Source organism: Streptomyces tatrensis (genome assembly GCF_049310065.1).
Lineage (GTDB): Bacteria > Actinomycetota > Actinomycetes > Streptomycetales > Streptomycetaceae > Streptomyces.
Map to the genome: position 1 here is coordinate 1 of NZ_JBMDLB010000005.1, position 57,671 is coordinate 57,671.

The 57,671-nt window shown below is 70.0% G+C and carries 43 protein-coding genes and 3 pseudogenes (1 of these 46 running past the window's edge); 28 read left to right on the forward strand and 18 right to left on the reverse strand.

Annotation, left to right across the window (positions count from 1 at the left end):
• Positions 1-666: 666 nt before the first annotated feature.
• Positions 667-1,251, reverse strand: coding sequence for a hypothetical protein (locus ACODT5_RS01610; protein ID WP_422517349.1), 585 nt, complete (start codon positions 1,249-1,251; stop codon positions 667-669).
• 537 nt (positions 1,252-1,788) lie between these two features.
• Here ACODT5_RS01610 and ACODT5_RS01615 point away from each other — a divergent pair.
• Both ACODT5_RS01615 and ACODT5_RS01620 read left to right on the forward strand, forming a co-directional pair.
• On the forward strand, positions 1,789-2,214 hold the full coding sequence (locus ACODT5_RS01615; protein WP_422517350.1) for a DUF5958 family protein: 426 nt from the start codon (positions 1,789-1,791) through the stop codon (positions 2,212-2,214).
• A gap of 104 nt (positions 2,215-2,318) precedes the next feature.
• Positions 2,319-2,768, forward strand: a complete 450-nt coding sequence (locus ACODT5_RS01620) for a hypothetical protein (protein WP_422517351.1) — start codon at positions 2,319-2,321, stop codon at positions 2,766-2,768.
• 40 nt (positions 2,769-2,808) lie between these two features.
• Here ACODT5_RS01620 and ACODT5_RS01625 read toward each other — a convergent pair whose 3' ends face one another.
• Genes ACODT5_RS01625 through ACODT5_RS01635 form a run of 3 tightly spaced genes read right to left on the reverse strand, consistent with a single transcriptional unit; the run spans position 2,809 to position 6,484 of the window.
• Positions 2,809-4,035 carry a hypothetical protein gene (locus ACODT5_RS01625; protein ID WP_422517352.1) on the reverse strand — a complete coding sequence of 409 codons (1,227 nt, stop codon included), beginning with the start codon at positions 4,033-4,035 and terminating at the stop codon, positions 2,809-2,811.
• A gap of 1 nt (position 4,036) precedes the next feature.
• Entirely contained in the window at positions 4,037-4,819 is a 783-nt protein-coding gene (locus tag ACODT5_RS01630; RefSeq protein WP_422517353.1) for an AAA family ATPase, read from the reverse strand.
• 3 nt (positions 4,820-4,822) lie between these two features.
• Positions 4,823-6,484, reverse strand: a complete 1,662-nt coding sequence (locus ACODT5_RS01635; RefSeq protein WP_422517354.1) for a Mu transposase C-terminal domain-containing protein — start codon at positions 6,482-6,484, stop codon at positions 4,823-4,825.
• Between the two features lie 222 nt (positions 6,485-6,706).
• On the opposite strand from ACODT5_RS01635, the gene ACODT5_RS01640 reads away from it, so the two are divergent.
• The 5 genes from ACODT5_RS01640 (at position 6,707) to ACODT5_RS01660 (ending at position 11,868) form a co-directional block, all read left to right on the forward strand.
• Entirely contained in the window at positions 6,707-7,045 is a 339-nt protein-coding gene (locus tag ACODT5_RS01640; RefSeq protein WP_422517355.1) for a PadR family transcriptional regulator, read from the forward strand.
• On the forward strand, positions 7,042-7,620 hold the full coding sequence (locus ACODT5_RS01645) for a hypothetical protein (RefSeq protein WP_422517356.1): 579 nt from the start codon (positions 7,042-7,044) through the stop codon (positions 7,618-7,620). The genes ACODT5_RS01640 and ACODT5_RS01645 overlap by 4 nt, the downstream gene beginning before the upstream one ends.
• Positions 7,556-7,885: a KTSC domain-containing protein gene (locus ACODT5_RS01650; RefSeq protein ID WP_422517357.1), complete on the forward strand. Its 330-nt coding sequence runs from the start codon at positions 7,556-7,558 to the stop codon at positions 7,883-7,885. Before ACODT5_RS01645 ends, ACODT5_RS01650 begins: the two co-directional genes overlap by 65 nt.
• A gap of 306 nt (positions 7,886-8,191) precedes the next feature.
• Positions 8,192-9,793 carry an ATP-dependent nuclease gene (locus tag ACODT5_RS01655; RefSeq protein WP_422517358.1) on the forward strand — a complete coding sequence of 534 codons (1,602 nt, stop codon included), beginning with the start codon at positions 8,192-8,194 and terminating at the stop codon, positions 9,791-9,793.
• 1,011 nt (positions 9,794-10,804) lie between these two features.
• Positions 10,805-11,868 (forward strand): IS630 family transposase gene (locus tag ACODT5_RS01660; protein ID WP_422517359.1). Its coding sequence is split into 2 segments (ribosomal slippage): positions 10,805-11,266 and positions 11,269-11,868, totalling 1,062 coding nucleotides; the frame shifts between segments, so codons are not numbered across the junction.
• A 16-nt stretch (positions 11,869-11,884) separates the two neighbouring features.
• On the opposite strand, the gene ACODT5_RS01665 is transcribed toward ACODT5_RS01660, so the two are convergent.
• From ACODT5_RS01665 to ACODT5_RS01675, 3 genes are all read right to left on the reverse strand, one after another.
• Positions 11,885-12,634, reverse strand: coding sequence for a hypothetical protein (locus tag ACODT5_RS01665; RefSeq protein ID WP_422517360.1), 750 nt, complete (start codon positions 12,632-12,634; stop codon positions 11,885-11,887).
• Complete coding sequence (locus tag ACODT5_RS01670; protein ID WP_422517361.1) at positions 12,635-13,039, reverse strand: hypothetical protein; 405 nt, start codon at positions 13,037-13,039, stop codon at positions 12,635-12,637.
• A gap of 6 nt (positions 13,040-13,045) precedes the next feature.
• Positions 13,046-14,250 (reverse strand): IS3 family transposase gene (locus tag ACODT5_RS01675; protein ID WP_422517362.1). Its coding sequence is split into 2 segments (ribosomal slippage): positions 13,046-14,010 and positions 14,010-14,250, totalling 1,206 coding nucleotides; the frame shifts between segments, so codons are not numbered across the junction.
• A gap of 295 nt (positions 14,251-14,545) precedes the next feature.
• On the opposite strand from ACODT5_RS01675, the gene ACODT5_RS01680 reads away from it, so the two are divergent.
• Positions 14,546-14,938 carry a VOC family protein gene (locus tag ACODT5_RS01680; protein ID WP_422517363.1) on the forward strand — a complete coding sequence of 131 codons (393 nt, stop codon included), beginning with the start codon at positions 14,546-14,548 and terminating at the stop codon, positions 14,936-14,938.
• Positions 14,939-15,453: 515 nt separating this feature from the next.
• Here the strand turns inward: ACODT5_RS01680 and ACODT5_RS01685 are convergent.
• From ACODT5_RS01685 to ACODT5_RS01695, 3 genes are read right to left on the reverse strand one after another with little or no spacing between them, the layout of a single operon-like run.
• A complete protein-coding gene (locus ACODT5_RS01685; protein ID WP_422517364.1) occupies positions 15,454-15,666 on the reverse strand; it encodes a DUF2180 family protein in 213 nt (70 codons plus the stop codon).
• Positions 15,666-16,772, reverse strand: coding sequence for an ACR3 family arsenite efflux transporter (gene arsB / locus ACODT5_RS01690; protein WP_422517365.1), 1,107 nt, complete (start codon positions 16,770-16,772; stop codon positions 15,666-15,668). The genes ACODT5_RS01685 and arsB overlap by 1 nt, the downstream gene beginning before the upstream one ends.
• Positions 16,769-17,077, reverse strand: a complete 309-nt coding sequence (locus ACODT5_RS01695) for an ArsR/SmtB family transcription factor (protein ID WP_422517366.1) — start codon at positions 17,075-17,077, stop codon at positions 16,769-16,771. Before ACODT5_RS01695 ends, arsB begins: the two co-directional genes overlap by 4 nt.
• Positions 17,078-17,233: 156 nt before the next feature.
• Between ACODT5_RS01695 and ACODT5_RS01700 the strand changes: the two are divergent.
• Positions 17,234-17,347, forward strand: a pseudogene (locus ACODT5_RS01700) (phosphotyrosine protein phosphatase); the annotation flags it as partial.
• Positions 17,348-17,379: 32 nt separating this feature from the next.
• On the opposite strand, the pseudogene ACODT5_RS01705 reads toward ACODT5_RS01700, so the two are convergent.
• Positions 17,380-17,631, reverse strand: a pseudogene (locus ACODT5_RS01705) (ISKra4 family transposase); the annotation flags it as partial.
• A gap of 117 nt (positions 17,632-17,748) precedes the next feature.
• Between ACODT5_RS01705 and ACODT5_RS01710 the strand changes: the two are divergent.
• Positions 17,749-18,984, forward strand: a complete 1,236-nt coding sequence (locus ACODT5_RS01710; protein ID WP_422517622.1) for an IS701 family transposase — start codon at positions 17,749-17,751, stop codon at positions 18,982-18,984.
• A 274-nt stretch (positions 18,985-19,258) separates the two neighbouring features.
• Here the strand turns inward: ACODT5_RS01710 and ACODT5_RS01715 are convergent.
• A pseudogene (locus ACODT5_RS01715) lies at positions 19,259-21,451 on the reverse strand (ATP-dependent Clp protease ATP-binding subunit); the annotation flags it as partial.
• Positions 21,452-21,894: 443 nt separating this feature from the next.
• Between ACODT5_RS01715 and ACODT5_RS01720 the strand changes: the two are divergent.
• The 17 genes from ACODT5_RS01720 to ACODT5_RS01800 all read left to right on the forward strand — a co-directional run bounded on the left by ACODT5_RS01720 (position 21,895) and on the right by ACODT5_RS01800 (position 41,819).
• Positions 21,895-23,541: a phage tail sheath family protein gene (locus ACODT5_RS01720; RefSeq protein ID WP_422517367.1), complete on the forward strand. Its 1,647-nt coding sequence runs from the start codon at positions 21,895-21,897 to the stop codon at positions 23,539-23,541.
• Between the two features lie 59 nt (positions 23,542-23,600).
• Entirely contained in the window at positions 23,601-24,029 is a 429-nt protein-coding gene (locus ACODT5_RS01725; RefSeq protein WP_422517368.1) for a hypothetical protein, read from the forward strand.
• 11 nt (positions 24,030-24,040) lie between these two features.
• Positions 24,041-24,505 carry a hypothetical protein gene (locus tag ACODT5_RS01730; protein ID WP_422517369.1) on the forward strand — a complete coding sequence of 155 codons (465 nt, stop codon included), beginning with the start codon at positions 24,041-24,043 and terminating at the stop codon, positions 24,503-24,505.
• On the forward strand, positions 24,502-24,663 hold the full coding sequence (locus ACODT5_RS01735) for a DUF6760 family protein (RefSeq protein ID WP_422517370.1): 162 nt from the start codon (positions 24,502-24,504) through the stop codon (positions 24,661-24,663). The genes ACODT5_RS01730 and ACODT5_RS01735 overlap by 4 nt, the downstream gene beginning before the upstream one ends.
• 3 nt (positions 24,664-24,666) lie before the next feature.
• Positions 24,667-29,712, forward strand: coding sequence for a hypothetical protein (locus ACODT5_RS01740; RefSeq protein WP_422517371.1), 5,046 nt, complete (start codon positions 24,667-24,669; stop codon positions 29,710-29,712).
• Complete coding sequence (locus tag ACODT5_RS01745) at positions 29,709-30,164, forward strand: phage tail protein (protein WP_422517372.1); 456 nt, start codon at positions 29,709-29,711, stop codon at positions 30,162-30,164. The genes ACODT5_RS01740 and ACODT5_RS01745 overlap by 4 nt, the downstream gene beginning before the upstream one ends.
• On the forward strand, positions 30,164-30,649 hold the full coding sequence (locus ACODT5_RS01750) for a CIS tube protein (protein ID WP_422517373.1): 486 nt from the start codon (positions 30,164-30,166) through the stop codon (positions 30,647-30,649). The genes ACODT5_RS01745 and ACODT5_RS01750 overlap by 1 nt, the downstream gene beginning before the upstream one ends.
• Positions 30,646-30,870 (forward strand): LysM peptidoglycan-binding domain-containing protein, encoded by a 225-nt coding sequence (locus tag ACODT5_RS01755; protein WP_422517374.1) that lies wholly within the window; start codon positions 30,646-30,648, stop codon positions 30,868-30,870. Before ACODT5_RS01750 ends, ACODT5_RS01755 begins: the two co-directional genes overlap by 4 nt.
• An 81-nt stretch (positions 30,871-30,951) precedes the next feature.
• Positions 30,952-32,727 (forward strand): VgrG-related protein, encoded by a 1,776-nt coding sequence (locus ACODT5_RS01760; protein ID WP_422517375.1) that lies wholly within the window; start codon positions 30,952-30,954, stop codon positions 32,725-32,727.
• A 144-nt stretch (positions 32,728-32,871) separates the two neighbouring features.
• Complete coding sequence (locus tag ACODT5_RS01765) at positions 32,872-33,321, forward strand: GPW/gp25 family protein (protein WP_422517376.1); 450 nt, start codon at positions 32,872-32,874, stop codon at positions 33,319-33,321.
• Positions 33,308-35,272, forward strand: coding sequence for a putative baseplate assembly protein (locus ACODT5_RS01770; protein WP_422517377.1), 1,965 nt, complete (start codon positions 33,308-33,310; stop codon positions 35,270-35,272). Before ACODT5_RS01765 ends, ACODT5_RS01770 begins: the two co-directional genes overlap by 14 nt.
• Before the next feature lie 71 nt (positions 35,273-35,343).
• Positions 35,344-35,991, forward strand: coding sequence for a hypothetical protein (locus tag ACODT5_RS01775; protein WP_422517378.1), 648 nt, complete (start codon positions 35,344-35,346; stop codon positions 35,989-35,991).
• A gap of 365 nt (positions 35,992-36,356) precedes the next feature.
• Positions 36,357-37,679, forward strand: coding sequence for an NADase-type glycan-binding domain-containing protein (locus ACODT5_RS01780; RefSeq protein WP_422517379.1), 1,323 nt, complete (start codon positions 36,357-36,359; stop codon positions 37,677-37,679).
• On the forward strand, positions 37,676-39,013 hold the full coding sequence (locus ACODT5_RS01785) for a COG1470 family protein (protein ID WP_422517380.1): 1,338 nt from the start codon (positions 37,676-37,678) through the stop codon (positions 39,011-39,013). Before ACODT5_RS01780 ends, ACODT5_RS01785 begins: the two co-directional genes overlap by 4 nt.
• A gap of 51 nt (positions 39,014-39,064) precedes the next feature.
• Positions 39,065-39,802, forward strand: coding sequence for a Pvc16 family protein (locus tag ACODT5_RS01790; RefSeq protein WP_422517381.1), 738 nt, complete (start codon positions 39,065-39,067; stop codon positions 39,800-39,802).
• Positions 39,803-39,855: 53 nt separating this feature from the next.
• On the forward strand, positions 39,856-41,379 hold the full coding sequence (locus tag ACODT5_RS01795) for a lantibiotic dehydratase (protein ID WP_422517382.1): 1,524 nt from the start codon (positions 39,856-39,858) through the stop codon (positions 41,377-41,379).
• On the forward strand, positions 41,352-41,819 hold the full coding sequence (locus ACODT5_RS01800) for a hypothetical protein (RefSeq protein ID WP_422517383.1): 468 nt from the start codon (positions 41,352-41,354) through the stop codon (positions 41,817-41,819). The genes ACODT5_RS01795 and ACODT5_RS01800 overlap by 28 nt, the downstream gene beginning before the upstream one ends.
• 88 nt (positions 41,820-41,907) lie before the next feature.
• Here the strand turns inward: ACODT5_RS01800 and ACODT5_RS01805 are convergent, their stop codons facing one another.
• The 6 genes from ACODT5_RS01805 to ACODT5_RS01830 all read right to left on the reverse strand — a co-directional run bounded on the left by ACODT5_RS01805 (position 41,908) and on the right by ACODT5_RS01830 (position 56,942).
• Positions 41,908-43,479, reverse strand: a complete 1,572-nt coding sequence (locus ACODT5_RS01805; RefSeq protein WP_422517384.1) for a hypothetical protein — start codon at positions 43,477-43,479, stop codon at positions 41,908-41,910.
• Positions 43,480-43,498: 19 nt separating this feature from the next.
• A complete protein-coding gene (locus ACODT5_RS01810) occupies positions 43,499-50,836 on the reverse strand; it encodes an alpha/beta hydrolase (RefSeq protein WP_422517385.1) in 7,338 nt (2,445 codons plus the stop codon).
• Positions 50,837-51,086: 250 nt separating this feature from the next.
• Positions 51,087-53,051, reverse strand: a complete 1,965-nt coding sequence (locus tag ACODT5_RS01815) for an ATP-binding protein (protein ID WP_422517386.1) — start codon at positions 53,049-53,051, stop codon at positions 51,087-51,089.
• A gap of 183 nt (positions 53,052-53,234) precedes the next feature.
• Positions 53,235-53,534 (reverse strand): PAAR domain-containing protein, encoded by a 300-nt coding sequence (locus tag ACODT5_RS01820; protein WP_422517387.1) that lies wholly within the window; start codon positions 53,532-53,534, stop codon positions 53,235-53,237.
• 127 nt (positions 53,535-53,661) lie between these two features.
• Positions 53,662-55,473 carry a chitinase gene (locus ACODT5_RS01825; protein ID WP_422517388.1) on the reverse strand — a complete coding sequence of 604 codons (1,812 nt, stop codon included), beginning with the start codon at positions 55,471-55,473 and terminating at the stop codon, positions 53,662-53,664.
• Positions 55,474-55,601: 128 nt separating this feature from the next.
• The gene (locus ACODT5_RS01830) at positions 55,602-56,942 is read right to left on the reverse strand and encodes a choice-of-anchor A family protein (RefSeq protein WP_422517389.1); all 1,341 of its coding nucleotides are present in this window, start codon (positions 56,940-56,942) and stop codon (positions 55,602-55,604) included.
• 271 nt (positions 56,943-57,213) lie between these two features.
• On the opposite strand from ACODT5_RS01830, the gene ACODT5_RS01835 reads away from it, so the two are divergent.
• A protein-coding gene (locus tag ACODT5_RS01835; RefSeq protein WP_422517390.1) for a response regulator transcription factor crosses the window boundary here: on the forward strand, positions 57,214-57,671 show its 5' portion. Its footprint extends 211 nt past the window's final position; the window shows 458 of its 669 coding nt (coding positions 1-458); the start codon lies at positions 57,214-57,216; its stop codon lies beyond the right edge, outside the window.

The following is a 57,671-nucleotide window of genomic DNA, read 5'->3' on the forward strand; positions in this document are numbered from 1 at the left end:
GCGCTGCGCGCCTGGGACTGAACCGCCTCGCTGCGCTCGGCGGGGTCCGCTTCGCGGACCAAGGCCCGCTGCTTCGGAGCGGGTACCCAGGCGCTGCGCGCCTGGGACTGAACCGCCTCGCTGCGCTCGGCGGGGTCCGCTTCGCGGACCAAGGCCCGCTGCTTCGGAGCGGGTACCCAGGCGCTGCGCGCCTGGGACTGAACCGCCTCGCTGCGCTCGCCCGAAGGAGAGCACCTCGCTGCGCTCCGCCCCGGGCTTCGAGCCCCTGGGGCTCGGCTCTTCGGCCGGGTCTCTCCGCTTCGCTTCGAGCTGGGTTGCGTGTCGCGCCGCGCTCCGCACGGAACGGGCCCGCTTCGCGGCCGCAGCGGGGCGCTCCTGCAGGAGGAGGCCACCCCGTTTCACGGGGTTCGGCCTCCGGCCCGTTGGGAACGCATGCCGGCTCCCCCGACCCCCGTGTCCTACCGGATCACATCCGGCTACCGCCTACTTGGCCACTCCCTTCACCACCGTCACCGTGGTCCTATCCAAACCGCCCGGGAGGACAGGCGATACTCCCACCCCGGCACCTCTCTAACGGAAGGTCCCAAAACCGCCGGCAGCCTTCACGACGTCTCTCATTCGGAACCTGGAAGACCACCCGCCCCTCGACGGCCTTGCCGGTAACCGTTACGACGACTCTCCCGGCCGGTCGAAGACCACATCACCCTTGTCCCATTGGAGCGGCAGGGGAAAACGGCCCGGCGTCACGAACTCCCACGTCAGCACAGCCTCAGCCCCCCCGTCCAAGCCCTGCCAGAACGGGAAAGAAACAACCACCTCAACATCGTCATCACCTACAACAGCCAGATCGATGACACCCTCCGAAGCCACCCCAACCTCCGGAGCCGGCGACTCCTCCCCACCCCCACGGGCCACCACATCAACCCGGGTGAACGGAGCCCACCCCGAATACAGGGCTTGCACCTCGAAGCTGGGATCCTCACCCTCCTGCAACTCGACGAACACACCCGACCCGCCACTACGCCCCACCACATACGTCACAACGTGACCCTGGCCCTGGCCCTCAGCCCCGACCTCGTGCCAGCTGACATGCAACTCGACCGCCTTGCCGACCTCGTGCTCACCCACCCGATACTCAGGCAGGCGGCCCTCAGAGGCGTAGTCCGCGACTGCGACCGTACGCGGGCCCCACCACAAGCTGATCAGATCACCCTCAGCCATGTCCGGATACGGCCCCACCAGCACCTTCACCGGCTCATGGGACTCCTGCGGACCCACAAACGGCACACCATCATGGTGCGAATCAACATCAATCCGAGCCGGAGGAAGACTCTCATCCACCCACAACACCACCGACTCCCCAGCACCAGAACCCACAGACACCACACAACCCCCATCAGCCACAAACACACCCGGTCACACACTCCGCGGAACCAACCGGAGCCCACCCACCAGACACCCCCTCCCACCCAAAGATCAAAAAAACCCAACCTCGAACCCACCAACCCACATGCTTCAATCTGAACACCAGCTAGAAACTGGCTGACAGCCCACATACCAGCAGCAAGACGTCGGCTGTGTTTTGTCGGCGATCGGTGAAGCCTGAGCCACCATCAAAAACCTCGTGAACTGGGCCTTTTACCGACCCGTCAGTGACACCGACCACTGACAACACGTGACGTCGGCGCTGAATCGTCGGCCACCATGACATCTCATGCAACGACCCGACACCGTCGCAGTCGCATTGAGGGCTCCTCATGCGCTGCCAGCACATGGAATGATCAAGCGATGACTGAACCGAACAACGCGGACGACCCCTCCTTCTGGTATGGAACCGAACGAGTCGTCAACGGGATCGCCCAAGGACTCTGCACCCTGGAGCAGGGCATAGCTTGGTTCACCAACCTGTCACCGGCCCGCCGGCAGGAGGCACTGCACGAGGCCGGCCTGTACGCGATGCAGGCCCACATCACAGCCGAAGACGGCCGCGCGGGCGTAGCACGGTCAGGCGTGAAACCCACCGCCAACCCCTCGGTCATGATCTGCATGAACCCTCCCCGCTACGGATTCTCAGGCCTCCCCGCCGACGAACACGTCAAAGCCTTCCGCGTACTCGTCTCCGTATTCACCGTCGCCGACACCCGACGCAGGGAGATGTACTGCAAAGGCACCTGCACACACGCCTGGCACAACTTGACCAGGAATTGCGAATGATCGCAGCCATCTCTTCCGTTGGATGAACGAGAGACCAGGTACACGCAGGTCAAAGCAGATGAGGCGGCGGGTGGTGCTGAACCGATGCGATAGCGTCCCAGCACATGGCTGCCGACGACAACGAAGAGCAGAAGGCGGACGGGACTGCCGAGAAGGATGCTGCCGGCGTACGCCTCGTGGAAGACCTCGTTGCTCAGGTGCCCGGGTTCGAGGACGCCTACGAGTGCCACGTCTTCAACGAGAACAGGCTGCTCCCGCACGTGTTCTTCTGGGACGTCGTGCAGGACACCGTCCGCTCGTACCTGACGGAGGACGCCCCGGACGGTCCCGACTGGCGCCGGGTCCTTGCGTTCCTGGAGGAAGAGACACAGCGTCGCGTGCCCGGGGCAATCGAGGTCATCGTGACCTCGTTCCTCTACGACCTCCCGTACGAGGGGGAACCCGGGCACGGCATAGAGGCACATCTCGGGCCCGCCATGAAGGAGAGGTACCTACAGCTTCGACCCCGGTACGGGGCAGAGGCCCCGGACGCTACGGGGAAGCCAGAAGCGTAGCCGCCCGTTCTGGCCACTTCTACTGCAGATTCACTGGCTCTCAGCGCAGGTGGCGAAGCTCTCGCAGTCCGTAGTCCGGCGGCAGCCACCCCTTCTTCCGCCTCTCGATGGTCTTCCGTGTGTGCGGAGGCGGCTGCGGACAGCCCTGCATCAGATCAGGTTCATCCCTGGCCCAGGCAAGCCCGTAATGGGCGGTACACACAGGCCAGATGGTCTTCACAGACTCCTTCAGGCACAGCGCCGTCCCATGTCGGCTCCGGCGCAGCTTGGGGCGCGGCGGCTGAGGCGGGCGCAGCTTGCACTCCTCAGCGAAGGCCGTCAGGGACGGTAGCCCCTCACCTCCCAGCGGGTCGCTGAACAGCGGCCCGCTGGTGCCGGCCCCAATCCGCCAGAGGAGAGCGGTCGCACTCAGCAAGGGGCGGGCCCAGGCTGGAACAGCGTGAGTCATACAGCCCTGACGCAACCCTTGATCGTGCAACGTGATCGTCGTGCCGTCCGGGGCCAGATCGCGGACGTACGCGGTGGCGAGCTGGGTGGTCGAGGCCGCGGTGAACACGGCCGTGGCGAGCTGAGCCGCCAGGTACGGGTGCGCCGTTGCACGGTGAAGACGCCACACCACCTCCGCCTCGGTGACCGGTGGCATCACCGGCGCGAAGAAGTCCCGGTCCTGCGCCAGCGGCGCGGCGCACCGGCACGAGCCGGTCGCCTCGTCGAGAGCCCTGAGCGTGGTCAGGGCGGGCAGGCTGATCCAGCGGTTCACCAACGGCCGCGCCGCTTGGGACACCTGCTGCTGCGGCGTGGCCAGCTCGGCCTCGGGCAGCAGAGCGGAGGCCTCAGCGACGAGGTGCTCCACCTGCCGCAGCTCACGCTCCAGGAAAGCCCGCATGGCCCGGTGGTGGCAGACCAGAACCAGGCGGACACCAGTGCGCCGGCGCAGAGCGAGGAGATCTCTGAAGCGGTGCGGAGTGAGCAGGTGGGCGCGCAGCAGAGTGAGGTGGGTGATGGGCGTGGCCAGGATCCAGGCGGCCGCGATCGCCCAGGCCGGGGTGGGGTCGAGGTGACGGTAGCCGGTGAGGGGGACGGGTTTGCCCAGGGCGGCGAGGATGTCGTAGGCGAGCGCGATCCCGGCGTCGGTGCCGGGAGTGGGGTGCACGGTGAGGCGTCCGTGCTGCGGGGCGTGGGATGCCAGGGCCGCCCGGGTGTGGACCACGTCGTCGTACGGGTCCAGGACCACCGTGACCGGCGGCGGATTCGGGCAGTCCAGCACCTCAGGCCACCACCGGTCGCTGGCGCAGTTTGCTGTAGGACCAACGCAGGAGGTCCTCATCCAGGATCCGTCCGGACTCCTTCATCCCGGCGGTCAGATGATGGGTGATCTTCGCCCAGGCCCGGAAGTTGCCGTGCGCGGCCTCGTCATCGCACATGGCGATCAAGTCCGGGTCCGTATCCGCCCACACGGGATGGAACGCCGGGACGACAGTGAGAACCTCCTCCAGCGGCATCGGCTCGATCTCCTGCCACGCGTACACGCGGGACTCCAGCATCGGCTCGCTCTGCAGCATCTCGAAACAGCCGTCCCCGCCCGTGAACACGATCGTCAGGTCCGAACCGATGTCATCCCACAAATAGCGCAGATATTCGAAGCACATCTTCGACAGCCACTGCGCCTCGTCACAGACCAGGACGTGCGTCTCCTCCAGGGCGCCGCGCAGCATCCGGTCGAACTCGATCGGCTGCCCCGGCGGACGGCCCTGCAGACCAAGGGCATGGAACAGTTCGTGGCGCAGGTCTCGGGTGGAGGGGCGGGCCCTGAACTGGATCCGGCGCGTCAGCTTCGGCGCGAGCTCGCGCAGCGAGGTGTTCACCGCCAACGACTTGCCCCGGCCCGCCTGCCCGTAGATACAGATCATGGCTCTGGCCTCGATCGCGGCACGGATGTTCTCCCGGACCATGAGTAGGGCACGTGTTGAGACCACCTGGGCGCCCGGCAGTCGCATGAAGTGGTCCTCCCGCTCCCGGGGCAGCCGGCCTTGTCGCTCAGCAGTCGCCATTGATCAACGCTCCCCGCTGTCGTCACGTACATCAGCCACTCCCGGCAGCCCGTCATCGGCTGCCTCCGCCTGTCCAGCATCCGTTTGCAAGTCGGCCGCCCGGCGAGGGCGGACAACCGGACGCGCCCACGAGGCCGGAGGCTCACGGGGAGGGATCAAGTCCGGCAGCGCCCGGGCCGCCAGATCCACACCCCTGGCCCGGGCGATCTCCGCCTCCGCCTGAGAAGACGTGACCGTGCGCCGCGGACGGGGCACGGACGCCGTCGTTGTGGCCGTGTAGCGGGACTTGCGCAGCTTCTCCGCCGCCTTCAGATCCGCCTTCAGCGCGCGGGCCTTCTTCTCCCTGACCGAACTGAGCGCACGGCGCTGCTCCACCGTCGCCGCCTGGGCCAGATAGGCGCTACCCAGATGCCGGCCCCACTCCTCGGCGGAGAACACCTCGATCCGCCCGTCGTAGTGCGGCAGATACCGCAGCCGGACCCGCATGCCGACGTGCCCGGCCATCCACGGCGCGATGTAGGCACGGCGCCGCCATAAAATTCCGTTCGTGGTGATCTTCCGGACCCGACCGTCGTCCTCCAACGCGAAGAACGCCAGCCGCTCCTCCGCGACGTCCTCGACCGGCACCGGATCCGCCTCCCACGCCGCCAACGGCGTCATCCCGTCCGCAAGACCCTCAGGATGGTGGCTGGTGTTCCACCCCCGCACCCACTTCAGCAGCTCCTCGACGAACTCCGGATACGACAAGAGGTGCTCCACCCGATCCGGACGGTGAGCACCGACCGGCCGAGCCCTGCGGGTATAGCCAGGCAGCGAAACCAGGAACATCACCTCGACCGCGTCGTTCAGCGCCTCGATGGTGCCCTTGCGATACGGCTTATAGGCGGGCAGGTCATGGACCGGAACCGCGAAGGCACCCAGCGCGCGCTCCACCGTCCGGCACAAGAACTCCTTGCCCCGGTCCACCCGCACCACGCCTGGCAGGCCACCGAACGGGCCGTACGGATCCTGCCTACTGATGCCTGTGCGCAGCGCGGCCAGGACCGCGTCCCGGGCCGGCTGATGCGGAGTCACCGCCACTCCCACAATGGCCTTCGTCGCGACATCGATGAACCACGTCACCCACGGACACACCGCCACGCCCTCGACGTCCACACGGACCGGGACCCGCTTGTGATCACCCTCCCAACACGCGTTCCGATGAGTCCGCGGACGCTTGCCATAGACGTCGTAGCGTCGGCGGGCTGCTTCACCGCCCTTCAACCCCGCCCGCTCCCCCACCGACAAGTCCTGCCGTACCGCGCGCTGCAGAGCACGAAGAGAAGGCACCGAATCCGCGACACCAGCCTCCGTCGCCTCGGCGAGCAGCTCACGGTGGACCGCGGCCACGTTCCCACCCCACACTGCAAGACGCGCACGGACATCAGCACTCACGCCAGTCCGCGCAGGCGTCCGAGCAGACAGACGCCCCTCACGCCGGGCCACCGCCACCCAGTTCCACACCGTCCGCTCGGACACGTCCAAAGCCGAAGCAGTCAACCGCACATGTGCAGAACCGAGTTCACCGCGACCATCGAGGGCCATCAGGCGCATGACCGCCGCCTCCCGCCCCACACCAGCCGGCACCACCCAATCGGTGAAGCCACCGGCATCGCTGTCCGCCATCAGCCCCTCCCGCAGACGCCCATCCCCGCCCCGGAAACGCTGTCCACGGCCACGCACCTCACTCCGACACGCCGCACCACATCCCACCAACGAGTGACGACCCCAGCAGACCGAGCAGTCAGAGACCGTGATCTCCCGAGCAAGGCCCGGCCCCTGAAAGGACCTGCCGTTGGGGCCTATTGAACCCTGGACAGCCTAACTCTATATAGCTAGAGTTATATTATGGACAGGCCATTCAAGGTCACGCAGGCGACGCTCGACGTGATGGAGGTCCTGCTCGTATCCGAGGGGGGCGTCCACGGGTACGCCATCGCTCAGGCCGCCAAAAAGCCCACCGGCAGCGTCTACCCGATCCTTGCCCGCCTGGAATCAGCGGGATGGCTGGAGAGCAGCTGGGAGACCTCGGAACAGACCCCCGGGGTGCCGCGCAAGCGCTTCTATCGGCTCACCCCGAACGGCACCGCCGGCGTTCGTGAAGTGCTGCTCGAACGACGAGGCGCACTCCCCTCACCCCCCGCACGGGCAAACCCCCTGCGCAGCCCCGGATGGGGAATCGCGTGATAGATCTCCTGCGCTACATCGCCCCGCTCATCGCCGGGCTGCTCATCAACGAAGCAGTCGACATCAGCCCGTGGCTGGCCCGCAGAATCATCCGATGGGCAGCCCACCGCATCCCCGACGCAGAACCGGCACTGCGCTACGAAGAGGAATGGACCGCGCTCCTCGACCAACGCCCCGGCAAACTCCTCAAGCTGACCTACGCCCTGACGTTCCTCACCCCCGCCCTCCGAATGCGGCGCGAGGCCCTCGGACGAACGGCATGGCCCCGCCGGCTCGCCCACACGCACACAGCCTTCTGGACCGGCCCCAAAATGATGCGCGGCTGGATCCTTCTCCCCCTGGGCATGGCCAGCGTGACGTGGTCTGAACGCATCCCGCCCACAGCAGACACCAACGCCCTGTACCTCGCCATCGTCATACCCGGAAGCATCGCGACGACCTACCTAGCAGCAGGCATGATCACCTACGCCCGCTTCCTGCGACGTCAGGCAGCCCTCGCCGCCACAGGCGATGCTCAGGCCCACGACCACCTCGACCGGTGGTACGGAACCAGGCACTGCCCCGAACACCGGTAACCACCCACCCCTACACACGCGACAGCAGACCTTCAGCGGGAAACGACACCGGCCTTCAGCAGAAGAACGACACCCCACAACCCGCCCACCAGCTAAAACCCCACCTGAAGGCCCTGTCGCCAACCACTGCAAATCACACGTCGCGCATCACTACGAAAACGTCCCTGCAGACGTGCACGCGGCCTTGATGGCGTCCTCCAGCAAAGGCGGGTTCCTCGCCCGCTTCATCAAGGGCCGCTACCCGTACCGTCCGATCTCAGCCTGATTCCCAGACAGTTCATTAGACCCGTTCGATCGTTGTTGAGTTGAGGCGTGCGTGCAGATCTGCTCCGTTTCCGTTGAGGGCTTCCGCTGCCTTGCGAACATCGGCGATGTTCCAGTCCTGCCTCAGACAGTTCTGACCGGACAGAATGAGGGTGGGAAGAGCGCTTTGCTGGATGCTCTGAACTTTCTCCTTCACGGGACAGCCCTGAGCGAGCGCGATCTCACTTACGTAGGCGACGGGGGGCGTCGGGAGCCGGCACCCGACGGTGAGCCGGTCGCACCCCACGCACGAGTGCCTCAGACGACCGTGACGGGCGAGTTCACCCTCAACACAGATGAGCAGCAGCGATTCGCCCTGCCAGAGCGCGTGCCGATCCGCCGCCGCTTCCGCCCGGAGGCGGGAACATTCTTGGAGATCCGACGCAGTGTCTGCAAGGATCCCGGGCTGCGGGACTTGGAATCTGTGAAGCTACCCAACCTCAAGAAGCTGGCAGCCACACACGGGGTCGATCCCGTCGGGCAGGCAAATGTGAGGAACAGCTGGGAGCAGCCTCTTCGGGAGCTGGCCCAGCAGATGGAGCAATTCGAAGAGTGGGTGGCTGCGGATTCCGAGGTAGCCGCAGCGATGCCGTCGATGGTGTACTTCAAGGGTGACGCGGTCCAGGCGCCCGAGGCTGTGGTCCAGAGCCTGCTCAACTCCCGACTGCGCGAGTACACGCGGGCTGATGAGGTCGCCAAGCGCGTGGCAGACCTTGAGGGCTACTTGGCCGAATCGCTGACACCCGACATCAACAGCATCCGCGGGCACATCGCCGAGCGGTGCGCGCTGCCGTCCGTCGAGCTCGACCCGCAGGTGCAGGTGCGTCCAGCACTGGTCGGGGTCGAGCTGAACATCGTGGACTCGCAGGGTCGGCGGTTCCCACTCTCGTCGGCAGGAACCGGTCGCTCACGTCGTATCTCGCTGGCCCTCTGGGAGAGCAGCAACGACCTGGGGCAGCACGACTCAACGCAAGGACCCGACGCAGATGTCGTGTTCGTTTACGACGAGCCCGACACCCACCTCGACTATTCCCACCAGCGGCGCATCATGGCGCTGATCCAGTTGCAGTCGTCGCGGCCCAATGCGCGCGTCATTGTGGCAACGCACTCGCTCAACCTGATCGACGGCGTCGACATCTCCTCCGTGGTACACCTGCGCACCCACGAGGGGCAGGTACGGGCAGAGGTACTGAGCGAGGACAGCGCAGATGTGGATGTGCGTCGCCATCTGTCGACGATCGCGACCACGCTGGGGTTTCGTAACAGCGTGCTGCTGCACGAGCGGTTCTTCGTCGCGGTGGAGGGCGTGTCCGAGACGTCCGCATTCCCAATCATGTTCCGAAAGCACGCCGGGTTTCCCATCCAGTCCGCCGGTATCTGCCTCTGGGCGGGTGGCAGCAACGAGGGTGCGCTGCGATTCGCCAAGTTCCTCAAGGAGCATGGCCGTGACGTCGCCTTCGTCGTCGACAAAGACAGTCGTACCAACCAAAAGCACGTCTTTCGGGACGACAAGCTCAGGGAACATGGCTTCGACCTGACCAAGGAGTGCCTCTACCTCGGCTCCCCCGACGAGCTTGAGGACCTGTTCACCAATGACGACTGGGCGAACACGGGCAATGCCCTGTGGAAGCCGAACACCGAACGCGGTCCCTGGCAGCCTGACGAGGTTGAGCAACTGCGAGCTGGAAAGTTCAGCTCGCAGCTACTGACCATGTTCAAGGCCGGCTCGGCCGAAGGGCCTCAGAACAAGGAAGACCTGATGGTCGGCATCGCTGCTCACCTTCCCAAGGACCGCATCCCCGCCGCCCTGGCTGCAATCTTCGACGCCCTGGTCATTCGCGCGCAGAACGCGGGGCCTCATCTTTGGTAGGCCGTACGCGGTCGGCCTGACGCGCCGCGCGTCGCGCCTGCATACGCTTGAGCCGCTGTTCACGCGTCGGAGGCTCCCACGTGTGGAGGCCGACTGAGGCGACCCACTGGGCACCGTGATGGTCCTGCTTGTCGCCGCACCAGCGGCAGCCGTCAGGAGTGGGCGGCTCCTTGCGATGTATGCGTCGCGCTTGTCCACCACCCATGGAACACCGCCCGTATGCGTCGGAATGCCTTCGATATGAACACTTCCCCGAAAGGTCATAACCGAAGATTCCCACACGCCACTGACAGTCCTACGGCCCAATCCAGACCGCTCCAGCAGCAAGCCGAACAGGCGATTCACCGAAGACTGGATCTGGTCCGAACGCCGCCTGCAAGGACAGCAGTACAGGCCCGATTCTGCGGGAGACCCATCGGCAGGTCACCGATGGTCGAACCGCTCCCACCCGCTCTCAGCGCAGGTGACGAAGCTCGCGCAGGCCGTAGTCCGGGGGCAGCCATCCCTTCTTCCGCCTGTCGATGGTCTTCCGCGTGTGAGGCGGCGGGTACGGACAGCCCTGCATCAGATCAGGCTCATCCCTCACCCACGCGGGCCCGTAATGGGCAGTACACACAGGCCAGACGGTGCCCGCAGGCTCCTTCGGACTCGGCGCCGTCCCTCGCCGAGTCCGGCGCACCTTGGGGCACGGAGGCTGGGGCGGGCGGAGCCTGCAGTCCTCGGCGAAGGCCAGCAGGGAAGGCAGTCCTGTACTGCCCAGCGGATCGCTGAACAGCAGTCCACTACCGCTGGCCCCGATTCGCCACAGGAGAGCGGCCGCCCTCAACAACGGACGGGCCCAGACTGGAACAGGATGGGTCGCGCATCCCCGGCGCAGCCCGTGGTCGTGGAGCGTGAGCGTCGCACCGTTGGCACCTAGATCGCGCACGCGGGCGGTAGCTACTGAACTTGATTGGGTGATGTCGGGCCGTTCGCCTGACAGGGTCTGAGTTAGGTCGGTAGTTGTGTGGTGTGAGATACGCGCAGGGCGGCGGTTTGACCGATGCCAAGAGGGCTGCAAGAGAGCTGATCCGGCTGGAGGCGGTCGGTCGCTTCGAGAGCGGCGCGAAGAACGGGGAGATCGCTGCCGCGCTGCGGGTGAGCGAGCGGTCGGTGGAGCGCTGGCGCCGTCAGTGGCGCGAGCGGGGCGAAGAGGGTGTCCGGTCGAAGGGATCGCCAGGACGCCCGAGGCTTTCGGAAGAGCAAATCGTGAAACTGGAGCGGGAGTTGGAGCGCGGTCCGCTCGCCCATGGCTGGGTTGACCAGCGGTGGACACTGGCCCGGGTGAAGACTCTGATCGGACGGTTGTTCCACGTCAGCTACACGGTGGAGGGGACATGGCGGCTGCTGAAGCGTCATGGCTGGTCGTGGCAGCAGCCGGCTCGCCGGGCGATCGAACGTGACGACGAGGCAGTGGAGTTGTGGAAGAAGGAGGTGTGGCCGCAGGTAAAAGCACGGCGGCGGCCCGCGATGCCTGGATCGTCTTCGAGGACGAGGCCAGCCAGTCGCTGAGGCCGCCACGCGCGAGGTCCTGGGGCCGCATCGGCCAGACGCCGGTAGTCCGCGTCCGGGGCAGGGGTTCCGGACGGGTTTCGATGGCGGGAATGGTCTGCTTCCGCCCCGGAGACCGCTCCCGGCTGATCTACAGCTTCCGCGTCCACCGGGGCCGCAAGGGCGAACCCAAGGGCTTCACCTGGCAGGACTACCGCGACCTCATCGTGCGGGCGCACAACCAGCTCAAAGGCCCCATCGTCCTGGTCTGGGACAACCTGCGCACCCATCTCATGCCGCAGATGAAGGATTTCATCGCCGCGAACGAGCACTGGCTGACCGTCTTCCACTTCCCGTCCTACGCCCCTGACCTCAATCCTCAGGAAGGCATCTGGTCCCTGGTGAAACGGACCATCGGCAACCTCGCCGCCGCCAACCTCGACCAGCTCGCCGCCGCCGTGAAGCGCAGCCTCAAGAAGACCCAGTACCGACCGCACCTCATCGACGGCTGCCTCATAGGCACCGGCCTGACCCTGACCAGCTGACACGATCAAACCGACATCACACATTCAAGTTCAGTAGCTGGGTGGTGGAGGCCGCAGTGAATACGGCCGCGGCGAGCTGAGCTGCCAGGTACGGGTGCGCCGTCGCGCGGTGAAGGCGCCAAGCCACCTCCGCCTCGGTGACCGGCTGCATCACCGGCGGGAAGAAGTCCCGGTCTGCTGCCAGCGGCGCGGCACACCGGCACGGGCCGGTGGCCTCATCGAAGGCCTTGAGGGTGGTCAGGGAAGGCAGGCTGATCCAGCGGTTCGCCAACGGCCTGGCTGCCCGGCGTTCCAGCGTGATCGGTTCGGCCCCGGGCAGCAGAACAGAGGCCTCGGCGACACGGTGGTCCACCTGCAGCAGCTCACGCTCCAGAAAAGCCCGCATGGCCCGGTGGTGGCACACAAGAACCAGGCGGACACCGGTACGCCGGCGCAGAGCGAGAAGGTCTCTGAAGCGGTGCGGGGTGAGCAGGTGGGCGCGCAGCAGGGTCAGATGCGTGATGGGGATGGAATGGATCCAGGCGGCCGCGATCGACCAAGCCGGGGTGGGGTCGAGGTGACGGTAGCCGGTGAGGGGGACGGGCTTGCCCAGGGCGGCGAGGATGTCGTAGGCCAGCGCGATCCCGGCGTCGGTGCCGGGAGTGGGGTGCACGGTGAGGCGCCCCCGCTGCGGAGCATGGGATGCCAGCGCTGCCCGGGTGTGGACCACGTCGTCGTACGGGTCCAGAACCACCGTGACCGGCGGCGGGTTCGGGCACTCCAGCACTCAGGCCACCACCGGACGCTGGCGCAGCTTGCTGTAGGACCACCGCAGCAAGTCCTCATCCAGGATCCGCCCGGACTCCTTCATCCCAGCGGTCAGATGATGGGTGATCTTCGCCCAGGCCCGGAAATTGCCGTGCGCGGCCTCGTCATCGCACATCGCGATCAGGTCCAGGTCCGCGTCCACCCACACGGGGTGGAACGCCGGGATGACGGAGAGGACCTCCTCCAGCGGCATCGGCTCGATCTCCTGCCACGCATACACGCGGGACTCCAGCATCGGCTCGCTCTGCAGCATCTCGAAACAGCCGTCCCCGCCCGTGAACACGATCGTCAGGTCCGAGCCGATGTCATCCCACAGATAGCGCAGGTACTCGAAGCACTGAGGTGACCCCCGGAGTGTGGACACAGGGGTTCATGCTGCGAGTGAGAGTTTAGCTGTCTTGTGGTGCTGTTGTTCGAACTCCAGCGGTGAGAGGTAGCCCAGCGCGCTGTGGCGTCGGCGGGCGTTGTAGTAGGTGAGCCACTGGAAGATCTCCAGCCTCGCCTGCCGCATCGTCAAGAACAGCTTGCCGTGCATCGTTTCTCGCTTCAGTCCCTGCCAGAAACTCTCGGCCAGGGCGTTGTCGTAGCTGGAGCCGACCCTGCCCATGCTCCTGCGGATGCCGTACCGGTCGCAGACCTGAGCGAACGCGGCCGAGGTGTACTGCGACCCGCGGTCCGCGTGGAAGATCACTCCGGCGACGTTGCCGCCGCGGGCCGCGACCGCGGCCTGGAGCGCGTCGATGACGAGTTCGGCCCGCATGTGCGGGGCCATCGACCAGCCGAGCACCCGGCGGGAGCGGATGTCGATGACGCAGGCGAGATAGAGCCACACCGCTCCGACCTGCACGTATGTGATGTCGCCGCACCACTTCTCGTTCAGCGCGGCAGCGGCGAAGTCCCGCCGGACCAGGTCTGGCACCGGCGGCGCGAGGCGGTCCGGGACCGTGGTCCGCTTCTTCTTGCGCAGGTGGCGGCCGACGATGCCGTGCTTGCGCATCAGCCGCGCGACCCTCTTGCGGTTGACGGTGTGGCCGAAGCCGCGCAACTCGGCATGGACCCGCAACGCGCCGTAGTTCCCTCGGTGCTCGGCGTGGATCTCACGGATCTCGGCGACCAGCGCGTCTTCCGCGGCCTGCCGCCCGGCCCGCGTGTCGGCACCGGCGATCCAGCGGTAGTAGCCCGAGCGGGAGACCTCCAGCACCCGGCATATCCGCTTGATGCCGAACCTCTCGGCGTGGGCGGAGACGAAGTCCCAAGCGGAGGTCTTCACTTCATCTCCCGGGCGAAATACGCCGCTGCCCGGCGCAGGATCTCCCGCTCGAGCTGCCATTCCTTCTCCGCCTTGGCCAGCCGGGCATTCTCCGCACGCAACCGGACCAGCTCGTCCGCGGCATCTCCCGGCACACCGGACGCGGCCGGACGGCCGTCGGCGTCACGCACCCAGGTACGGAGCGTTTCGGGGTTGACGTTCAGATCGGCCGCGACGTCTCTGAACGTCCGCCTGCCGGCCGAAGCCCGCCACAACGCGATCGCGTCGAACCGGAACTCCGGGCTGTACTTCGAGGGCCGTGCCATGTGGATCTACACCTTCCTGGATCACCAAGATCCATTGTCAGGTGTGTCCACACCACGGGGGTCACCTCAGCCGGCCTCGACCAGAAACCCTGACCACCCGGGGGCCAGGGCTGATGCGTTCTCGGGACTATCACGAATCACACCTGATTCCTTCCTGATAGACCCGATAGACCCGGTTCATTGCGTTGTTTGGTTGATGGGTTTGGTGGTGGGTGTCGTGCAGTGGCGCGTGGCTGATGCAGGGCGTTGAATTGGCCGTGGATATTACGGCCGACCCCCGAGTAAGGATGGGCGCATGCGATACGCAGGTACGACGATCATGGTCGATGATGTCGGCGCGGCGGTGAAATTCTACAAGGAGGCATTCGGGCTGGACGAGGCGTTCGCGGACCCCGACGGCACGTTTACGGTGCTGACCAACGGTTCGGACGGCTCCCTGGAGGCAGGCGTGCTCCTGTCCGTCGAGCACTGGAGCAAGATCAGCGACTTCGCGACCCCGGGTCCGGCCAACGGGTTCCGGATCGGCCTGGAGGTCGATGACGCGGAGGCGGCGTACCGCAAGGCCATCAAGGCGGGCGCCACCAGCGCCAAGGAGCCGACCGTGAGGCCATGGGGACAGAAGGTAGCCATCGTGTTCGACCCGAACGGTGTGGTCTTCGAACTGGCCGAGCCGACGGAATACAAGTAGGGAAGGCCGCCCCCGGCCCGGCTGATGCCCAGAGGCTCATGGATGGTGCGGAGTCAGGCCGTCATGCGGGCCGGAGGGCCGGTGGCCGGGCGGGTGGAGCCCTTGTTGGCAGCCGGAGTACGCCCGAAACGTGCCGTAGGACGTGAGCTGGGCGTGGCCGACAGATGTCTGGGACCTGCCTACGGGCTCCCTTCGTTTCCGCGAAGGTGAGGTCTGCGGGCCCGATGCCGATTGCGGGTGCGAGCTGACCGTGACCAAGGCGGTCCCGCCCGACCTGTGGCGGTCAGCAGGGCCCACCGACGTGCTGCTGTGGGCAAGGCCATGGTCAAGAAGTCCGGGTAAGCGCCTGGCGTGTGCCTGGGTGGCTCTACGCCGAGAGGAGCCGTCCCGGTGCCGTTCCCCGTGCCACCGGGACGGCTCTCGTATGCCCGCCGGGTGCAGGCCGTGCCGTCGGCCGTGTGCCCCCTCCTCGGGGAGGAGGGGGCACACCCCCTCACGGCTCCCCGTCGAGTGGTTCAGGTGGCGAGGGTGGGCGCCTGGGCCGCGGTGCAGACCGGGCACCGTATCGTGCGGGCCTTGGTCTCGGTCGGTGGGGCCAGCATGCTGCCGTGGCGGACGGTGCGGAGGGTGATGCGGGCATGTGTCCCGCAGACTCCGGCGCCGCACGCCTGGCAGATGCCGACGGTGGGGCTGGATTTTCCGGCGGTGTGGCAGTCGAGGCAGCGCATCAGTGTTCCCTCCCGGGTGCGGACGTAGAGCCGTTGGTGTACTTCTTGCGCCAGGCCAGTGACACGTAGACCAGGCCGATCAGCACAGGGACCTCGATGAGGGGGCCGACGACGCCGGAGAGGGCCTGGCCGCTGGTGACGCCGAAGGTGGCGATGGCGACCGCGATGGCCAGCTCGAAGTTGTTGCCGGCGGCGGTGAACGCCAAGGCCGTCGTGCGGCCGTAGGGCAGACCGATGGCCTTGCCGAGAGCGAAGGTGCCGAACCACATCAGGGCGAAGTAGACCAGCAGGGGCAGCGCGATCCGCGCGACGTCCAGCGGCTGCGAGGTGATCGTCTTCCCTTGGAGGGCGAAGAGGATGACGATCGTGAACAGCAGGCCGTAGAGCGCCCACGGGCCGATCTTCGGGAGGAACCTCTGCTCGTACCGTTCGCGGCCCATCTTCTGCTCGCCGATACGACGGGTGAGAAAGCCCGCCAGGAGCGGGACGCCGAGGAAGACGACGACGTTCAGCGCGATGTGCCACACCGGGACGTCCAGGCCCTGGCCGTCGCCCAGCCCCAGCCAGCGCGGCAGCAGGTCGAGGTAGAACCAGCCGAGAGCGCCGAAGGCGACGACCTGGAAGACTGAGTTCAGGGCGACCAGCACGGCGGCGGCTTCGCGGTCGCCGCAGGCCAGGTCGTTCCAGATGATGACCATGGCGATGCAGCGGGCCAGGCCGACGATGATCAGGCCGGTCCGGTACTCGGGAAGGTCGGCCAGGAAGATCCAGGCGAGGGCGAACATGAGCGCCGGGCCGAGGATCCAGTTGACGGCCAGCGAGGAGATCATCAGCTTGCGGTCCCCGGTGACCGCATCGAGCCTGTCGTAGCGGACCTTGGCGAGGACCGGGTACATCATCACCAGCAGGCCGACGGCGATGGGCAGCGAGATGCCGCCGATCTCGACCTTCGCTAGTGCGTCGTTCAGGCCGGGTATCAGGCGGCCGAGCCCGAGGCCGAAGCCCATGGCGAGCAGGATCCAGACCGCGAGGAAGCGGTCGAGGGTGGAGAGCTTGGCGACGACCGAGGGTTCCTCGGCGGTCACGGGCGCTTGGGTGGTGGTCACGGGCAGGCCCTCTTGTTGTCGGCGGCGGTACGGGCGGATTCGGCGAGACCGGCGAACTGGCCGGCGAGGTGGGCGATGATGTCGGGCTTGAGCCGGTAGTAGGTGAAGCGGCCGCACGGCTCGCTTTCCACCACTCCCGCCTCACGCAGCACCCGTAGATGGTTGGAGAGGTTGGTTTGCCCGGCGCCGGTCTCTTCCACGAGGTGCGTGGCGCACAGCGTCTCGCGGGCGAGCAAGGTCACGATCCGGAGCCTGAGGGGGTCGGACAGGACCCGGATCCATTCATTGTCGACTGATGTCAGCATGGACTGATGCTCTCACATCAGCAGGGCCTGATACCAATCTGCACTGATGTGAGCCTCGCCGGCCCCCTCCCTGACGCCAGGCCTCCGCTGTCCGCACCACCTGTCGATCCACTCCGCAAGGGAAGAACCGACACCCTCCAGCCCGCTCGCGTCCGTATCATCTGCGTCCACAACGCAGGCTGCTCGCAATTGGCCGCAGGCTTCCTGCGCCACCTCGCCGGGGACCGCGTCGAGGTCCGCTCCGCCGGCTCGCTGCCCGGTAACGGGATTGGGTGCGGATCCTTTCGAGGGAAGGTTGTTGATCAAGCGCCGAGTTGGTAGTCGTGCTGGTTGGGGTAGGTGCGCTGATGCTCGCGGGTGTGGTGGTAGGCAAGGTAGGCGTCGAGGTCGCCGTTGGCGTGGACGGCACGGAGTTTGAGGACGGCTTCGGCGCTGTCGAGGCCCCAGCGGGCGCCGGTGATGTCGAGGCGGTCACCGATGAGGTGCCGGCAGGCGCCTTCGACCGAGCCGGTCGCGATCGGCCAGCCCGCTTCCAGCGCGGTGTCGTAGCGGAGCTGGTCGAGATGCCCGGTGAGGTAGCGCACGCAGGTGGCGACGCTGTCGCGTTTGGTACCGGTACTACAGCCGGAGATCTTGTGACCGTGTCCTGTCAGCGTCGTTGACCGGGCATGATGACGGATGTGACGGCTGAGCAGATAGCCGGGTGGGATGCGGAACTGTCCATGTTGACCGGCTCGTTGGGGCGGTTGTTCAACCGGCCCGAGCCGCGGGTGGTGTTCGCGCAGTACGTCGAAGGGCTGCTGGCGGAGCTGCCGAAGAAGAACGGCTGGACGCTGTCGGAGCGGGCCGGGCACGTGACGCCGGACCGGATGCAGTGGCTGCTGAACGGCTCGGTCTGGGACGCCGACCAGTTGCGCGACGCCGTGCGCGACTATGTGGTCCAGCACCTCGGCGCCCCGGACGCGTCGCTGGTGATCGACGACACCCAGGCGCAGAAGAAGGGCACCAAGTCGGTCGGCGTGGCCTTCCAGCACTGCGGACTGACCGCGGATGTCCGCAACTGCCAGACCATGGTCATGCTCACCTACGCCACCGAGAACGCCCACGCCTTCATCGACCGCCGCCTCTACCTGCCCGAGGAATGGACGAACGACCGCGACCGCTGCCGCGAGGCCGGCGTGCCCGAGACCGTCGGCTTCGCCACCAAGCCCGAACTCGCGATCGCGATGCTCGAGAAGGCCCTGGCCGCCGGCGTCCCGTTCGGCTGGGTGCTGGCGGATTCCGGCTACGGCCGCGACCGGAAACTGCGCGCCTTCTGTCACGACAGGACGCTCCCCTACGTGCTCGCTGTCCCGGTCGACCTGCCACTCGACGGGCCGCCCGGCAAACCGCGTCAGCCGGCCGTGCGCCGGGCCGACGGCCTGCTCCACTACGCCAAGACCCGTGACCAGTGGGAACGCCGTTCCCTCGGGGAGGGTGCCAAGGGTGAACGCCTCTATGACTGGACCGCGTTCGCGGTCACCGTCAAGGACGAGGCCCCGTCCGAGGGCTTCGTGCACTGGCTGGTGATGCGCCGATCCCTGCACCCCAACCGGCGCGGCAAGGACGGACAACTCCACCGGGAGATCGCCTACTTCCTCATCCACGCCCCCGACGACACCACGCTCACCGAGATCATCAGCCGGGCCGGCGGGCGGTGGCGGATCGAGGAGGACAACGAGATCAACAAACAGCTCGTCGGCTTCGCCCAGTACCAGGTACGTAAGTGGACGCCCTGGCACCGTCACATCACCGCTTGCATGCTCGCCACCGCGTTCCTCACCGTCCAGCACGCCGCCCTCGCCGATCCCGAGGAGGAAGATCCGGGAAAAGACCCGACGGCCGGAGAGAGCGAGACCACCGGCTAATCCCCGGCCCGCTGCTGCGGCCCTCCCGCCAGACCATCCGACACTGCCTCGCCACCACCCGCCTCAACCCCCACCACTCCATCGAAACCGTCCTGACCTGCGAGTACTGGCGCCGCCTCCACCAAACCCGCGCCACCGTCAGCCACTACCGACGCCGCGGTGACCCCCTACCCCGCCGCCTACGGGCCTGGGCCGACCACCAGCCGACCCCACCGATCACCGACCCTCAAGATCTCCGGCTGTAGTACATGTCAGCTATGCCCAGCAGCAGCACTCAGCCCTCCGGCGTCTCCGCTTCCGTCCGCACGCCCACGCCCATCAACAGGTGGTCGTCTTCGGCGTGGACGCGGACGGTGTCGCCCTCGCGGACTTCGCCGGAGAGGATCTCCTTGGCGAGGCGGTCACCGATCGAGGTCTGGATCAGCCGGCGCAGCGGGCGGGCTCCGTAGGCCGGGTCGTTGCCCTTGTCGGCGAGCCAGGCCAGCGCTTCCTGGGTGACGTCCAGGGTCAGGCGGCGCTCGGCGAGACGGGCCGCCAGGCGGGCGATCTGGAGCTGCGCGATGTGCGCCAGCTCGTCCCGGTCCAGGGCGGAGAAGACCACCAGGTCGTCGAGGCGGTTGATGAACTCCGGCTTGAAGCTCGCCCGCACCACCTCCAGGGCCTGCGCCTTCTTCACCTCCGCCGAGGTCAGCGGGTCCATCAGGTGCTGGCTGCCCAGGTTCGAGGTCAGCACCAGGATGGTGTTGCGGAAGTCGACCGTGCGGCCCTGCCCGTCCGTGAGCCGCCCGTCGTCCAGGACTTGCAGCAGTACGTCGAAGACCTCCGGGTGCGCCTTCTCCACCTCGTCCAGGAGCACGACGGAGTACGGGCGCCTGCGGACCGCCTCGGTGAGCTGGCCGCCCTCCTCGTAGCCGACGTACCCGGGCGGCGCCCCGACCAGACGGGCCACGCTGTGCTTCTCGCCGTACTCCGACATGTCGATGCGGATCATGGCCCGCTCGTCGTCGAAGAGGAAGTCCGCCAGAGCCTTCGCCAGTTCCGTCTTGCCGACGCCTGTGGGCCCCAGGAACAGGAACGAGCCCGTCGGACGGTCCGCGTCCGCGATCCCAGCGCGGGTGCGGCGTACGGCGTCCGAGACGGCCTGGACGGCCTCCTTCTGCCCGATCAGACGGCGGCCCAGCTCCTCCTCCATCCGCAGCAGCTTCTGCGTCTCGCCCTCCAGCAGCCGCCCGGCCGGGATCCCTGTCCAGGCGCCCATCACGTCCGCGATGTCGTCCGGACCGACCTCCTCCTTGACCATCTGTTCGGAGGGATCGAGGAGGCGGGCGGCTTCCCGTTCGGCCTCGGCGGCCTCGTCCACTTCCGCTTCGAGCGCGGGGATCTCGGCGTAGACGAGCCGGGACGCAGTGTCGAAGTCGCCGTCGCGCTGGGCGCGCTCGGCCTGCCCGCGCAGGTCGTCCAAGCGTTCCTTCAGCTCACCGACCCGGTTGAGGGACCGCTTCTCCTTCTCCCAGCGGGCGGTCAGGCCCCGCAGGTCCTCCTCCCGGTCCGCGAGGTCCTTGCGGATCTTCTCCAGGCGCTCGCGCGAGGCCGGGTCGGACTCGTTGTTCAGGGCCAGCTCCTCCATGCGCAGGCGGTCCACCGAACGCTGGAGCTCGTCGATCTCCACCGGGGAGGAGTCGATCTCCATCCGGAGCCGGGACGCGGCTTCGTCGACCAGGTCGATCGCCTTGTCGGGGAGGAAACGGGAGGTGATGTAGCGGTCCGAGAGGGTGGCCGCGGCGACGAGCGCGCTGTCGTTGATGACCACCTTGTGGTGCGCCTCGTACCGGCCCTTCAGCCCGCGGAGGATCGCGATGGCATCGTCCACCGAGGGCTCCGGGACGAGGACTTGCTGGAAGCGGCGCTCCAGCGCGGGATCCTTCTCGATCCGCTCCCGGTACTCGTTCAGCGTCGTCGCACCGACCATGTGCAGTTCGCCTCGGGCCAGCATGGGCTTGAGCATGTTGCCCGCGTCCATCGCGGAATCGCCGATCGCGCCGGCGCCCACCACGGTGTGGAGCTCATCGATGAAGGTGATGATCTGCCCGTCACTGGACTTGATCTCAGCCAGGACCGCCTTCATGCGCTCCTCGAACTCGCCGCGGAATTTGGCGCCCGCGATCATCGCGCCCAGGTCGAGGGAGACGAGCCGCTTGTTCTTCAGGGACTCCGGGACGTCGCCCTTCACGATGCGCTGGGCCAGGCCCTCGACCACGGCCGTCTTGCCGACGCCCGGCTCGCCGATCAGCACCGGGTTGTTCTTCGTGCGGCGCGACAGCACCTGCACCACCCGCCGGATCTCCTGATCCCGGCCGATCACCGGGTCGAGCTTGCCGTCACGCGCCGCCGCCGTGAAGTCGGTGCCGAACTTCTCCAGGGCCTCGCACTGGCCCTCCGAGTCGGGAGTGGTCACTCGCCGTCCTCCTCACATGGTCGTCTCCCGTGCCCGGCCGCACGCGACCACAGGTGGGACCAGTCTCCGAGATCCGGCGACCGTGTGGGAAAGGCGAAAGTTGACTCCGTGGACCCGCTGGTTGATCGTCACGACTTCAACTGAATTCGGCTCCGTGAACGGCTCCTCGTAGGTCAAAGGTTGATCCTCCCCAGACCTCGGATGACAAATGCCAGGCGAACTGCCATATCTATTGTTTTCGTTTGACACGGCATCGAACCGTTGACCATGATCCTGAACAGAATCCACGGACCCGAAACCGGCGATACGCCAGGCGACGCGGCACAACTGCCGCATCCGGCACCGGAGGACGGGTAGACCTTTCCATTCCCCCACGACGGAAAGTGCGAACCGCCCAGGATTCACCCTCGACCCAGGATCAACCCTCGGGACAACTCACCAAGAAGGAGTGCTGGATGGCAACCTACCTGTCCCCCGGCGTATTCGTTGAAGAAACCGTCGGCGGTTCCCGCCCCGTCGAGGGCGTCGGAACGGCAGTGGCCGCCTTCGTCGGATTCGCTGAGCAGGGGCCGCTCAACGAGCCGGTCCGCGTCACCAACTGGGGTCAGTTCACCAAGACCTTCGGCGAGTTCATCGAGGGTTCCTACCTCGCGCACTCCGTCTACGGCTACTTCACCAACGGCGGCGGCACCTGCTACGTCGTCCGCGTCGGCGGGTCCGGCAAGGACGCGGTGGAGGGCGGCGCCCAGTCCGTCGGCGCCGCACCGGCCCGGGTGCTCGGCGGCTTCCGCATCGCCGCGCTGCCGGTCGCCGCAGGCCGTGACATCTCGGTCGACGTACAGAAGAAGCCCGTCGACCCGAAGGCCAAGCGTCCGGCCACTGGCGCCGCCGGCGCCACCACGGCCGACAAGGCGAAGAGCGGCGGCAAGGACGGCGACGCCGGTACCGAGGGCGACACCTTCACCTTCACCGTGAAGGTGGACGGCTCCGCCGCCGAGTCCTTCGACGTCAGCGCCGACAAGGCCTCCCCCGCGTACGTGGTGACCCAGGTCAAGGAGCGCTCCCAGTACGTCATGGTGGAGGAGGCCCCGGCCGCCACCGGCACCGCGCTGGCACTGCCCGACTCCTCCTCGCTGGCCCTCCCGGCCGCCCCGAAGGCCAACGACACGACGGCCGGTGCCGCGAACGGCGAGGTCGTGGCCAAGGACGTCGTCGGTAAGTACGTCGGCAAGGTCAACGACCGCTCCGGCCTGTCCGGCCTGGAGGCCATCGACGACATCACCATGGTGATGGCCCCGGACCTGATGGCCGCCTACCAGGCGGGCAACGTCAGCCGCGAGCAGGTCAAGGTCATCCAGATGGCCATGATCAACCACTGCGAGAACATGGCCAACCGCATGGCCATCCTCGATCCGCTGCCGGACATGGGCCCCACCGAGGTCTACGACTGGCGGCAGAACGAGGCGGGCTTCGACTCGAAGTACGCCACGCTCTACTACCCGTGGATCCAGGTCGCCGACCCGTCCTCCGGCAAGGGCTTCCTGATGCCGCCGTCCGGCCACGTCGCCGGCCTGTGGGCCCGCAACGACGAGGCCCGCGGCGTCCACAAGGCCCCCGCCAACGAGGTGCTGCGCGGCGCGCTCGACCTCGGCATCCAGATCACCAAGGGCGAGCAGGAACAGCTCAACCCGGCGGGCATCAACTGCATCCGCAGCTTCCCGGGCCGCGGCATCCGCATCTGGGGTGCCCGCACCCTCTCCAGCGACCCGGCCTGGCGCTACCTGAACGTCCGACGCCTCTTCAACTACCTGGAGGAGTCGATCTACCTGGGCTCGCAGTGGGCCGTCTTCGAGCCGAACGACGAGCGCCTGTGGTCCACGATCCGCCGCAACATCGCCGCGTTCCTCACCACCGAATGGCAGAGCGGAGCCCTGTTCGGCAACTCGCCGGACGAGGCCTTCTACGTCCGGTGCGACGCGACCACCAACCCGCCCGAGGTGATCGACTCGGGCCAGGTCGTCTGCGAGATCGGGGTCGCTCCCGTCAAGCCGGCCGAGTTCGTCATCTTCCGGATCGCCCAGGATTCGATGTCAGGCGAATAGTAAACCCCCACATTCAAACTTCGACGACCGCACACCCGCACATCTAACAAGGAGAGAAAATGGCGGAAGCCTCGGGCTACGAAGTCAAGATCGATAGCCACGAAATCAAGAGCATCGTCGGAAAGCCGACGCTCCCCGGCTACGGGTACGAGTACGAGCGGAAGAACCTCTACATCGGCGACAAGTCCACGAGCGTCCTGCATCCCCTCAAGGAGCAGGAGCTCGGGGACTGCACCTTCGAATACTGGGACGTGGTCGATCCCAATGCGCCGACCGTCAAGCCGGTCTCCGATGCACTGCAGAAGTGGGCTGACGAAGGCGCCGGGGCCAAGCGGGGAAACTGCACGGTCATTGAATACCAGCTCGGGAAGATTCACCGCGAGGCCAAGTTCAAGGGCGTCGTCCTGAAGGAGTTCACTCCGCCCAACGACACGGAGAACGGCAAGGTCACTCTCGGCTTCGACGAGCGACTCAAGGCAGGCGCGTGAGAAGGGGGCGCTTGTCGGAGGGGCGCACCGGCCCCGATGTCCGCACCGCCACCTCGACGCCCGCGCCCCCGGACGTACCGACCGCCGCAGGCAGGGACTCCCTGCCTGCGGCGGGCCCGACCGAGTTCCCGTTCACCCTTCCCCGCGGGTACGTGGATCAGCGCGGGAAGACCCATCGGACGGGCGTCATGCGGCTCGCGACCGCTCGTGATGAGCTCGATTCGCTGACCGACATCCGGGTCCGCCAGAACCCCGCATATCTGTCGGTGGTCCTCCTGAGTCAGATCATCACCAGCCTGGGCACCATGGAGAAAGTCGACCCTGAAGTGGTGGGGAGTTTCTTCGCCGTCGACCTGGCTTTCCTGCAGAAGTTCTACGAGAAGATCAATCTCGACGGAACTCCGGTGGCGTCAACCACATGCCCGGAATGTCGGCACGAATTCGATGTGGACATGGGGAGCCGCCTGGGGGGATGAAGGTGTACGCGGCTGCGGACCTGCGCTCCGAGATCGCGTACATCGCCTACCACTTCCACTGGTCCCACAGCGAACTGCTCGATATGGACCACGTCCAGCGGCGTGCGTACATCCAGAGCATCGCGGACATCAATCAGCTTCTCGACGACAGGAAATAGCGCATGCACCGGGCCATCGGAGTCAACGGCACCACGCCGCGGTCCGCGGCCGTGCCCGCGACTCCGACCTGGCGAGTACCGGTGGTCCTGCCGGAGGCGATCCACCGGATCACGGCGGACGTGCGGCCCGTCACCGATGCCCGGCGGGTGACCGACAGGCTGGCGTCGCTCCGGGACCACCGGCTGGTCGGCGAGCTGACCTCCCTGATCGACCGCGAAGCCCCCCTGGTCTTCCGCTTCGACGCGGAATCGAGCGCATGGTTGCTGGTGGGCGCTCCGGCCCCGCGCGTCGCCGCGCCGCTCCACTGGCGGACCCCGGCCACTGTGGACAGCGACCCTGCCGGGGTCCCGCCGGCGGGGGAGGCGGTTGCGGCTTCCCCGTCCGGGGGCCGGACGTCGTCCTGCGAGGACGTTCACCCGACACCGGACCGGCTGACGCCGGATCAGGAGAGTTCACGGCGGGGAACGTTGCCCGAACGCCTCGGGCGCGTGTGGGCCTCGTCCCGCGCCACCGCCCGCCTCCACCGCAGGCCGCGGTACGGGACCACCACCCCGAACGCTCCCGGCGCCCCCGCCGCGCCGGATGCCACGCTCCAGGAAACGCCCGCTCGCGCAGCCCGTGCGGTGCAGCCGACGGAGGGCGCCCAGGGCGACGAGGGCACGGTGCGCGGGCGGCCACGTCCGGCCGCGTCGCCGTCCGTTCCCCAGGCCGCTTCCCACCCGGACCGGCCCGCGAGCACACCTGCCGACCCGGTCCCCGAACCGGCCGCGCCGCGCCCGGCGTCGCCCACCACCCCTGCGCGCACCGTACAGACCACCCCTGCGGCCCCCGTCCCCACCACCGCCGCGCAGGGCACAGCGCAGGACACCGCCGCGCGCACCCCTGCGAACGCCGCCCAGGACACCGCGCCCGCTGCGTCGCGCACCGACCCCCGCACCGACCCACCCACCGCGCAGACCAGCACCACGGACACCGCGCAGGCCACCGCTGCCGGTCCGGCGCCCACCGTTCCCGCAGCCCCCGTGCCCACCACCCCCGCGGGGGGCACCGCGCAGGGCGCTGACCCGCGCACCACCCAGGCCACCGCTGCCGACCCGGCGCCCACCACCCCCACGGCCCCCGCACGGACCACCGCCGCGGCACCCGCTCCGCAGCACCTGGAGGTCCCCGCGCCCGCTGCCGTCCGGGGTGCGGACACGGTCGTGTCCGCGGCGGTTCCGGAGGCCGTCGTACCCGTCGCTGACCGTTCCAGCGGTGTCGCGGCGAACCCTCCGGGCGCTGCCGCCGAGGAGACGCACCGCACCGTCCCGGCAGCGCGAGGCTCCGCAACGTCGCAGCCCCGCGACCCGGCGGCGCGAGCGGCGGACGCCGCATCGGCACCGCTGACCGGCATGGCCGAAGACACGCCCGACGCCGGGACCCCCGTCCCTGCCCCGGGCCGACCGCCGAGGACGTCGTCCGTCCTGGCCTCTCCGGATTCGCCGCTGGAGGCTCCGGCCTCCAGCGCTGCGTACGTGCCCGACATGACCACCGGCCTGGTCGCCTCGGCCACGGGGTCCGACGTCGCCCCGGTCGAGACAGTCGGCGAAGCCCGTCCCTCCAGGCTCCGCTCCTTCCGCTGGGTCGCGGGGGCCAGGACCGCCGTACGACGACGCCTGCGCCGCGAGCCGCGCAGTGCCCCCGAAAACGTTCCGGACCACCCCGTACCGGCCCGGGCGACCGCCGAGCCGTCCCCCACCGCCCCGAAGCCCCGCACAGCCACGGACGCCGCCGGCAAGACGGACCCGGCGACCGGCTCTCCCGGTGCCTCGGCTGTCGGTACGAACACGGGCTCGGCCACCGGGGCGCTTGAGCCCAAGCCCGTGAACTCAGAGGCGGGTGCCGGTGAGGCGACGACCACCGGCCCGGCAGCTGCGGGCGGCACCCCGAGGCGCACGTCCGCACAGGAGCCCGGCACGGCTCCGTCACAGGGCCGGCCCGAAGCGGCGGAGGACAGCCGTCCCGTCGTCGGGCCGGCGCCCACCCGCTCCGGAGCAGAGACCGCCTCCCGTCCGTCCGCCGAGGCCCGCCCTCAGCGGAGCCGTCCGGCGCCGCGGTCCGACGACGCCATCGCGTCCGCACCGGTCCCGGCCCCCCGCCCTTCGGCCCCGCAGCACACCGCCGACCCCGCCGGGCCGAGCACCCCGCCCGCACGCACGACCACACCCGCTGGTGCGGTGCTGACGACCTCCGCGCAGCGGCACACGGCCACCCCGAACGTCGTCAGCACCGCACCGGCCGTCGCAGCACGGCCGTCCGAGCTGCGCTCCTTCCGGTGGATCGCGGGAGCCGGGACCGCCGTACGGCGACGCCTCCGCCGCGAGCCGCGCAGTGCCCCCGAAAACGTTCCGGACCACCCCGTACCGGCCCGGGCAACCGCCGAGCCGTCCCCCACCTCCCCCGAAGCGCGCACGGCCCCGGCGGTCACCGGCAGTAGCACGGGCTCGGCCACGGATGCCATCGGGCGCACGCGTGCGATCCCGGGCACGGGCACGGGCCCTCGCACCAGCACCAGCACCGTCTTGACCGCCGGACCGGAGACGGAGACGGATACGGGGACGGGGACGGCCTCGTACCAGGACACGGGCTCCGGCACGGACACCGACACCGACATGGACACGGACACCAGCACGTCGGTCAGGGGCGGCATCCCGGAGCACACGTCGGACCAGGAGCCCGGCACGGCTGCGCCGCAGGACCGGTCGGGTGCCGTGCTCCGTGCGCGGCCCGTTGCCGCGGCGGACCACCGTCATCCGGTTGCCGGGCCGGTCGTTCCCCGCCGGGCTGAGGCCCGTACGGCGGCTGACCGGGTCTCCGCGACCCGTCCGACGCCGAGCACCGACCAGCGCCAGGCGGCGCCGCCGGATGTGGACACGACGAGCGACACCACCTTCGACCGCCACGATGACGCCCATTCGGCAGCGGTAGCCCCCGCCCCGGTGTCCCCCCGCTCCCGAGCGGAGACCGCCTCCCGTCCGTCCGCCGAGGCCCGCCCCCGACCGAGCCGCCCGGTCCCGCCGGACAGCGCGCGGCAGTCCCGTGCCGACTCGTCCGCCGTGGAGTCGGCCGACGGTCGCACGCTCCCGGAGCATGCCGCCGACGCCTCCGAGCCGGGTGTCCTGCCCGCTCCTACCGACGGCCGGTCCGCCACCGAGGCAGTGACGGGCCCTCGGCAACGCCGCTCCGGCGGTGCCCCCGCCACCGTGACCGCCCCTGCCGAGACCGCTCCCCCGGTCCACCCCCAGCCGCTCACGGCCACTACCGACGCCACGGATTCCGCGCAGGAGGACCCGCCGACCCGGTCGTCCCGGCCCGGTCGGTCCACCAGTACGACGCGTCAGCGCGGAACGACCGGGCCCGCCCGGGTACCTGCGGACGAGCAGCGGTCTTCGGACCCCGTCGACTCCCCCGCTTCCCGTACGCCCCGGCCCTCCTCCGAAGCCCCGCGCCGCGCGGTCGACACGTCCGGCGCGACGATCTCCGCCACCACGGCCGACAGCGCCCCGGTCCCGCTCGGCGGGCCGTGGCCCGCCGAAGGCTCCACGCTGCCCGCACCCCGCCGACGCGGAGCCACTACGTCGCGCCCCGGTGGGCTCGTGCCGGAGGCCCAGGGCAACCACGCGCCCGGTGCTGCCCCGGCACGGCGGATCGAGGACGCACCGGCTCCCGCCGCATCCGTCCAGGAGGCCCAACAGGCCGAACAGACCCGACAGGCCCGGGAGGACGACGCGCCGTCCGTGTCGGACGCCTCGCGGCACCGGGCCGTCCCCGAGGCGACTCCCACCGCGCCCCGCCGCCCGGTGGCTCGCCGGGGGGACGGGCCGAGTCGGGCGGCAAGCGCTGCGACCGGCGTCCCGGCAGCGCCGGAGCGACCGGTCGCCGTCCCCGCGACGACGCTCGCTCCGGCTCCCGTCGTGCCGCATGACGAGGAGATCCAGCCCCGTACCGGGAGCAACGACGCACCGCGTCCCCGGCGTGCCGGAGCCGTGCGCCTCCCCGCACGGCCTGCCCTCCAACCTGACCACACAGCCGACACCACCCGCTCCGCCCTCCCGGCCCGACCGGGCACACCCAGCACGGCCAGCACGGCCGAGACACCGGCCCACTCGGTCACGACCGAACGGGCACCCCGTGACCACAGCTCCGCTGGCGGTGTACGGGCCGGTGGGTCCGTCTCCCCGGCAGCGTCGCCCCACGAGCGGGAGCACCACGAGCACCACAAGTCGAATCCGCCCGCTCCCCGGCAGGCACAGCGGCGTCCGGCCCCGGCCCCAGCCCCGATGCCGATGCCTATGCCCAAGCCGAAGCGGATGCGGCAGCCGAGCCACCGACCCGATCCCCCGGTACCTGACGTGCCGGGCGGCGCCCCCGACGCGGCGCCGCATGCCCCGTCCGGTGCGGCCCCGTTCCGCTTCGCCGGACCCGCTGCCCGACGCTCCTCCCCCCGCTCCCCCCAGGTCGCCACCCGCACCGTCCGCGCTCCCCGGTCGACCGGTACGGGGACGGCGCCCTCGTACGGTCCCCGGCGCGGCCCGCTCGGGCACGCCACCGAAACCGCCGTCCCGGAGGCGGACGCCGTCTCCGTCGTACCCAGCCCGTTCCTCGCCTCCGGCGCCGCCCGCCACCGCGGCCCACTGGTCACCGACGAGGCACTCCCGTGCTCGTGGCTCCTCACGCCCTTCGGCCCGCCGGGGCGCCCGCGGCTCATGCAGCCGGCCCCGGACCCGGAACCGGAACCGGTGTCGCCGTCGGAGTTCGCCGAGGGGCACGCGGTGTTCCGGCCGATCGCGACGACGGAGCCGTTGCGGCCGTCAGGGCTCCCCGATGGGCACGCCGTATTCCGGCCGATCTCCACACAGGCGCTACAGGCACTACAGGCGCCACGGGTTCAGCCGTACGACATCAGCGAATCGGTGCGTGAGACGTACGCGCCGAAGCACGCCGGAACAGCCCCTGAATGGGGTATCCCGCCGGGAATCCGATCCCCTGAAGAGGAGGCATCATCGTGATCGAACAGCCCATCTCATCCGCGAACTTCACCCTGTCGTTCCCGGATTCCGAAACTGAACTCTCCATTTTCACCGGACTTTCAGGGCTCTCCTTGTGGATGGAGGGCGACGAGCTGTACGAGGGCGGCGTCAACGATTCCCCCTACTACCTTCCCACTCGCATCAGGTACAAGCCCTTCATCGTCTCCCGGCCGGTCTCGTCACGTACGGCGCGAACGTGCAAGTGGGTCATCGACAGTCTGAACAATCCGAAACCCCGCACGGGCAAGATCACCCTCCGTGACGCGGCGGGCAAACCGATCAGCGAGATCGAGCTCTTGCGCCTGCACCCCGTCGCGTGGCGGGGGCCGGAACTCGACACCAGTGCCCCCCAGACCGCCATGGAGCAGATCGAGTTCGTCCACGGCGGCTTCACCTTCCCGCCGATTTCCCCAGGAGGACAGAAGCCCTGATGAAAGCAATCCTGCTCGCCTACAAGCCGCCGATCGGCAGCGCAAAGACGCCCAGCTCCGAAATGAAGAGGATGGAGCTCCCGTACAATCCGACCCAGCTGAACCTGGTCAAGGAGACTCAGTGGGCACGGCATTCAACCCGTCTGGCACCGCACACGTCCGTGCCGGAATTCCTCGGCAGCCAGCCGCAGATCCTGACCATGTCGCTGGTGTTCAACGAAGGGCCGGCGGACACTTCCGCCGGGGATTCGCACGTCTCCGTCGCTGAACGGATCAAGACACTCAGGACATGGTGCGAACCCCACGAGGAGGCCCTCAAGGCCAACGAGTCCTCGCCCCCCTGGATCAAGCTCTCGTGGGGTACGGTCCCGGGGTTCGAGTGGATGGTCCTGAAGAGGCTGTCGGTACAGATCACCCGCTTCTCCGACCAGGGCCAACCGCTGCGCGCGGTCTGCGAGCTGGTCCTCGAAGAGGTCGGCGTATGACCGGGCACCTGACGGACCCGCCCCTCCAGCAGGCGCCCGGATCGCCTTCGTCCCGGCAGTTCTGCGTGGTGGTGCGGGGGGACTCCCTGCAATCGATCGCCGTCCGCCACAGCGGTCGCGCCACCGACTGGCGACGCATCGCCGAGCTGAACGGGATCGACGACCCGGCCAAACTGCGGCCGGGCAGCACTCTGCTCCTTCCCGGCCCGGCCGAGTACTGACCTCGGACGCGCACCTGGAACTCGGCCGCCGCCTCCGCCCCTCCCGCCGCTTCCCCCTCCCGTACACGTAAGGACAGACACATGACCGGGCGCCACACCGCCGGGCTGGACCTCAAGGTTGCGGGCAAGCCCTTCCTCCCCGAGGTCGCCACCGTCTTGGCCTGGGCCTCCGTGGAGGAGGACGGGCGTACCTCCGCCAAGGCCGAGATCGGCTTCCGGGACCCGCGCAACGCGTCGCTGTTCAAGAAGTCCGGCATCGCGCTGGGCAGCCAGATCGAGCTGACCGCGATCACGCCGTCGGGTCCCGTGTCCCTCTTTTCCGGCGAGGTCACCGAATGCGAGGCGCGGGCCTCCACCGAGACCTCGGGCCAGGCCGGGCACACCGGTGGTGTGATGACCGTGATCCGGGCCCGGGACCTGTCCCACCGGCTGCGGCTGGGGCGGCGGACGGCCGCGTACCCCAAGATGACGGCCGGCACGATCGTGCGGAAGGTGGCCGAGCGCGCCGGGGTGACGGACCTGGCCATCGACGACACCGGCTTCTCCTACGAGTACCTGAGCCAGCCCTCCGTATCCGACTGGGACTTCCTGAGTCACCTGGCCCGGGAGAACGGACGGGACCTCTACGTCCGTGCGGGAAAGCTGTACTTCCGCAAGCGCGAGAAGCCCGAGGGCCCTCCGGTAGCCCTGCGGTTCGGGGAGAACCTGGTGAACGTCCAGCTGGCCGCGTCGCTGGCCCACCAGGTCCCGTCGGTGGAGGTGCGGGGCTGGGATCGCGAGAAGAAGGTGGCGATCACCTCGGTGCACACACCGCGCCAGGACGGGAAGTGGAAGTCACCGGTCTCGTCCTCCCACTACGCGCCCATGGTTCTGACGGCGCTGCCGCGCGGGAACGGGAGCGAGGTCGACGCCGTCGCCGAGAGCATGGCCCAGGAAGTGGCGGCCGGGCTGGTCCGGCTGCACGCGGTGGTGCGCGGAGAGCCGCGGTTGCGACTGCGGTCCGCGGTCACACTGACCGGCCTCGGCACACAGTTCGAGGGAAGGTTCACCGTCACCAAGGTCCGGCACCACTTCCATCCGGTGCAGGGATACCGGACGGAACTGACAGTCGACGAGGGCGTGGACCGGACGGCGGCCGGGGAGCCCGGTGACGCGGAGGGGGGCCTGCGGCGCATCCAGGGATTCGTCCGGGGCAAGGTCGTCGACATCAACGACCCGGAGGAGCGCGGCCGGGTGCGGGTGAAGTTGGAGTGGCTGGGCGAGAAGTACGAGACCACCTGGGCGGAGACCGTTCAGCTGAGCGGCAGTCTCGGCCACGGCGTCGTCCTGCCGGAGGTCGACGACGTCGTGGCGGTCGTCTTCGAGCAGGGCTGCTTGGACAGCCCGCTCGTGGTCGGCACCGTCGACGACCCCATCGACAAGGTCAAGCACACGATGGCCCTCGTCGACGGCGGCAGGGGCGGCAAGGGCAGGACCAACCTACGGACGTTCGCCTCGAAGGACGGCCACCGGCTGGAGCTGATCGACAAGAACGGCCGCGGCATGGGCGCGACCCTGATCACCGGCGACGCGGGCGATCTGAAGATCCAGCTCGACGCGAGCAAGACCGTCATCTCGATCGACAGCAAGGGCAAGGTCGAGATCAAGGGGGCGAAGGGAGTGTCGGTGGACGCCGGTACGGGGCCCCTGGAGCTGTCCGGTCAGTCGGTGACCATCAAGGCCGACAAGGACGTCTCGGTCAAGGGCGTGACCGTCGACGTGAACGCGTCGACGCAGCTCAAGGCGCACGGCGCCAAGGCCGAGTTCTCGGGCGCGGCCATGGCGGAGCTCAAGGCCCCGATCGTCAAGATCAACTGATGCCGGCCGCTCCGTACGCCGCGCCCCCGTCCCCGTCCCCGTTCCCGTTCCCGTTCCCGTTCCGTTCACCGAGAGGAACAGACACCGTGCCCGCAGGCGCCCCCGTGTCACACGTCCCCGACCCGAAGATCGGCGGCTGATCCCGTGTCCCACCTCTTCCTCGGCCGCGGCTGGTCCTTCCCGCTGGGCGTGAGCCCCTCCGGTGGGATCGCGATGGCCGCGGGCCCCGCCGACGTCGAGCAGTCCGTCCGGCTGATCCTGAACACCGAGCCGGGTGAGCGGCCCATGCGGCCGGAGTTCGGCTGCGCGGTGCGCGACCAGGTCTTCGACTCGTTCGACTCCTCCACCGGCGCCGCGCTCGCGCAGGAGGTGCGCAGGGCGCTGGAGCGGTGGGAGCCGCGGATCGTCCTGGACGACGTACGCGTGGTCCGGACCGCCGACCGCCAGGAGGTGCTCGACATCCACGTCGCGTACCACCTCTCCGGCACCAACAGCCCCCGCAACCTGGTCCACCCCTTCTACCTGATCCCCACTCGCGACACCGCGGGACAGCTGACCGAGCCACAGAGGAGGGACAGCGATGTCTCTGCCTAGCCCCCACCTGGACGACCGCCGCTTCCAAGACCTCGTCGACGACGCGATGCGCTTCATCCAGCGCCGCTGCCCGGAGTGGACCGACCACAACGTCTCCGACCCGGGCGTGGCGCTGGTCGAGGCGTTCGCGCAGATGGTCGACCAGCTCTCGTACCGGGTCAACCGGATACCCGACAAGGTCCAGCTGGGCTTCCTCGACCTGCTCGGCGTACAGCTGACGGCCCATCAGGCTGCCACCACCGAGCTGACGTTCACGCTCGCGGCGCCGCAGGCGGCGGCGGTCGTCGTCGAGCCCGGGACGGAGGTGGCCACCGTCCGGACCGGCAGCACCCCGGCCCGGGTGTTCACCGTGGACCGGGAGCTGGCGATCGTCCCGACCGCCCTGACCCACATCGGGTCGGCGGGGGCCGGGCAGCCGCCCGAGCTGGTCACCGAGCGGTTCCTGTCGGGCGAGCCCGTCACCTGCTTCGCACAGCCGCCCGTCCCAGGTGACGCCCTGCTCGTGGGACTGGACAACACGGCTCCGCGCTGCGCGGTGGCGCTGCGCGTGGACTGCCGGATGGACGGCGTCGGCGTGGACCCGCGGCGCCCGCCGCGGGTGTGGGAGGCCTGGTGCGGGGACGGCTGGGTGCCCTGCGAGGTCGAGAGCGACGGCACCGGCGGACTGAACCGGCCGGGTGACATCGTGCTGCACGTGCCCGACGGGCACACCGCGTCGCTCCTCGGGCGCCGCAAGGCGGGCTGGCTGCGCTGCCGGATCGTCGAGGCGGCCCCGGGCCAGCCGCCGTACTCCTCCTCCCCGAAGGTGTCGGCCCTGGAGGCCTACACCGTGGGCGGGACGACGGGCGCGGTGGAGGGCGAGGGCGTCCCGCGCGACGAACTGGGCGTCTCTGACGGCACTCCCGGGCAGGCCTTCTCCGTGCACCGCACTCCGGTGGTCGCCGGGTCGCTGCGCGCGGTGGCGGTGGAGACCTCGGCGGGTCGCCAGGTGTGGAAGGCGGTGCCGTCGTTCGCCGAGTCCGGGCCGCGGGACCGGCACGTCACCGTCGACGAGGTGAGCGGCGCCATCCGCTTCGGTCCGGCGGTGGGTCAGCCGGACGGCGAGGTGCGCCAGTACGGTGCCGTGCCCGAGATCGGCGCCCGGATCACCGCGGGCGGCTACCGGCGCGGCGGCGGCCGGAGCGGCAACGTGGCGGCGTCGACGCTGACCGTGCTGCGCACGCCGGTCTCGCTGGTGTCCCGGGTGGAGAACCGGATACCGGCGACCGGTGGCGTGGACGTGGAATCGGTGGACGGCCTCAAGCAGCGGGCCGGGCACTGGCTGCGTACCCAGGACCGGGCGGTGACCGCGAAGGACTACGAGTCGATCACCGCGGCGGCCTGCCGGGACGCGGGCCGGGTCGAGTGCGTGGCCGAGCCCGAGGGCTCCGAACGCGCGGGCCTGGTACGGGTGTTGCTCGTTCCCCGGGTGCGGGACGTGCGCGAGGAGGACAGCTGGCGCGATCTGGTGCCCTCCGAGGCGATGCTGGCCGCGGCCGCGCGCGCCGTGGAGGCGGCCCGGCCGCTGGGCGTGCTGGTGTCCGTCAGCGGGCCCGCCTACCAGGGCGTGACGGTCGTCGCCGAGGTGGAGGCGGCCAAGGGAGCGGACCGCGCCGAGGTCAAGGAGCGGGTGCTGCGCTCGCTGTACGAGTGCCTGAGCCCGCTGCCCGCCACGGCGGACTCCGGTACCGGCAGCCGGTCGGGCTGGCCGCTCGGCCGGGCGCTGCGGCTGAGCGACCTGTACGCGGTGGCGACGCGCGGTGAGGACGTCGAGTCGGTGGTGAAGCTGGAGATGTACCCCGCCGACATCGGTACGGGGGAGCGGATGCCCGCGTCCGACCGGATCGACATCGGGCCCGCGACGCTCTTCCTCTCCTTCCGCCACCAGGTCGCCGTGAAGAACGCCCGGTAGCCGAAGCCTTCTTCACGACGACCTGGTCCGCCGGGCGGACACGGACATGCACAAGGGAGGGGACTGAACACATGGAGAGACTGCCCTCAGGGGCACCGCCGCACCCGGTGGTCGCGCAGGCCGTCGCCGCGGTGCCGCCACTGGTGCCGGGGAGCAGGTCGCTGCGGGCGATCCTGCCGGAGAGCTACCGGCAGGGCGACTTCGCCGACCGGTACCTGGCCGGGTTCGACGACGCGCTCGCACCGCTGATCACCGCGCTGGACTGCCTGGACGCGTACTTCGATCCGCGTACCGCTCCGGACGCGTTCGTCACCTGGATGCTGGACTGGAGCCTGACCGGGCTGCCCGTCTGCGTGGGCTCGCAGGGGCGGCGCAACGCACTGCTGCTGGGCCACCGGCTGCACGGGCAGCGCGGCACCCGGGCCGGCCTCGACCTGCTGGTGCGCTACGTGCTGGGCGGGCGGCTGGAGTTGACGGAGTCGGGCGGCACGCACTGCGCCGCCGGGCCCGACGACGCGTCCATCCCGGTACCGGGCGTGGCACGGGCACACCTGCGGGTGCTGCTGCCGTACGGGATGTCGCGGGGACGGGCCGGGGTCGCCGAGGACGTGGCGGAGCTGGTGCGCGAGTGGATCCCGGCGCACGTCGCGGCCGAGGTCGTGGTCGAGGACGACGAGGACCCGCTGCTCGTGCGGGGCGTGGCGGGGGGCGCGTACTGATGGGATCGGCCCAGTCGGGACGGCGCGGCTGGCACGTGCAGACCGAACAGGACGTCTGCCCCGGCTGCGGGGTCGTGGCCTACCCCGGTGAGATGTTCTGCGTGTCCTGCGGGGCGTACATGGGGTGGGACCTCACCGGGAGCAACCGGGTGGTGGACCCGGGACGGCCGGAGCCCGGCCGGTCGCGTCCGGGACCGCCGGACCCCGGTGCGGCGCGGCCGGGTCCGGCAGCGGACGACGGTGGTGCCGGTCCCGGAGCTGGAGCCGGTAGAGGAGCGCACCGGGGCCGGAACGGGGACCCCGGCCCGGCGGCCGGGCCGGTTCCGTCCGGGGCCGATCCGTTCCGCTCCATCGGCCCCGGTTCCGTGTACCCCGCGACCGGCCCCGCCCATCCCGCCGCCGGTTCCGGGTACCCGGAACCGGCGGCCTCTCCCACGTACGCGCCCGCGCCCTCGCCCTCGTACGTGCCCTCGCAGGGGACGTCGTACGGGACCGCGCCGACCGGTCAGGACGGCTGGCCCGAGGGGCTGCGCGGGTCCCGGAACGGCCGGACCACCGATCTCACCGGTGAGCTGTTCCACCCCGACCCGCTCTTCGCGCAGGCGCAGACCGCACCCGCGCCGCCGACCGCCCGGCCGCAACCGGCCCGCCCCCAACCCGCCCGGCGGCCATCGGAGTTCACCGCTCCGGCCGGCGCGGGCGCGGCCGCCCCCGTCGGGTACCCGGCCGCCCCCGTCGGGTACCCGGCCGCCCCCGTCGGGTACCCGGCGGCCCCGGTCGGGTACGTGACCCCGGCGGCCGAGTCCGCCGCCGAGCGGACCCAGGTGATCAGCGGCGAGGTGGTGCTGTGGACCACCGTGCCCGACGCGCCCGCGGCCGCCGAAGGCCCCGGGACCGGAACGGGCACCGGCACCGGGTACCCCCCGGCCGACTCGACCCCCGCCGACGGCATCCCGCACCTCCTGCTGTGCCCCGAGTGCCGCCAGCCCAACGCGGAGAACCGTACGTACTGCCACCCCTGCGGGGCGCTGCTGCGGCCCGAACCCGAGCCGCCGGAGGCGACCCGCTGGCAGCGGATCCGGCAGGAGTACCTGGAGCGTCCGGACGTGTGGCACTGGGACCGCCGCTGGGGCATCGTGGCCGTCGCGCTGCCGGTGTGCATGGCGGCGGGCATGTCGATGGGCAGTGCGGCGGCGGCCGCGCAGCGGGCGGTACCTCTGGTCAAGGACCGGTTCCTGTCGCAGTACGCCGTCGCGCCGGACAAGGTGTCCGCTTCCAGCGCCACCAAGGGCTTCGAGGCGAACCTGGCCTCGGACGGCGTGGACAACAAGGCGTGGGCGCCCAAGGGCACCGGCCAGAAGGCGGTGGGCCAGTACTGGACCGCCCAGTTCAACGCGCCCTTCCGGCTGACGTCCCTGCTCATCGTCAACGGCGCGTCCAAGACTCCGGGCCAGTTCTTCGAGACCGGACGCCCCACCAAGATCACGGTGACGGCGACCACCACGGACCAAGGTCTGGTGGAGAAGGAGATCACGCTGGGCGGCCAGCCCGGCCCCCAGCGCTTCGACCTGGGCATCGACAACGTGATGGGGGTCCAGGTGAGGATCGAGGCCGTGCACCCGGGCCTCAAGCCGAACATGCCGGTCGCCATGGCCGAGATCCAGTTCTTGAGCCGGCAGGAAACATGAGCCTACGAGCCGAACTCACCGTCCCCGAGGACGTGATCACCCCGGGCGAGGCCTTCACCGCGCACCTGTGGGTGTGGAACGAGAGCCGGATCGTAGACGCGTACCAGCTGCGGCTGGTCGGGCCGCCCGCGTGGTGGCCGGACGCCGAGCCCGATCTCGGGCAGTTGCCCGTCTACCCCGGCAACCACGAGAAGATCAACATCCCGGTCTCGCTGCCCCGGGACAGCGAGCTCGCGCCCGGCCCGCTGTCCTTCGCCGTCCGGGTGGCCTCCGTGGAGGATCCGGGCGCGGTGGCCGTGCCCGAAGCGGACATCCAGGTCGGCGAGTTCCACGACGCGGAGATCGAGCCGGACCGGGCGCGGGTCAGCGGGGCGCTGTGGAGCAGCAACCTGGTCGTGGTGGAGAACACCGGCAACGCGACGGCGACGGTGCGGCTGCGCGTCGCGCCGGAGGCCAAGGACGCACCGCTGAAGGTGTCGCTGCGCCGCTCCCGCCTCGTCCTCAAGCCCGGGGAGCAGGCCCGGGTCAGCCTGCTGACGCGGGTGCTGAACCCGATGTTCACCGGAACGGCCGCCAACTGGCCGATCGTGATCCACATCGAGCAGGAGCACGCGGAGGACGGCTCCGCCTCCTTCACCCACCGGCAGCGCCCGCTGCTGCCCAAGCCAGCGCTCAAGGCGCTGATCGCGGTGGTGACGGCGCTGGTCGCGTTCGCGGTGCTATGGATCTCCCCGGTGGGCGGCAAAAAACCGAAGGTCGAGTCCGAGTCCGCCAAGGGCCCTTCGCAGGTGGAGGCGGTGCAGGAGGAGGAGAAGAAGGACGCCGAGGCGAAGAAGCAGGAGGAGGAGAAGGCGGAGAAGGAGAAGAAGGACCAGGAGTCGGCGGGGGCTCCGAAGAAGAAGGACGTCCAGGAATCCCTGGTGGCCGACACGAAGACCGGCAAGCCGGTCGCCGAGTACGTGGTGCCCAAGGGCTACCGGCTGTCGGTCAAGACCGTGCAGCTGACCGCGGCCGGGCCGCTGACCGGCGTCGTCATCCTCAAGGCCGGGTCGACGCAGCTGGCGAGTTTCGGGGCGAACAGCGTCAAGGACGTCCCCGTGCCCCCCACGGTGTCGCCCAAGGAGAAGGAGAAGCTCACCCTCCAGCTGGACTGCCCCGCCCCGCCCTCCGGAGCCCCGAGCACCGGTCCGTCCGCCTCCGGCAGCCCTTCCGCCCCGCCCGCCCCGCCGAGCGCGCCCACCGCACCGACGACCTGTACGGCGACCGCCCTGTTCACGGGCCAGCTGATTCCGCTCAGCGGCCCGAACGCCGAAGAGATCAAACCCAACCCGTGACCCCCACCACCGCGCGCCCCGCGCCCGTCCCCCGGAGGAGCTGACCGTCCCATGAGCATCGTCCAGCACGCAGACGACACCCTGGAGCGCGAGCTGCGCGCCGGCCCGCTGAGCGGGGTGAACGCGGAGATCGCCTTCGAGACGCCCAACTCCGAATGGGCGGCCCGGCGTTCGGGGCTGTGCGTGAACCTCTTCCTGCACAGCATCGAGGAAGACACGGGCAAACGACAGTCGGGCGACTCCAACATCATCGACGAGAACGGCATGGTCGTCGGCCGCAGCAAGCCGGCCCGGTCCTTCCGGCTGGGGTACGCGATGACGGTGTGGGGCCACAGCCCGCGCGACGAACACCGGCTGCTGGGCACCCTGCTGGAGTGGTGCGTGGCCACCGAGCGGCTGACACCCGCCCCGTCCGTGTACGCCAGTACGTCGCTGACGGAGCGGCCGACCCTCAAGCTGCGCGAGGTCCCGGAGGGGGCCGAGTCCCCCGCCGCGAAGCTCTGGTCGGGCCTGGGCACGCCGGCCCGGCCCGTCCTCGACCTGCTCGTGACCGTGCCCGTCGGCCTCCCGGACACGAAGGTGACCACCGAGCGCATCCGGGAGTTCGGCCTGCGGGCCGCCCCGCTCGACCCGCCGGTCGTGCCGCCGGAGCCGCCGCATCGCCCGCCCCGGCCCCGGCCCCGGGGCACGGCCCGGCCGCGGCGCAACGTGGAGGAGATCAGCCGGAAGTCCTCCAGCGGATACACACCGTCATCTTCTGCCCCGCACCCGGAGAAATCCGGCGCCTAGATTGAATCCCGACACCATCGGGATTCTCGGATCACGGCGAGGCGGGCAGGACAGTGCGGCAGTTCGGCGGGGCAGCGTGGCAGTTCACCGGACCGGGACCGGGATCCGGACCGGGACCGGGCCACTGGGTCGCGCCGACGTTCGCGGTGCGGGCCGCCGGAGTCCCGGCCGGGGAGCTGACCGCGCTGCGCGCGACCCGTACCTGGGCCGCCGTCGACTCCCTCGTACCGGCGCACCGCTGGCTGGACGAGGAGGGACGGCAGCTCTCCGCGCTGCTCGCCCGGCTCGCGGTCCGGGGCTCCACGACCGGGGCGAGCGGGCTGCGGCCCGCCGTCGCCGCGGTCCGCTCGGCGCTCGCCGGGCTGGTGCCGCCGGACGACTGGGTGTGGGGCCAGCAGGTGTGGGACGCACTCCCCGACGAGGTGTGCGAACGCGTCGATCGCTGGCTCGGCGAACTGGAACGCTACCGGCTCTGCACGGCCGAACTCGCCGGGATCCACGCCGCCGAGACGCCCTCCACCACCGCCGCGCTGCGCACCGCCGTCGGCGGCCGGAGCTTCGGGCGCGGCCTGGTGCAGGGCAGCCCCGAGGTCTTCGAACAGCTCGACCGGTGGCTCCAGGACCCGGCCGCGCTCCCCGGGGAGGCCGTACTGCGACTGCTGGCCCGGCAGGTGGCCCGGGCCGCCACCCGGCCCAGCCGGTACGCGACCTTCACCGTGACCGCCGACGGGTCCTTCGGCCACGGTCCGGGCCAGGACGGCCGGGCCGCGCTGCCCGAGCGTGACCAGCCCGAAGGCGCCGCCCGGGGCGTCGTGGAGCCCTGCGCGTGGATGCTCCAGCAGCTCGCCCGGCAGCTCGCCACCCGCCCCGAGCTGGCCCGCCGCCTCGGGGTACGCGTCAACCCGAGCACCGTGGAGGAGGACGGCCGCCTGTGGTTCCTCAGCTCCGAGTCCGGTGAGCCCGTCTCCCGGATACCGGCCGACGAGGCGGTGCGGAGCTGCCTGCGGCTGGTGCGTGAGGCCCCCGGCGGAGCGACCCTCGGCGGGCTGCGCGCCGATCTGCTGGCCCTTGGCGGGCGGACCCCGCACCAGGCCGACGCGCTCGTCGACGCGCTGGCCGCCGCCGGTCTGCTGGAACTGCGGCTGCCCTTCGCCGACCAGGCCCCGGACCAGCTGGGTGAACTCCTCGCCTGGGTCGGGCCGCCGGGCGGCCGGGCTCCTGCCCTGGCCTCCGGCAGCCCCGCGCCCGCCGTGCCCTCCTGCACCGCCGACCGCACCGCCGCCCCGGGAAGCCACGGCGTCGCGGCTCCGCTGCGCGAACTGCGGCGGCTGCTGCGGGCGTACGGGGACAGCGACAGCCCCGGCGAGCGGGCCGCGGCCCGCGCCGCCGCGCGGACCGTGCTGCGCTCCCCCGGACTGGCGCCCATTCCCGACGATCGGGTCCGGATCCCCGCCCGGCTCCGGGCCCGTACGCGGACCCGGACCGCGGCCCGCACGCCCTTCCACGAGCACCTCCTGTCGGACACCGCCGTGGGGCTGCCCTGGGAGCGGTGGCGGCCGGTCTGCGGCGGCGGATAGCGGGCGCGGCCCAGTCCACCTACCGGGCGCGGGGCGCGAGCCTGCGCGAGCAGACAGGCTGGCTGTGGGCCGTGGGCGACGGGGCCCGGGCCGCCGCGGTCCACGAGGACGCCGACCCGCGGGCGCACTGCGCGCGGGGCACCGGACCGGCCGCCGCGTGGTCGCACTCGGTGCGGACGCTGGCCGCCCGTCTGACCACGCTGGCGGCCGAGGGCGCGTACGCGCCCGCCGGGCTGAGCGAGCTGTACCCGGACTCGGCCTGGAAGGGGACCCGGCGCCCGCCGGACGCGGCGATCGCCGCGCACCACGTACTGGGCCGGGCCGCGCACCAGTTCGCCAACCGGGTGGGCATCGGCGTCCAGCAGGAGACGTACCTGCGCCTGCTCCTCGCCCAGGCCCTCCACGACCTGGCGCGCCCGCGCACGGCCCGGCCCGCCTGAGGAACGGCGGGCCCGCGCCGCCGGCATCCGGACGGTGGGCGGGGGCCCGCGCTCGGGCATCCACCGCGCAGTGGCCGCGGGGGGCGGGTCAGGGTGCCGGAGAGCAGGTTCCGGGGGTGAGCCGGCCAGGAAAGTCCTGGGCGAGAGCAGCGGCAAGCAGCGGGTAGGCGTCACGCAGACCGTTGGGTGCGTCAATGAGCCGGAGAAGGCCGGTGAGTTTGCCGTCCTCTTCGTCCAAGGTGCAGCCGCCAGTGAAACCGGGACGCTGGGGGGAGGGGCCTGCGCCGGTTCGCGCCGTCATCTGGGCGCCGCGGAAGATTTCGTAGAGGGAATGGTCGTGGCGGGGGAGCATCCACGCCATGAGGGCGTAGAGGAAGTCGGTGGGCCTGCCGCCCGGGGCGCCGAGGGCACCGTAGCTGACGAGCATCCGCATGGTGGTGCCAGAGGTGCCGGTGCGCACGGGGTACCCCTTGTTGCCGTGTACGTCCTTGTACCAGGCGGAGTCCGGGGCGACGGTGAAATATTCTTCGCCGGTCCGCCAGGGCAGGGGAATGTCGGCGTCGGGGACCTGCGGCTGACGGGAGTCCCTGGGTACCCTGGCCCACTTCACCTTGCCGGCGGTGACATCGACGCTGTCGACGACGAGAGTGCCGTCCTCTGCAGTTGTGTAGTTGTCCCTGACAAGGGCGACGTCTGTGTGCTTCCTGAGTTCTGCCAGGGATTTCGCACCGTACTTCGCGAGCGCTTCTTCCACCGTGTGAGTGGTGGTGGCCAGGTCGGTGCGGGTAAACGCATAGACGAAGCTCCTGAAGTACTCCATTTCGCTGTCCCCCATGGGTTCGCCCGCGGTGAGCAGATCACCTACGGAAACCCGCGGATGTTCAATGCTGGAGCGGAATTTCCGCCCCTCCATGGCCAGTTGGTAATTGTCGGCATCGTCCGCAGAGGAGTACTGGGCGAGCCATGGGGGGCAGAATACGTCGGGATTCCCAGAGCCGGTTTCCGCGGCCTTGGTGACGAAGTCGGCCAGTGCGCCGAGGTAGGTGCTGTTGAGCCCGGCGGTGCGGACGGAGTCTGCCGCGGCACCGATGTCCGCGGCGGGGCTGAGGAAGAAGTCGCCGATGATTCCCTTGAGGGAGAGTACGTCCGGGTCACCCGCATGGCCGAAGATCTTGGCATAGGAGGCGTTGTAGACGGCTGTCATCACCTCGCGAGTGTTCGCGCCCGGGGACCGGAGCGATTCGAAGCGGGCATGGGCGCCGTCGATGCCGGTCTGCCCGGCACTGCCCGGATCATCCTGGAAGAACGCCTGGCGAACCAAGCTGTCGATGCTCTCTTCAGGAATATTCTTCCAGCGGGCGTATGCGGTCAGTGCCCCATGGAGAGCGTCCAGCATGGCCTGCGCCGCCTTGCGCGGCCCGTCCTGCCGGGACAGGAAGATACCGAGCCTGTCCTCCTCGGCAGCAACACGTGCGGTGAACTCCTCCTGGCTTCCGGCCCAGTCCTGATGGGCCGGCGCCTGCCCGGACCAACAGTCAAGAGAGCGCATTTCCGGTTGTGTCAGATGTGCCTTCTTCGGGGTGACGGATGTGCCCTCATCCTCCTTCCGTATGCCTTTGCTTTCTGTCCGGCGTTGCTGTACTGCATGTTCGAGCGGCATCAGCTGGGGTTTCCTTTGTTCAGGACGCCCACGTGGGCGTGAGGAGGACGGTGGCGTCGTCGATGGCTTCGAACGGCCCGATCATCGAGTCGAAGGTCGACTTCGCGTCGAGCATGGAGTCGAAGTCCTTGTACTTGACCAGCTTCATCTCGGTGCTCTCCTGCCAGACCCTGGCCCACGCGGGCTCCGGCTTGAAGATCGGTGTGGTGATCTTCGGGAACTGGTGGGCCGTGAAGTCCGCGACCCAGGTCTGGCCGCGGTGGTCGGCGAGGACCGCGAAGTGGTTGTTGGCGGGGAACTTGTCCCCGCGCTGCCAGATCCCCATGCCCCGGAACCTGATGTTGGTGAAGCCCTTCGACTCCATGTAGTGCTTGACCGGCTTCAGGACGTCGTAGCACTTGCCGTTCGGCCGCGTGATGCCGCCGGAGATCTCGCGGAGCATCGACGCCGTGTCCGACTCGATGACATCGGCCGCGAAATCGTTCGCGCCCCGCGTCACCGCCTGCCGCCGGGCCCGGGTCGCCGCTGCCGGGATGTTGGCGAGGTCGGTGAACGTCTGGCTCTCCACGGCCATGTCACCGGCGGAGGATGTCGTGACGGGCACCCTCGCGCGCCGGGGCTCGGTCACGGCCTTGCACAGGTCGGCGGTCTGGTCGGCGGTGTTGGCCACGGGCGCCGCCGCGCGGGGTTTGGCGCGCACCCCGGCGACCTTGGCCTTGACCGTCTTCATGGCCTTCAGGACGAAGGCCGCGTCGACGGCGGCTCCTGCCACGGAGAGGATCCGGCCCAGCGCGGCGTCCTCCATCGCCTCCCGGTAGACGTCGCCGCGGTCGGCGTTCTCGGCGACCCGGTCCCCGTAGTGCGCCTCCGCGAACCCGAACCCCACGCCCGCGCCGAGCGCGATGGCGGACGAGATGCCTCCGGCGGTACCGATGGTGATGGGGAGCGTCACCAGGGCCAGCGCCACCATGAGGTCGCGCATGGTCCGGGCGTGGACCTCGCCGTCGTGTTCGGCCGAGGTGTAGACGAGCCCGTCGAGGTCCGACAGCACCCTGTCTCGGGCCGCCTGCCACAGGGCGGTGGACGAGTCACCGGTCGGCTGCATCTTCAGCCGACCGATCCGCATCCCAACCCTGGTCCGCCCCGGCTCGAAGTCCATCGCCTTCGCCGCGTCGCCCTCGAAGCGCGACAGGTGCTTGCGGAGGAACGACTCGTACGAGCTGCCGGAGTCGGACCACTGCCAGTAGTGGTGCTCCCCCGTCTCCACCGAGACGAGGAGGTGTTCGGTGCCGATGCCGACGGACACCAGGCCCGGCACCACCTTGCCGTTGAACTCGACCAGGTTCTCCTTCAGGGCCCCGGCGAGCCACGCCCGCGTGAACAGGCGCGCGTTCTCCTGCTTCGCGGAGACGGAGATCCGGGCCATCGTGCCGCGCAGGCGCGAAGCGGTGAACTCCTTGAAGCTCTTCTGGAACTCCGTGCCGTCGAGGACCCGTGTCGCATCGGCCTTCAGTTGCGCGGCGACCCCGTCGCGGACCGCCGTGCCCTTGAGCGCGTCGACGACCGGCCGGGACAGACCGGCCGGTGCGGTGAGCTCGATGCGCGACCGGTTCCAGATCGTGGGATTCTTCCGCTGCGGCTCGCCGAGCGCCAGGTCCCGGGTGGTCACCTGCCAGCGGTGCGAGGTCGCGCCGTTGTTCATCGTCACGGTCTCGTGCGTACGGGGAAGGTTGATCACGCACGTCCACTTGCCGTCCAGCGGCATGGCCTCCGCGGCGGACTCCTTCGTCAGCCCAGCGACGACGTCCCGGATGGTGTTGTCGAAGTACTGCCGGCTCCTGAGCTTGCGGGTCTCGATGGAGTCCGCCCCCCGCGTCAGCTTGGCGAAGAGCTCCCGCGACGCCGTCTCGCTGCGGCTGGACCTCGTGCCACCGCGGCCCGTCGGGGCCTGCGGTTCCTGCCCCGCGGCCCTCTTGCCCCGCTTCTTCGACGTCGTGCCGCTGTCGGTGGGACCGGCGGTCCCGGATGGTGTCCGGTGGTGGCCGCTCGGCCTGTTGACGCTGTCGAAAGCGGCCGCCGTCTCCGCCAGGACCAGCACCTGCCGGCCGTCGGCGAGACGGGCCCCCTCAGGGGTGAACCTGAGTGCCCCGTCCGGGGTCTCCCACGTGTCGCCCAGCGGGTACTCGCGCGACAAGCCGTCCGGCAGTCCGGCCCGCAGCGTTCCGTTGTGCACGCCGACCAGCTCGCTGAGGCCCATGCTGAGCATGGCGTGGATCATCTCCTGCCGCCCGCCGTCCACTTGCACGAACGTCACGCGGTAGCCCTGCTTCAACCGGCCGAAGCTGTCCACGTCCGTGATCTCCTGGCCCTCCCCGCCCAGGAAGTCGGTGAAGTCGTGGGCGGAGGTGGCGCCGACGAGCCGGTGCATCTCGGCGTCGTCGATGATGCCGGTCGTGCGCTGCAACCCGGCGACCACAGCCCAGCTGGAGTCCCCGGCCTGCTGCACCTCCTCCCGGAAGGTCTTGTCCCACCAGCGGTTCGAGATGTGGTTGCTCACCTTGAGGCGGTTGGCCTCGACGTCCGACTCGGGCATCCGCCACACCTGGCGCACGGTGCGCTGGTTGCGCTCCTGCCCGGCGGGCAGCTCGCCGATGACGGCCTTGTTGAGTTCGTAGATCTCCCGCCACCGGTCACCGTCGCCGAGTTCGGCATTCGCGACCCGCCACAGGCTGTCGCCCAGCTGCACGGTGTAGGTGGGGAAGACCTCCAGCGAGATGGTCGTCCCGACCGGGAGCTCCACGGTCCGGGTCTCCTCCGGTCCGACCTCCGCGACCGTGCCGTCGCCGCCACGCAGGACGACCGACGTGTTTCGCTTCGGGGCGAGGACGCACTTGATGATCCGCCCGGCGTACTTGAGGTGGAACCGCACCCTGGGGTGCAGCAGGACCTCCGCGACCTCGCCGAGGAAGCCGGGGAACACCACGTCGACGGTCCCGGCGCGCTGCCCGACCACCGGGGCCACCGTGGGCGCGCCGCCGACCACCGCGGTCGCCGTCGCCTTCGGGACGGTGGCGGCCTTGACCGAGACCCGTACCGTGCGGTCCGCGAGACGTGCGGACATGCCCGAGTCGTACCAGGTGGGGCGGGTCAGCAGCTGTGTGCCCTCCCGGTACTCCAGCGCCCAGCGGGGCGACTGGGTGCTGAACTCGGTCGCCGCGCTGCCGCTGTTGCTGAACTCCCGCATCTTGATCAGCTTGGTGGTGGTGCTCTGCTGGTACTTGGCCAGCCAGTTCTCCATGGGCAGGATGAGCGGTCCGTCGAGTCCCTGCATCCCCTTATTGGCGAACTGGCCTGCCGAGAGATCGAACACCCAGTCCTTGCCGCCCTTGCTGCCGATCACCACGAAGTGGTTGTCGTTGAGGGTCATGCGTCCGCCGTTGGACCACATATCCATGCCCGCGTAGCGGATGTCGGTGAAGCCCATCCGCGTGGCGAAGGTAGCGACCGGCTCCATCAGCTTCTCGCAGTTCTCGCTGGGATTCGGCAGCAGCTTGCTGATCTTGCCGTCCTTGCGGGCGAACCTCAGCAGCTTGGCCGACAGCAGGCTGTCCGCCTCCGCCAGCTGCGCCACCGCGCCCTGCGGCCGCATCGACTCGATGCGGAACTCCGGGGCGTCCGCGTGCACGTAGACCCGCACCTGCTGCCCGTCGGCCAGTTCCCACACCCCGTCGCCGCGGAATGTCAGGCCCGCGTCGCTCGTCAGGTCGAACTCGGCGTAGCCGGGGCTCAGCCGCGGGTTGATGCCCGCGTTGTTGAGCCCGGCCACCTTGCCGTTGCCGGTCGAGGTCATGGCGTGCAGCATGCGCTGCTCACTGCCGGCGCCCCCGACGATCGCCACCCGCTCGCCGAGCGGCATGCGGGCCAGGCTCTCCGGGTTGGCGACCGCCTTCATCTCCTTGCCGCCGAGGAACGCGTCGAAGGTCGTAGCCCGGGTCACGGAGCGCAGCCGCGCTGCCTCCGCCGCCGTGATCACCCCGGCGAGCTCGTCCATCCGGATCGCCGCGTCCCAGCACACGTCGCCGCGCCGGAAGGCGGCCGTCGGCAGGTCCGGGCTGCCCGCGATGGCCGAGGCGTACGCGGACGTGCGCTCCATGGGTGCCTTCCCCCGCAGCCCGCCCTCGATGCGTCCCGCTATCCGGCGGGTCAGGATCTTCTCCTGGCCCTTGGCGATCACCGACCGGAGCTGCTTGGCCGCGGCGGCCTTCGCCCCCGGCGTCGCCGCGTGCAGGAACTTCGCCGCGGCGGCCACGTCCAGCACCGCGCCGCCGATGGCGAACACCATGCCCAGGGCAGCGTCCTCCTCCGCGTGCCGGCGTACGTCGCCACGGTCGGCGACCCCGCCCAACTGGCCCTGGTAGGCCGAGGAGGCGATACCGGCGGCCCCGGCCACCAGACTGACCGCCAGCGCCGCGCCACCCGTCAGACCGGCCGCGACGACCGTGGCCAGATTGCTCACGGCGGACGCCAGATTGCGCTTGAACCGCAGGCCGTCGTCCCGCTGCTGCTCCTCGGGGGTGTACGAGAGCGCGTCCGCCTCCCTGCGCACCTTGGTCAGGCCCGCGTCCCACAGGTCCTGGTACACCTGGGCCGACGCGCGGAAGGTGAACGGAACGTACCGGATCTCCCGCGACGCGCCCATGCTGCCCAGCCGCGCGCGCTTCGGCCTGAAGGCGCTGGACGAGGCCCGGCCGCTCTCGTAGGCGGACAGGTGCCCGCGGACGAACCGCTCCCAGTCCGTGGAGTAGAACATCGGCGGCAGCACCTTCACGTCACCGGTGGCGACCGAGACGATCAGGCTGTCCTCGCCGCAGGGGAAGGCGACGAGGTTGGGCACCACCTCTTCGTTGAAGACCACGAGCTGCGGCAGGTGCTCGCCGGCGATGGCCGCGCTGACCGCGTCCGCGACGGTACTGCCGTCCGCCAGAGCGGGGAACAGCTTCGAGAGCGCGCCGGTGACCCGGTCCTTCGCGAACTTCAGGTAGGACGCCTTGTTCTCCGGCGTGTCGACGACCTTGAGCGAGTCACTCAGGATCGTTTCGCCGACCCTCCGGCGGGTGGCGTCGCTGCGCACCGCCCGCCACAGGTCCGTGGACAGCCCGCCGGGCGGGGTGACGAGCGAGCGGGACCAGCCGCTGCTCGTCAGGTCGTTCTCGCGGTCCATCTCGCCGAGCACCACCTCGCGCAAGGTGAAGGTGCGGGTCTTCCCCGCGACCTCGCGCGGATCGACCAGGTTGGGGTTCTGCAGGCGCCGGTGGTACGTGGCGGTGACCCGGATGCCGAGGTTCACCGTCCGTGCGTCGGCCGACCCGCTCTCGGCCTCCAGCGCCTCACGGATCGTGCGGTCGACCGTCGCCGAGGACTTCGCCCGCTCGTCGGAGGACACGGTGATCTCCCGGAGCAGCGGGTCGATCACCGCGAACGGGTCCTCCTCCGTGGTGGCTGCCGGCTCGAACCCCTGCGGGCTACCGGACACGCCCGCATCCTCCAGGCTGCGCTTCTTGCGCTTGCCCCCGCTCTTCGCCGGTGCCGCCGACTGCCCCGGCGCCGACCGTCCGTGGCCGGGAACCCGAGTGTTGGTGGGGGGGTTGGTGAAGAGGCGCGCGACGAGGCTCTTGTGCCCTTCGAGGATGAGGCCGTCCCGCTTCTTGTAAGGGGTGACCTTGTGCCGGTTTCCGGTGATGATGCGGGCGAGATTGGTGAGGGATTCGAGTTCCGGCTGGGCCTCACTCGCCGGGTCGTAGTAGCTGGTATGGGCATCGGTCCAGCTGCCGGCGGGGTTCTTGGTGTAGGTGCTCTTGAGGCGGGTGACCTTGCCGGTGGGGTCGTACCTGACGTGAGCGGGGTCGATGCTGAAAAAGTTGAGCTTGCTGATGGTGTCGTCTTTGTGGGCGGCGACGAAGATGCGGTGGGGGGAGATGTTGAGGTGCTGGGCACGGCGGCCGGTACCGGGGCTGCCGAAGAGGACGAGGTAGTCGGCTTCCCCGCCGCCGAGGGGTTCGCTCCCGTAGGCGGCGCGGGCCTGGTTGACGGAGCGCATGACGGTCGCCTTCACGGGGGAGACGAGGTACGCGGCGGCCGAGGTGAGCGAGGGATCCGCGGCCATCCCGACGAGGGGCACCGTTTTCTTGACGCCTTCGACGATGGCCTCCGTCACGGTGCCGCCCTGCCAGTGCTTCTTCACTCCGGCGGTGATGGGGAAGAGCTTGATGGCCTGATGGACGATCTCCCGGTTCATACCGGCGTAGGCACCCTTGGCGGTGTCGGAGACACCGCCGGCCTCGGTGCGCCGCATGAGGGCGTAGCCGGCGACGACGCTTCCGTAGCTGAACCCGTTGACGGTGATCTGAGGCAGCTCCGGCAGACCGGCGCTCTTGCGCGAGCCGCTGTTCCTCCAGAGGGCACGCCAGTGTGCGAGGTCAATGTTGAGGAGCTTGGAGCCTTCCTTGGCCTGCGTGTCGTCGCTGACCTCGCCCTTGCCCTTGCGCAGGTCCCGGGGGGCCTTGTAGCCCTGCCACGCGATGATGGCGGCCTTCGCCTCGGAGTCGACGCTGCGGCACTCGTCGTAGACGACCCGGGCGCGGCGGACGAGTCCGTCGAAGTCGGCGGGCGAGCTGCCCATGCCGGGAATCAGGACGCAGACGTGGGTGGCGGTCTCGACGTCGCCGAGGGCGACGGCCATGCGTCCGACGTCCTTGAACTCCGGTTCGTAGACGAGGACCTGGGACGGGAGGCCCTCCGCCAGGGCGAGGGCCCTGGCGAGGTGGTCGGCGTTGACCTTGCGCAGGTCCTCCGGTGCCGGGACCCGGGAGGTACCGACCATCCGGGACGGGCGCTGGAACGGGTCGGTCCCACCATCCTGGAACAGGTCGGCCTCACCGTCACGGAGCGCGTTGGTGACGGAGGACACGGCCTCGTCCGCCTGATGGCTGGACACTCCTGGTGTGACCTGGGCGCGGCCGGCCGACGCGGGCGCGGGCCGGCTCAGCCCCGCTGCCAGTTCTCGCCTGTTGGCACTGTCCACCCCGGCGAAGTCGCGGGGCTGGCCGGCCTCGAGGGCGAGTTCCTCCGCCTGTTCGATCTCCTCTGCCGGGGGCGCGCTGGGCGCCCCGTCGAGCGCACCACCACCCGGTGTCTCCCGACGCTCCGCCCAGGCGCCCAGAGCCGCTGCCGCCCCCGTCGTCACCGGACCGCCCTGCGCAAGGGACTCGCTTGGTGCGGACGGCGGAACGGGCTTCTGTACGGGCCTTCGCTCCCAGTCCTGGGAGGGCTGTACATCGGCGTGCTGACCGTGGGTCATGTCGTGGCTGTCCTAGCTACTCGTGATGCGGCGGGGCATCGGATGCGTCGAGAGGCCCCGTCCATGCGATCTCGGCTTGTCGGGAGGCAGCCACTTGCTGCAAGGGCACCCGTGGGACCGCGAGTGCGGAGGAACGCGTCAGATCACGTGGCACCGAAACGCTAACGGCGGGGCCGAGCACCGGCCCGCATCGTTCGAGTACATCCACGTGCCGAAGGTCGACACCTGACGCAGGCGCGGGGCACCGGCGTCAGCCGATCCGGCCGAAGAGGCGGCCGAGCTTGGTGTATTCCGTCTCGATGCCGGCGAGGAGGTCCTCGCCGGTCACCTGCCGGCCCGCCGCCACCGCTTCGAAGGCGGCGCTCTCCACGCAGGCGCGGATGCTGCCGCCCGCCAGGTCGTAGGCCCGGGCGAGGGTGTCGACCGGGAGGTCCTGGGGGGCCGCCTCGCCGAGGAGGGCGCGCCACAGCTGGGCGCGGACGTCGGGGCCGGGGCTCTCGAAGTGGACGACCTCGTCGAACCGGCGGGTGAAGGCGGAGTCGATGTTGGAGCGGAGGTTGGTGGTGAGGATCGTCAGGCCGTTGAAGGCTTCGAGGCGTTGCAGGAGGTAGCCGCTCTGCATGTTGGCGTGCCGGTCGTTGGAGCCCTTGACCTCGCCGCGTTTGGCGAACATCGAGTCGGCTTCGTCGAAGAGGACGACGGCGTCGAGGGTTTCGGCGGCGGAGAAGACACGTTCGAGGTTCTTCTCCGTCTCGCCGATGTACTTGGAGACGATCGACGGCAGGCTGACGACGTACAGGTCGAGGTCCAGCTCGTGTGCCAGCGCCTCGGCGGCCATGGTCTTGCCGGTACCGGACTCGCCCGCGAAGAGGGCCGCGGTGCCCTGGCCCCGGCCGCCGCCCCGGCGCATGCCCCAGTCCTGGAACACCTCCTCGCGATGGCGGACGCGGGCCACGAGCATGTCGAGGCGGTGCCGTACGGACCCGGGCAGGACCAGGTCCTGCCAGCCGACTGCGGGCTCGATGTGCCGGGCCAGTGCCCCGAGTTCGGCGGCCGACCGGAGCCGGGCGGCGGCCCGTACCTCGGGCATGGCGGGGGTGGCGGCGCGCAGCGCGCAGCCGCGGTGCACGCGCTCCACGGCGGCGGAGGCGGCGGCGCCGAGCTGGTCGCGCGGCTTGCGCGCCGCGGCGGAGCGCAGGTCGGTCTCGTCGGGCAGCGGCGCGTCCCACTCGTACGCGGACCAGGGCTGGGCCCCGTAGAGCAGCAGCAGCGGCGGGGCCTCGTCGAGCCGGGCGACGACGCGGCGCAGCAGGTCGACGCGTTCGGAGGTGGCGGTACCGGGCGGCGGTACCGGCAGCAGGACGGCGGCGCCCAGCAACCGGGCCTCCAGCGCGGCCTGTTCGGCGAGCCGGGCTGGCGGGGCGTCGGCGGCGGCGAGCGCGTCCGGGTCGAGCAGCAGGGGCACCAGGCCGAGGGCGGCGAGTACCTCGCGGGCGGCGGGGAGGGCTTCGCCGCGGATGCCCTGACGCAGGTACCGGGTGCGGCGCGGGTCGGCGTCGAGCGCCCCGTGGAGCTCGCCGGTGGCCTCGGGGTCCGCCTCGTGTGCGGCCCAGGCGTGCGGGGGCAGTACCCGCAGCCAGGGGACGCCGCCCGCTTCGGGGCCCCCTTCGCGGCCGGCGAGGAAGTCGACCAGGCGGCCGGGGACGTGGAGCAGCCGGTCGGGGAAGGCGGCGGCGTCGTCCTCGTACGTCAGCAGTCCGGCGGTGAGCAGTGGCGAGCCGGGCCGCAGCAGACCGGTGCCGAGGGCCTCGGGCACGGTGATGCCGTGGGCGGAGAGGACAACGGACACGGTGGGGCGGGAGGAGGGCAGCCCAGTCAGGAAGCGGAAGGCGCTGCCGCAGACCGGGTTGATCTCCGGGAGCAGGCAGGTGAGCAGGATGTCCGTCTCCCGCTCGGTGAGGCCGAACCCGGCTACCAGGCGGGCCAACCGGTCGCCCTGCCGGTCGAGCTCGGCCAGACGGTCGGCGTCGGGCCACACGGGGGTGGACGGCGAACTCGCCGGGCCGTTCCCGGTGTCGTCGGGTCCGTCCGGGTCGACCAGGTCCGACGGGATGCCGGACTCGTGACGCATGTAGAGCCGCCGCAGCCGCTCCTCCACGACGTCGAGGCGCTCCCCGAACAGGGGGGTGGGCGTGGAGGTGGACGTCGGCGTCATGCGGGGCGGTTCCTTCGCTGCGCGGGGCGGGGCCGCGGGGCGCGGGATGCACCGCCCCCGCGGCCACGGGCCGGACCCGGCCCGCTTCGACCCTAGGCAAGGACCGGTGTCCTGGCCGTCGGCCCGGGTGGACCGTTGCCGACGAAGGTTGACACCGCGCACCGTCCTCCTGCCGGGTGGCGGTCAGCCGCCGATCATCACCGTGGGCAGTCCCGCGACGACGATCCCGCCGTGTGCGGTGGTGTCCCCCATGCGGGCCGCCGGACGGCCGCCGATCAGCACCGTCGCGCTTCCCTTGACGATGGTGTCCGGTGGGCCCACGCAGGTGCACAGGTTGCCGACCGTGGCGGCGGGCAGGCCGCCGATGAGCACGTTCACGGCGCCCGGTGGCATGAGCGGGCCGCCGACGTGGGGGACGGGCGGTACGGCGGGGGACTGCATGGGGCAGGTGTGCATGTCACCGACCCGTGCTGCTGGGGGCATGGGCACGGCTCCTTGCTGGGGTGCGGGTTCGTCAGGTCCGAACGTACGGCGTGCCCGACGGCGCGCAAGTGGACCGGAGAGGACCGGGTGTCCCCGATGGGTGACACCTGGTCCTCTCCGGCGGCGGTCACTTGCCGATCCGCCACTCCTTCTTGTACTGGGAGACGGCCTTGGAGAAGTCGTACTTCTGCTGCTTGGCCCCGCTGCACCCGCTGTCGAACTGGACGGCGCCGCCGGCGCACTGCTGGTCGCGGCCGACGGACCACATCGAGAGCATGCCGATGTTCTTCTCGGCCGCGAACTTCTGGATCTTGTTCATGTCGGCGACCGTGACGACGCCCTTGTCCCCGACGCCCTGGCCGCCGTCGCCGTTGTTCTTGCCGATGTTCGGCGTGATGCCGACCATTCGCCACAGCTCGGCGTCGGACTTGTTCGGGAAGGACTCCTTCAGCTGCTTGTGCAGGCCTTCGCCCGCCATGATGACGGCGTCGCCGTACTTGCCCATGTCGGGCACGGACTGACCCATCATCATGGCCATCACGTTGACGACGTCGGGCTGGACGCCCGCGTCCGTGAAGGACTTCAGCATGTTCTTGCCGTCCTGGACCAGGCCGGACGCCAGGCTCGGCAGCGTGAGCGACACGTGGAGGGAGGTGTCGTTCTTGCGGGCGTTGTCCTGGAGGATCTTCAACGCCTCGGCGCGCCGCTTGTTAGCCGCCGCGTTGGTCTGGACCGAGCCCTCGACATCGAAGTCGATCTTGTTGATGCGATAGCGGTCGATGACGCCCTGGTAGGTCTTGGCCAGCTCCTGGGCGGACTTGTGGTCCACCGCCAGCTCGTGGCCGTTCTCGCCGCCGAAGGAGATCGCCACGTCGCCGCCCGAGGCACGGAGGTCCGCGATCGACTTGGCCAGGTGCTGGCTCGGGGTGATGGCGTCGCTGCCCCAGCGCGGCAGGCCCTTGCCCTGGCTGTCGCCGACGATGAACCCGAGGACGAACTGCTTGACGCCTGTGTCCTTGGAGATCTGCGCGAGGTCGGGTACCGGGTAGGCGGCGGCGTCGATGAACGGGCTCGCGCCGCGCCAGGAGGCCGCGGGCTTGCCCACGTCCACCGGGGGACGGCCGTCGGGGCCGGGCTGGGTGGTGGCCACGGACACCTTCGCCGAGGTGCCCGCCTTCAGGGCGCCCTTGCCGGTGATCTGGAGCCGCTTGTGCACCTTCTGGACGGCGACGTTGCCGTCACCCCACGAGTCGCCCGGGAGCAGCCACGCCTCCAGGCCGTAGAGGGCGGACCAGGAGGGTATGTCCTTGGTGCCGGTGTTGGTGATCGTGAAGTCCAGCTGTCCTGAGGTGCCCCAGTCCTTGAACTCGGCGGTCAGCTTCAGCCCCTTGTCCGAGACCCAGCTCTCGCCGGGCTTCATCTCGTCCGGGTGCGGGGTGGGCGGCGTCGGGGTGGGGGTGGGCGGCGTCGGGGTCGGGGACGGGGGCGTCGGGGTGGGCGGGACCGGCGGCTTGGAGCCGCCGTCGCCGTCCTTCCAGGACGCGCCCTGGGCGTCGATGGCCTTGCCGTTGAGCTTGAAGTTCTTCAGCTCGTAGGAGGTGTGCTTGCCGCCCAGATCGACGCCGAAGGTGAACTCGCCGCCCTGGTAGGTGTCCGCGGTGACGGTGACGTGGCTGCCGGAGACGGTGGACTTGCCGGTATAGACCTGCGGGGCGGGCCCGGAGGCGACGTCGAACTCCAGCTTCCAGCCGGGCGCCGCTCCGGGGATCTTGACGCTGCCGCTGAGCCACCAGGTGCTGCCGGTGAGGCTGACCTTGACGGCCTGGGCGGAGGAGGCGGCGGTGTCGATGAAGGCGTCGGTGGCGTAGACGGACACGGGGACGAGGAGTCCCGCGGCGGCCACGCCGGTGGCGAGTCCGATCAGGGTGCGCTTGCGCATGGACGGTTCGCTTTCGGGTGTGGGGGATGCGGTGTGCCGGTGGGGGAGCCGGCCCGGGTACCCGTGCGTGGGGGCGGGTACCCGGGGTGCGGGGGTGCGGGGGTGCGGCTCAGGGGGTGCCGGACGGGTCAGCGGCGGGCCGCGCGGCGGCGCAGGGCCGCCGTGGTCAGGCAGGCGCCGCCGACGAGGAGGGCGCCGACCGCGCCGAGCACGATCCGGGAGTCGACGCCGCCGCCGGTCGTGGCGAGCGAGCCGTCGGCCTTGCCGGACGGCTGGGCGGAGGGCGAGGCGGGACCGGACGGGGTGGCGCCCGAGGGCTTCGCGGAGGGCTCGCCGCCCGGCTTCGTCCCGGCGGACGCGCTGGGGGTGGGTGTGGGCTTTGGAGCGGGCGGCAGGGTGGTGCTGGTGGGGCTCGGCTTGGGGGTGGGCGGGATCGGCCGGCCGGTACCGCCGCCGCCCGTGCCGGGCAGGCAGCCGCGGAAGGTCATCTGGTGGGTCTCGGCGCCGGGCACGGACGTGAGGCGCTTGGCGATGACGGAGCCGTTCACATGGCCCGGGCCGGTCTGCCCGGCGCCCCCGGAGCCGAGCTGCACGGCGGCGTTGGGCGCCAGGATGGTCCCCGGCCAGGAGGTGTGGTTCTTCTTGACGGACGTGGCCTGCGGGAAGTTCCACAGCAGCCGGGAGCGGATCTCCTTGAACCGCGCGGAACCGGCGTCGTAGTCGTCCATGACAAACTTCTTGGTCTGCGGGTCCCACAGCTCCACCCCGTACAGGTGGCCCGCCGACATGTCGTAGCCGGAGCCGAGCACGTTGACGAGGGTGCTGGATCCGGCGGGGACCTTCAGGGCGATCCGGTCGGCCTTCTGGAGCTCGGCGGCGTCCACGCTGAAGACGTTCAGCATGGCGTCCTTGCCGGTCAGCAGCAGTGCCTTGGAACCCTCCGGGCGGGTCACCGAGCCGGCGGCCTTGACCGCGGCCCAGGAGGCCGAGCCCGCCCGCAGGGCGCCGAACTCCTTGCCGAAGTCGACGGGCGGGGAACCCTTGGCGTGCTTGCCGTCGATGGCGAACCCGCCGGGGCGGCTGGCGTCCTTCAGCGAGCGGTAGACGCCCTCGCCCTTGCCGATGACGACCTGGTTGGCCGTCAGCTCGCCGCCGACGACGAGGGACTTGCCGCCGGGCAGCGCCCCCAGGTCGGCGGCGGAGAGCCTGGCTCCCACCGAGAAGCCCTGGCCGGAGGCGCTGTCGCCGAACTTGGCGTTGCCGCCGACGGCGACGGCGCCCTCGGAGTCGGCGTAGCGGACGGCGTCGCCCTCCACGAACTCCGCGTAGGCGCCCGCCACTCCGAGCGTTCCGGCGGCGCCCGGCGCGCAGACCGGTGGAGCCGCGACGGCAGCGGTGGCCGGGACGAGGGTGAGGGAACCGGCGGCGACGGCGGCGACAGCGGTGGCGAGGACGGTGGAGGCACGCATGAAGGAACTCCCGTTCGAACGGGCGGCATGGGAGGGGGACGGATCGACCATCCACCACACGCGATCTTGACGTCAAATACTGATTTTTGCGACAGATCAGACAAACAGTCCTTAAGTTCCTTAACTGGACCTAAAGCGTGATGCAGGTCACTCGATCCCGATCCCTCCGTCTCGCCGAATACGCCCCAGCCTGATAACAGTTGATCGGAATGTCCGCATGCCCCCATATCCGCGTATCCCGTATGCCCGCTCAACAGAAGGAACGGCTCCCATGGCCCCAGACGTAGGCGTCCTCATCGTCGACGATCAGCCGATCACCCGGTCCGGACTCACCTGCATCGTCGGCTCCCTGCCCGGGTACACGGTCGTGGCCGAGGCCGAGGACGGCATCCAGGCGGTCGTACGGGCCCGCGAGCACGAGGTCGGACTGGCCCTCGTGGACCTGCGGATGCCACGGGTCGATGGCGTGGAGGCGACCCGGCGGCTGATGCGCGTCGAGGAGCCGCCGCGGATCATCGTCATGACCACGTTCGGGGCGGACGACCGGGCCCTGGAGGCGCTGGAGGCGGGCGCGTGCGGCTTCGTGACCAAGGACATCTGCCGCACGGAGCTGCACCGCGCCATGGACACGGTCATGCACGGCGGCACGCTCGTCTCGCCGGACATGCTCGGCTACCTGATGACCAAGGCGACGCGGAGCACGGCAGCGGCCGTGCCCGCGGAACGCCG

Excerpts from the sequence above, each read along its gene's own strand:
- ACODT5_RS01650 (WP_422517357.1), top strand. The coding sequence starts at position 7,556 with ATGCTCAGGCCCACGACCACCTCGACCGGTGGTACGGAACCAGGCACT.
- ACODT5_RS01790 (WP_422517381.1), top strand. The coding sequence starts at position 39,065 with ATGAGCATCGTCCAGCACGCAGACGACACCCTGGAGCGCGAGCTGCGC.
- ACODT5_RS01805 (WP_422517384.1), bottom strand. The coding sequence starts at position 43,479 with ATGCCGCTCGAACATGCAGTACAGCAACGCCGGACAGAAAGCAAAGGC.
- ACODT5_RS01680 (WP_422517363.1), top strand. The coding sequence starts at position 14,546 with ATGCGATACGCAGGTACGACGATCATGGTCGATGATGTCGGCGCGGCG.
- ACODT5_RS01695 (WP_422517366.1), bottom strand. The coding sequence starts at position 17,077 with ATGCTGACATCAGTCGACAATGAATGGATCCGGGTCCTGTCCGACCCC.
- ACODT5_RS01815 (WP_422517386.1), bottom strand. The coding sequence starts at position 53,051 with ATGACGCCGACGTCCACCTCCACGCCCACCCCCCTGTTCGGGGAGCGC.
- ACODT5_RS01735 (WP_422517370.1), top strand. The coding sequence starts at position 24,502 with ATGAAGGTGTACGCGGCTGCGGACCTGCGCTCCGAGATCGCGTACATC.
- ACODT5_RS01620 (WP_422517351.1), top strand. The coding sequence starts at position 2,319 with ATGGCTGCCGACGACAACGAAGAGCAGAAGGCGGACGGGACTGCCGAG.
- ACODT5_RS01750 (WP_422517373.1), top strand. The coding sequence starts at position 30,164 with ATGAAAGCAATCCTGCTCGCCTACAAGCCGCCGATCGGCAGCGCAAAG.
- ACODT5_RS01720 (WP_422517367.1), top strand. The coding sequence starts at position 21,895 with ATGGCAACCTACCTGTCCCCCGGCGTATTCGTTGAAGAAACCGTCGGC.
- ACODT5_RS01630 (WP_422517353.1), bottom strand. The coding sequence starts at position 4,819 with ATGGCGACTGCTGAGCGACAAGGCCGGCTGCCCCGGGAGCGGGAGGAC.
- ACODT5_RS01725 (WP_422517368.1), top strand. The coding sequence starts at position 23,601 with ATGGCGGAAGCCTCGGGCTACGAAGTCAAGATCGATAGCCACGAAATC.
- ACODT5_RS01710 (WP_422517622.1), top strand. The coding sequence starts at position 17,749 with ATGACGGATGTGACGGCTGAGCAGATAGCCGGGTGGGATGCGGAACTG.
- ACODT5_RS01820 (WP_422517387.1), bottom strand. The coding sequence starts at position 53,534 with ATGCCCCCAGCAGCACGGGTCGGTGACATGCACACCTGCCCCATGCAG.
- ACODT5_RS01755 (WP_422517374.1), top strand. The coding sequence starts at position 30,646 with ATGACCGGGCACCTGACGGACCCGCCCCTCCAGCAGGCGCCCGGATCG.
- ACODT5_RS01830 (WP_422517389.1), bottom strand. The coding sequence starts at position 56,942 with ATGCGTGCCTCCACCGTCCTCGCCACCGCTGTCGCCGCCGTCGCCGCC.
- ACODT5_RS01740 (WP_422517371.1), top strand. The coding sequence starts at position 24,667 with ATGCACCGGGCCATCGGAGTCAACGGCACCACGCCGCGGTCCGCGGCC.
- ACODT5_RS01640 (WP_422517355.1), top strand. The coding sequence starts at position 6,707 with ATGGACAGGCCATTCAAGGTCACGCAGGCGACGCTCGACGTGATGGAG.
- ACODT5_RS01760 (WP_422517375.1), top strand. The coding sequence starts at position 30,952 with ATGACCGGGCGCCACACCGCCGGGCTGGACCTCAAGGTTGCGGGCAAG.
- ACODT5_RS01635 (WP_422517354.1), bottom strand. The coding sequence starts at position 6,484 with ATGGCGGACAGCGATGCCGGTGGCTTCACCGATTGGGTGGTGCCGGCT.
- ACODT5_RS01770 (WP_422517377.1), top strand. The coding sequence starts at position 33,308 with ATGTCTCTGCCTAGCCCCCACCTGGACGACCGCCGCTTCCAAGACCTC.
- ACODT5_RS01785 (WP_422517380.1), top strand. The coding sequence starts at position 37,676 with ATGAGCCTACGAGCCGAACTCACCGTCCCCGAGGACGTGATCACCCCG.
- ACODT5_RS01810 (WP_422517385.1), bottom strand. The coding sequence starts at position 50,836 with ATGACCCACGGTCAGCACGCCGATGTACAGCCCTCCCAGGACTGGGAG.
- ACODT5_RS01775 (WP_422517378.1), top strand. The coding sequence starts at position 35,344 with ATGGAGAGACTGCCCTCAGGGGCACCGCCGCACCCGGTGGTCGCGCAG.
- ACODT5_RS01825 (WP_422517388.1), bottom strand. The coding sequence starts at position 55,473 with ATGCGCAAGCGCACCCTGATCGGACTCGCCACCGGCGTGGCCGCCGCG.
- ACODT5_RS01615 (WP_422517350.1), top strand. The coding sequence starts at position 1,789 with ATGACTGAACCGAACAACGCGGACGACCCCTCCTTCTGGTATGGAACC.
- ACODT5_RS01685 (WP_422517364.1), bottom strand. The coding sequence starts at position 15,666 with ATGCGCTGCCTCGACTGCCACACCGCCGGAAAATCCAGCCCCACCGTC.